We start from the raw sequence: 57,671 nt of genomic DNA on the forward strand, positions 1-57,671 counted from the left end.
CCATGCATGTGAATACCCGCTACACTAAAATTAACCCTACAGACTGAAGCGATTTAGCTGGAAAGCGGGGCATCATTTGTTAATAATATGATGCAGGTGTGAAATAATGTTTGGATACTTTTGTCAAAGTTGACAAAAGGTTATAGAAAGGAGTAAAAAACCCCATAAAATAGCTGCTTATTACGTAATAACAGCGACATTTGAAAGGTTTTTATCCTTCCCTTGAATCGATGTGGTCAGTTTGCTGCGGGAAACGCGTGCAGGATGCCAGCGCCACTTTTGATGAGTAAGCAATGAGTATGTCAACTACCACCGAAATCATCGCTCAGCACTGGGCGTTTATCGTATTTATCGTTATTGCCTTTGGCCTGTGTGCTTTCATGCTGACCGGAGGATGGCTGCTTGGCGGCAGAGCGCGCGCGCGCTACAAAGACACGCCATTCGAATCGGGCATTGAATCCGTTGGTGATACCCATATCCGCCTGTCGGCGAAATTTTATCTGGTTGCGATGTTTTTCGTCATCTTCGACGTCGAAGCCCTCTTTTTATACGCATGGGCGACTTCAATCCGTGAAAGCGGTTGGATCGGCTTTGTGGAAGCCGCAATTTTCATTTTGGTGCTCCTGGCGGGTCTGGTCTATCTGGTACGCATTGGCGCACTGGACTGGGCTCCAGCTCGCCGTCGCGTGGTGGTAAAAACCACTACGGTCAGCCACACCAATCCTCATAAGCAGTAAAAGAGAGGCAATAAGATGGACTATACGCTCACCCGCATAGACCCGAACGGTGGTGAGAACGACCGTTATCCTCTGCAAAAGCAGGAAATCGTCAGCGATCCGCTGGAGCAGCACGTTCATCGCAGCGTTTATATGGGCAAACTCGAAAATGCCCTGCATGACATGGTGAACTGGGGGCGTAAAAACTCCCTCTGGCCTTATAACTTTGGCCTGTCCTGTTGTTACGTTGAGATGACAACATCGTTCACCGCGGTCCACGACGTGGCACGTTTTGGCGCCGAAGTTATGCGCGCTTCGCCACGTCAGGCCGATTTCATGGTCATTGCCGGTACGCCGTTCACCAAAATGGCCCCGGTTATTCAGCGTTTGTACGATCAGATGCTGGAACCAAAATGGGTGATTTCCATGGGTGCCTGCGCCAACTCTGGCGGCATGTATGACATCTATTCCGTGGTGCAGGGTGTCGATAAATTCCTGCCGGTCGATGTTTATATTCCTGGCTGTCCGCCACGTCCTGAAGCGTATATGCAGGCACTGCTGCTGTTGCAGGAGTCGATCGGCAAAGAGCGCCGTCCGCTCTCGTGGGTGGTTGGCGATCAGGGCGTTTATCGCGCCAACATGCCATCTGAGCGTGAAAGAAAACGCGGCGAGCGCATTGCAGTCACAAACCTGCGCAGCCCGGACGAAGTTTAAAACCGTATGGATGGAAAACAGCGCCTGCAGCAGAACATCACAATTTAATGCATGGCCCCATCCTGACGCCTTCATTTGAGTGCCTGAGACCAGGCCGGAATGGTGAGTAACGTATGACAGATTTGACCACGCAAGATCTCGCTCAGCCTTCATGGCAAACCCGTGATCACCTTGATGACCCGGTGATCGGCGAGTTGCGTAACCGTTTTGGGCCGGATGCCTTCACTGTTCAGCCAACCCGTACCGGTATTCCGGTGGTGTGGGTGAAGCGTGAACAGATACTGGAAATTATCGAGTTCCTGCGTAAATTACCCAAGCCTTACGTCATGCTTTATGACCTGCATGGCGTGGATGAGCGTTTACGTACCCACCGTGCAGGCCTGCCTGCGGCGGATTTTTCCGTTTTCTACCACCTGCTGTCGATTGAACGCAACCGCGACATCATGCTCAAGGTGGCACTCTCTGAAAACGATATGCATCTGCCGACCATCACCCGCCTTTTCCCGAATGCCAACTGGTATGAGCGTGAAACCTGGGAGATGTTTGGTATCACCTTTGATGGTCACCCGCATCTGACGCGCATCATGATGCCGTCGACCTGGGAAGGCCATCCGCTGCGTAAAGATTACCCGGCGCGCGCCACCGAATTCGATCCGTTTACGCTGACCAAGCAGAAAGAAGATCTGGAGATGGAAGCGCTGACCTTTAAGCCTGAAGACTGGGGCATGAAGCGCAGCACCACCAACGAAGACTTCATGTTCCTGAACCTCGGGCCTAACCACCCGTCGGCGCACGGGGCATTCCGCATCATTCTGCAGCTGGATGGTGAAGAGATTGTCGACTGCGTGCCTGACATCGGCTATCACCACCGTGGTGCCGAAAAGATGGGCGAGCGTCAGTCGTGGCACAGCTACATTCCTTACACTGACCGCATCGAGTACCTCGGCGGCTGCGTAAACGAAATGCCGTACGTACTGGCGGTGGAGAAACTGGCCGGTATCGTGGTGCCCGATCGCGTTAATGTGATCCGCGTGATGCTCTCTGAGCTGTTCCGCATCAACAGCCACCTGCTTTATATCTCCACCTTTATTCAGGACGTCGGGGCCATGACGCCGGTGTTCTTTGCCTTTACCGACCGTCAGAAAATCTATGACGTGGTTGAGGCGATTACCGGTTTCCGTATGCACCCGGCGTGGTTCCGCATCGGTGGTGTCGCGCATGACCTGCCGCGAGGCTGGGAACGTCTGCTGCGTGACTTCCTCGACTGGATGCCAAAACGTCTTAAAGAGTATGACAAAGCGGCACTGCGCAACAGCGTACTGATTGGCCGTTCCAAAGGCGTTGCTGCTTACAACATGGAAGAGGCGCTGGCGTGGGGCACTACCGGTGCTGGTCTGCGTGCTACCGGTCTCGACTTTGACGTACGTAAATGGCGTCCCTACTCCGGCTACGAAAACTTCGATTTTGAAATCCCGGTCGGCGACGGCATCAGCGATGCTTACAGCCGCGTCATGCTGAAAATGGAAGAGATGTGGCAGTCGCTGCGCATTCTTGAGCAGTGTCTCAACAACATGCCAGAGGGTCCGTTTAAAGCGGATCATCCGCTGACCACGCCGCCACCGAAAGAGCGCACGCTGCAGCACATTGAAACGCTGATCACGCACTTCCTGCAGGTTTCGTGGGGGCCGGTGATGCCAGCCAATGAGTCGTTCCAGATGATTGAAGCGACGAAAGGGATCAACAGCTACTACCTGACCAGCGATGGCAGCACCATGAGCTACCGCACCCGCGTGCGTACGCCGAGCTTCCCGCATCTGCAGCAAATTCCTTCAGTAATCCGTGGCAGCCTGGTATCCGACCTGATCGTATATCTGGGTAGTATCGATTTTGTTATGTCAGACGTGGACCGCTAATTATGCACGATCAACACATTGCCATTAAAACGATCGACCCTAACGAGGTCTTCGTGCTGAGCGCGGAAGAGCATCACGCCATTGAGCACGAAAAACACCACTATGAAGATGCGCGTGCAGCCTCGATTGAAGCGCTGAAGATCGTGCAGAAACAGCGCGGATGGGTGCCGGACGGCGCCATCAATGCGATTGCCGAGGTTCTGGGTATCCCGGCAAGTGATGTTGAAGGTGTGGCGACATTTTACAGCCAGATCTTCCGTCAGCCGGTTGGCCGTCATGTGATCCGTTACTGTGACAGCGTGGTCTGTCATATCACCGGTTATCAGGGCATCCAGTCAGCACTGGAACAGCAACTGAATATCAAACCGGGTCAGACCACTGCCGATGGCCGCTTTACACTGCTGCCAACCTGCTGTCTGGGTAACTGCGATAAGGGGCCAACGATGATGGTGGATGAAGACACGCATGTGCATCTGACGCCGGAAGGCATCCCTGGTTTGCTGGAGCAGTATCAATGACAATTAAACAGATCATTCGCACTGCAGAAACGCATCCGCTGACCTGGCGGATGCGTGACGACAAGCAACCTGTCTGGCTTGACGAATATCGCAGTAAAAACGGCTATGCCGGTGCGGAAAAAGCGCTGAAAAGCATGTCGCAGGATGAAATCGTTGCGGCAGTCAAAGATTCAGGCCTGAAAGGGCGCGGCGGTGCGGGCTTCTCCACCGGGCTGAAGTGGAGCCTGATGCCGAAAGATGAGTCGATGAACATCCGTTACCTGCTGTGTAACGCCGATGAGATGGAGCCGGGCACCTATAAAGACCGCCTGCTGATGGAGCAGATGCCTCACCAGCTGGTGGAAGGCATGCTGATCAGCGCCTTTGCGCTGAAGGCTTACCGTGGCTATATCTTCTTACGTGGCGAATACATTGAAGCCGCGGTGCATCTGCGTCGTGCGATTGCTGAAGCGACGGAAGCGGGCTATATCGGTAAAAATATTCTCGGTACCGGCTTTGACTTTGAGTTGATTGTCCACACCGGCGCAGGTCGTTATATCTGCGGCGAAGAGACGGCACTGATTAACTCACTGGAAGGTCGTCGTGCTAATCCGCGTTCGAAACCGCCATTCCCGGCGAGTGCGGGCGCGTGGGGCAAACCGACCTGCGTGAACAACGTGGAAACCCTCTCCAACGTTCCGGCGATTCTGGCCAACGGCGTGGAGTGGTACAAAAACATCTCTAAAAGCGAAGATGCCGGTACCAAAATGATGGGCTTCTCCGGACGGGTTAAAAATCCCGGCGTCTGGGAGCTGCCATTTGGTATCACCGCACGTGAAATCCTTGAAGATTATGCGGGCGGTATGCGTGACGGACTGAAGTTCAAAGCCTGGCAGCCCGGCGGGGCAGGGACTGACTTCCTGACCGATCAGCACCTGGATCTGCCCATGGAATTTGCCAGCATTGGCAAAGCGGGCAGCCGTCTGGGTACGGCGCTGGCGATGGCGGTCGATCACGAGATCAACATGGTCTCGCTGGTGCGTAACCTGGAAGAGTTCTTTGCTCGTGAGTCGTGCGGCTGGTGTACACCGTGTCGCGATGGCCTGCCGTGGAGCGTCAAAATTCTGCGCGCGCTGGAGCAGAAGCAGGGTCAGCCAGGCGATATCGAAACCTTACTGCAACTCTGCCGTCAGCTTGGCCCGGGTAAAACCTTCTGCGCGCACGCGCCGGGTGCGGTTGAGCCACTGCAGAGTGCGATTAAATATTTCCGTGAAGAGTTTGAAGCCGGCATGGCACCGCAGGTGTTTGGCAATACCCGCGCCATTGGCGGGATCCAGCCAAACCTGCTGAAAGCGCGCTGGTAATTCGCCGAAGAACACGGAACAGGCCTGGTGCCGCCGCCCCGACAATGTCGTGCGTCGGGGCAAGAATATGATTAACGCTCGTCTCTGACGAGCCTTACGGAAGCATGTCACTATGGCTACAATTCATGTAGACGGTAAAGAGTATGATGTGAACGGAGCGGACAACCTGCTACAGGCATGTCTCTCTCTGGGCCTTGATATTCCTTACTTTTGCTGGCATCCGGCGCTGGGAAGCGTTGGGGCCTGCCGCCAGTGTGCGGTAAAGCAATTCCAGAATGCCGAAGATACCCGCGGCCGTCTTGTCATGTCCTGCATGACGCCGGCCTCTGACGGCACATTCATCTCCATCGATGATGGCGAAGCGAAAGAGTTCCGCGAAAGCGTGGTGGAGTGGCTGATGACCAACCACCCGCACGACTGTCCGGTGTGTGAAGAGGGCGGTAACTGTCACCTGCAGGATATGACAGTAATGACCGGCCACAGCTTCCGCCGCTATCGCTTCACCAAACGTACCCACCGTAATCAGGATCTCGGCCCGTTCATCTCCCATGAGATGAACCGCTGTATTGCCTGTTACCGCTGCGTGCGTTACTACAAAGATTATGCCGATGGCAAGGATCTGGGTGTCTACGGCGCGCACGACAACGTCTACTTCGGTCGTCCGGAAGATGGCACGCTGGAGAGCGAATTCTCCGGTAACCTGGTTGAAATCTGCCCGACCGGCGTCTTCACCGATAAAACGCACTCCGAACGCTATAACCGTAAATGGGATATGCAGTTTGCGCCGAGCATCTGCCAGCAGTGCAGTGTGGGCTGTAACACCAGCCCGGGTGAGCGTTATGGTGAGTTACGCCGTATCGAAAACCGTTATAACGGCACCGTGAACCACTATTTCCTGTGTGACCGTGGCCGCTTTGGCTATGGCTACGTGAACCGTAAAGATCGCCCACGCCAGCCGATGCTGCTGCGCGGCAACGACTGGGTGACGCTGAACGCAGAGCAGGCGGTCAATGCCGGTGCAGATTTGCTGCGTCAGGCGAAAAAAGTGATCGGTATCGGCTCGCCGCGCGCCAGCATTGAAAGTAACTTCGCGCTGCGTGAACTGGTCGGTGCAGAGAACTTCTCTACCGGCATGCCAGCGGGCGAGCAGGCCCGGCTTGAACTGATGCTGAAAGTTCTGCGTGAGGGCGGTATCTATACGCCATCGCTGCGTGAAATTGAAAGCTACGATGCGGTGCTGGTGCTGGGCGAAGATCTGACCCAGGTGGGCGCACGCGTGGCGCTGTCAGTGCGTCAGGCCGTGAAAGGCAAAGCGCGCGACATGGCTGCGGCTCAGAAAGTGGCAGACTGGCAGATCGCCGCGATCCTGAACATCGGTCAGAATGCGAAACATCCGCTGTTTATCACTAACGTCGATGAAACCCGTCTGGATGATATCGCGGCATGGAGCTATCGCGCACCGGTTGAAGATCAGGCGCGTCTCGGTTTCGCTATCGCCAGTGCGCTGGATGAAACCGCTCCGGCAGTGACCGATTTCGACAGCAAACTGAACGGCAAAATGGATGTCATCGTGCAGGCGCTGGCCGGCGCGAAAAAACCGTTAATTATTTCCGGGACCCATTCCGGCAGCAGCGCGATGATCGAAGCGGCTGCCAACGTGGCCAAAGCGCTGAAAGCGCGCGGTGCCGACGTCGGGATTACGCTGCTGGCGGGACACGCCAACAGCGTGGGTCTTGGCCTGATGGGCGGCAATCCTCTGGAAAGCGCGCTGGAGCAACTGAGCAACGGTGAAGCCGATGCGCTGGTGGTACTGGAAAATGACCTCTATCGCCATGCACCGAAAGCGCTGGTTGATGCGGCGCTGGCCCAGACCACTAACGTGATTGTGGTTGATCATCAGCGCACCGCGACGCTGGAGAAAGCGGGTCTGGTGTTATCAACCGCCAGCTTCGCCGAAAGTGATGGCACCTCGATCAACCATGAAGGCCGCGCACAGCGTTTCTTCCAGGTTTACGATCCTTCCTACTATGACAACAACGTTGTGATGCTGGAGAGCTGGCGCTGGCTGCATTCGCTGCACAGCACGCTGGAAAGCCGTCACGTTGACTGGACGCAGCTGGACCACGTGATCGATGCGGTGGTGAGTCATCTGCCACAGCTGGCCGGAATCAAGGATGCGGCACCGGATGCCAGCTTCCGTATTCGTGGACAGAAACTGTCGCGTTCACCGCACCGTGCCAGTGGCCGTACCGCGGCGCGCGCCAATATCAGCGTGCACGAACCGCGTCAGCCGCAGGATCAGGACACGATGTTCGCCTTCTCAATGGAAGGGAACAACCAGCCAGGCGCACCGCGTTCGCAGATTCCGTTTGCCTGGGCACCGGGCTGGAACTCACCGCAGGCGTGGAACAAGTTCCAGGTTGAAGTGGGCGGCAAACTGCGTAATGGCGATCCGGGTGTACGGCTGTTTGAAGCCAGCGCAGCCAGTCTGCCCTGGTTCAGCAACGTTCCGGCGGCATTCGTCAGTGAAGCGCAGTGGCGCGTGGCCCCTCTCTACCAGCTGTTTGGTAGCGAAGAGATGTCACAGCGTTCACCGGTCTTCCAGCAGCGTATGGCACCGCCTGCACTGGTGATTAACCCGGAAGATGCAGCGAAGCTGGGCGTCAACAATGGCGCGGCGGTTGAGTTCATCTGTGCCGGTGAGACAGTGCGTCTGCCGGTCCGTTTCTCGGCGTCACTGCAGGCGGGACAGATTGGTCTGCCGCTGGGCATGCCGGGCGTTCCGCCATTCCTGGCGAACGGTAAAATCGACACTCTGCAGGAGGCGGCGCAATGAGCTGGTTAACACCGGACGTTATCGACATTCTGCTGGCCATTGTTAAAGCCATCGTGATTCTGCTGGTGGTTGTGGCCTGCGGCGCGTTCATGAGCTTCGCCGAGCGTCGTCTGCTCGGCCTGTTCCAGAACCGTTACGGACCAAACCGCGTAGGCTGGGGCGGCTCGCTCCAGCTGGTAGCGGACATGATCAAAATGTTCTTTAAAGAGGACTGGGTTCCGCCGTTTACCGACCGCTTTATCTTTACCCTTGCGCCGGTTATCGCCTTTGTTTCACTGCTGCTGGCCTTTGCTATCGTGCCGGTTTCGCCAACCTGGATGGTGACAGACCTGAATATCGGTCTGCTGTTCTTCCTGATGATGGCGGGCCTTGCGGTCTACGCGGTGCTGTTTGCCGGCTGGTCGAGTAATAACAAATACTCGCTGCTGGGTGCGATGCGCGCCTCGGCGCAGACCCTGAGCTACGAAGTGTTCCTGGGTCTGTCGCTGATGGGTGTGGTGGCGCAGGCGGGCTCGTTCAACATGAACGATATCGTCAACAGCCAGACGCACCTGTGGAACATCATTCCGCAGTTCTTCGGTTTCGTGACCTTCTGTATTGCTGGCGTGGCGGTGTGTCACCGTCATCCGTTTGACCAGCCAGAAGCGGAGCAGGAACTGGCGGACGGTTATCACATCGAATATGCCGGTATGAAGTTCGGCCTGTTCTTTGTCGGCGAATATGTGGCGATCACCACCGTTTCAGCGCTGATTGTGACGCTGTTCTTTGGTGGCTGGCACGGCCCATTCCTGCCGCCGTTCATCTGGTTCGCCCTGAAAACGGCGTTCTTTATGATGATGTTCATCCTGATTCGTGCTGCGCTTCCGCGCCCACGCTACGACCAGGTGCTGTCATTCGGCTGGAAAGTGTGTCTGCCGTTGACGCTGTTGAACCTGCTGGCGACTGCCGCAGTGATTCTCTACACAGCGCCGTAAGGGGTTAACAAATGACTTTGAAAGATATTGTCGTAGGCTTTGGCACGACAGTTCGCAGTATCTGGCTGATCGGGCTGCACGCCTTCGCCAAACGTGAAACTCAGATGTATCCGGAAGAGCCGGTTTATCTGCCACCACGCTATCGTGGCCGTATCGTGTTAACCCGCGATCCGGATGGTCAGGAGCGTTGCGTCGCCTGTAACCTGTGTGCGGTTGCCTGCCCGGTTGGCTGTATCTCGCTGCAGAAAGCCGAAACCAAAGATGGCCGCTGGTACCCGGAGTTCTTCCGTATCAACTTCTCACGCTGCATCTTCTGCGGCATGTGTGAGGAAGCCTGTCCAACCACGGCGATTCAGCTGACCCCCGATTTCGAACTGGGTGAGTTTAAGCGTCAGGATCTGGTGTATGAGAAGGGCGATCTGCTGATTTCGGGGCCGGGTAAATATCCGGAGTACAACTTCTACCGCATGGCAGGTATGGCGATTGACGGTAAAGATAAGGGCGAAGCAGAAAACGAAGCGAAGCCTATCGACGTCAAAGGCTTATTACCTTAAGGAGCAAGGCATGGAATTTGCGTTTTATCTTTGCGGGCTGGTGGCGGTGCTGACGACGTTGCGCGTCATTACCCACACTAATCCGGTACATGCGTTGCTGTACCTGATCGTTTCGCTGTTATCGATCGCGGGCGTCTTCTTCTCTATGGGAGCCTATTTTGCCGGTGCGCTGGAGATCATCGTCTACGCCGGTGCCATTATGGTGCTGTTCGTCTTCGTGGTCATGATGCTGAACTTAGGCAAGCAGACCGAGAAGCAGGAGCGTGAGTGGCTCAGCCCGTCACTGTGGATTGGTCCGGGTATCGTCTCGTTGCTGCTGCTGGTCGTAATGGTCTACGCCATTCTGACTGCCAACGATCAGGGCATCGATGGCACCATCATCGACGCCAAAGCGGTCGGCATCAGCCTGTTTGGTCCTTACGTACTGGCGGTTGAACTGGCCTCAATGCTGCTGCTGGCGGGTCTGGTCGTGGCGTTCCATATCGGTCGCGAAGAGCGTCAGGGCGAAGTCCTGAGTAACCGTAATGCTGACGCCGCTCAGGTGAAAAAGGAGAACGCATGATCCCGTTACAACATGGATTGATTCTTGCTGCCGTGCTGTTTGTCCTTGGACTGACGTCGCTGGTAATACGCCGCAATCTGCTGTTTATGCTGATCGGCCTTGAAATCATGATCAACGCCGCCGCCTTAGCCCTGGTGGTTGCCGGGAGCTATTGGGGTCAGGCCGATGGACAGGTGATGTATATCCTGGCGATCAGCCTGGCGGCAGCGGAAGCCAGTATTGGTCTGGCACTGCTGCTTCAGCTCTATCGTCGTCGTCAGACGCTGAACATTGATACTGTGAGCGAGATGCGCGGATGAATCTTCTCTATTTAACTGTCTTGTTTCCGCTGATCGGCTTTCTGCTGTTAGCGTTTTCGCGCGGTCGCTGGTCAGAGAACCTGTCGGCCACGATTGGTATGGGATCGGTGGGTCTGGCGGCCCTGACTACAGCGATGGTCGGTTTTGACTTCTTCGCCAACGGCCAGCAAGCCTACACGCAGGCGCTCTGGACCTGGATGCATGTCGGCAACTTCGACATGAAGGTGAACCTGACGCTGGATGGCCTGTCGCTGACCATGCTGTCTGTCGTGACCGGTGTCGGTTTCTTCATTCACATGTTCGCCTCCTGGTACATGCGTGGAGAAGAGGGCTACTCCCGCTTCTTCGCCTATACCAACCTGTTTATCGCCAGCATGGTTGTTCTGGTGCTGGCCGATAACCTGATGCTGATGTATCTGGGCTGGGAAGGGGTAGGGCTCTGCTCTTATCTGCTGATCGGTTTCTACTACAGCAATCCGGAAAACGGCAAAGCGGCGATGAAAGCGTTCATCATTACCCGCGTGGGCGACGTCTTCCTGGCATTTGGTCTGTTCATCCTCTACAACGAGCTGGGCACGCTGAACTTCCGCGAGATGATGGAGCTGGCTCCTGCGCACTTTGCCGCAGATAACCATATGCTGCAGTGGGCAACGCTGATGCTGCTGGGTGGCGCGGTCGGTAAATCGGCACAGCTGCCGTTACAGACCTGGCTGGCAGATGCGATGGCCGGTCCGACACCGGTTTCGGCACTGATCCACGCCGCGACCATGGTGACAGCAGGTGTCTACCTTATTGCCCGTAGCCACGGTCTCTTCCTGCTGACGCCGGAAGTGCTGCATCTGGTCGGGATTATCGGGGCGATTACCCTGGTGCTGGCAGGCTTTGCCGCGCTGGTACAGACCGACATTAAACGTGTTCTCGCTTACTCCACCATGAGCCAGATTGGCTACATGTTCCTGGCGCTGGGTGTTCAGGCGTGGGATGCGGCGATTTTCCATCTGATGACGCACGCCTTCTTTAAAGCGTTGCTGTTCCTCTCTTCGGGTTCAGTGATTCTGGCCTGCCATCACGAGCAGAACATTTTCAAAATGGGCGGCCTGCGTAAGAGCATTCCGCTGGTCTACACCTGCTTCCTGGTGGGCGGCGCGGCGCTGGCGGCACTGCCGCTGATTACGGCGGGCTTCTACAGTAAAGATGAGATCCTGTTTGGCGCACTGGCTAACGGTCACATCAACCTGATGGTTGCGGGTCTGGTGGGGGCGTTCCTGACCTCTATCTATACCTTCCGTATGATCTTCATCGTGTTCCACGGCGAAGAGAAAATTCATGCGCACGCCGGTAAGGGTATTACCCATCATCTGCCGCTGATTGTGCTGCTGCTGCTCTCCACCTTTATTGGTGCGCTGATCACGCCGCCGCTGGCAGGTGTACTGCCAGCCAATGAGTTCGGTGAAGCGGGCAAAGTGGGACTTGAAATCACCTCGGGCGTCGTAGCGATTGTCGGCATTCTGATCGCTGCCGCGCTGTGGCTGGGCAAACGTGAGCTGGTTACCCGTATCGCAAACAGTGCACCAGGCCGTTTCTTCGGCACATGGTGGTTTGCGGCCTGGGGCTTCGACTGGCTCTACGATAAAGTGTTCGTCAAACCTTATCTGGGTATTGCGTGGCTGCTGAAGCGCGACCCACTGAATGGCCTGATGAACCTGCCTGCGCTGCTGTCACGTATTGCCAACAAAGGCCTGGTAGTCAGTGAGAATGGCTACCTGCGCTGGTACGTTGCGTCAATGAGCGTGGGCGCCGTGCTGGTGCTGGCTCTGCTGCTGGTGATTTAAAGATTGATGAGCGGGGCAGGTTAGCTAATCTGCCCATTGAGAATGTCAAAAATTGTCCTGAGCAAGGGCGTTATCGTCGCGGCCAGTTTGGTTACCGCCAGCGCACAGCAACCGGAGCATACCGAGGTATGTGAGGATTGCGAGCACTGTCGGGAGCCAAAATGGCAAGTAAGATAGCCCGAACTAAGACAAAGAAAAGGGAAGTGTGCCGTGTTATTACCTTGGCTAATTATCATACCCTTCGTCGGTGGTCTGATCTGCTGGCTCACTGAGCGCCTCGGCGCGAAGGTGCCACGCTGGATCGCACTGATCACTATGGGGCTGACGTTGGCGCTTTCACTGCAACTCTGGTTGCAGGGAGGCTATTCACTGACGCAGGCAGCGGGCATTCCGCAGTGGCAGTCAAGTTTCTCCGTTCCGTGGATCCCACGCTTCGGCATCAGCTTCCATTTAGCCATTGATGGCCTGTCGCTGCTGATGGTGGTGCTGACCGGCTTGCTCGGTCTGATGGCGGTGCTCTGTTCATGGAATGAGATTTCAAAGTATCAGGGCTTCTTCCACCTGAACCTGATGTGGATCCTGGGCGGCGTAATCGGTGTGTTCCTCTCCATCGACCTGTTCCTGTTCTTCTTCTTCTGGGAAATGATGCTGGTGCCGATGTACTTCCTCATCGCGCTCTGGGGTCATAAAGCATCGGACGGCAAAACCCGTATTTCCGCCGCGACAAAATTCTTCATCTACACCCAGGCTTCAGGTCTGGTGATGCTGATTGCGATTCTGGGCCTGGTGTTTGTCCACTACAACGCGACTGGCGTCTGGACATTCAACTACGAACAGCTGCTGCAGACGCCAATGTCGAGCGGTGTTGAATATCTGCTGATGCTGGGCTTCTTTATCGCCTTTGCGGTGAAGATGCCGGTGGTACCGTTGCACGGCTGGCTGCCGGATGCGCACAGTCAGGCGCCAACGGCCGGTTCTGTTGATCTGGCGGGTATCCTGCTGAAAACCGCAGCTTACGGTTTACTGCGTTTCAGTCTGCCGCTGTTCCCGAATGCGTCAGCCGAGTTTGCGCCAATCGCCATGTGGTTAGGCATCATCGGTATCTTCTACGGTGCCTGGATGGCCTTCTCGCAGACTGATATCAAACGTCTGATTGCTTACACCTCGATTTCGCACATGGGCTTTGTGCTGATTGCCATCTACACCGGCAGCCAGCTGGCGCTGCAGGGCGCGGTGATTCAGATGATTGCGCACGGTCTCTCCGCTGCAGCACTCTTCATTCTGTGTGGTCAGCTGTATGAGCGTCTGCATACTCGTGATATGCGTCAGATGGGTGGCCTGTGGTCGCGCATCAAATGGATTCCGGGTCTGTCGCTGTTCTTTGCTGTTGCCAACCTCGGTATGCCAGGCACCGGTAACTTCGTCGGCGAATTTATGATTCTGACCGGCAGCTTCCAGGTGGTGCCGATGATTATCATCATCGCGACCTTTGGTCTGGTGTTTGCCTCGATTTACTCGCTGGTGATGATGCAGCGCGCTTATTACGGCGAAGCGAAATCGAAAGATCCGCTGCCAGGCATGTCACCGCGTGAGTTTATGACCATCGGTGTTCTGGTGGTGCTGCTGGTGCTGCTGGGCGTCTATCCACAGCCGATTCTGGATACTTCGCACGCTGCCATGAGCAATATTCAGCAGTGGTTTACCGCTTCAATTTCAACTACAAGGCCGTAATTCGCCATGACAATAACTCCTCACCAATTGATTGCGTTGCTACCGCTGTTAATCGTCGGATTGACGGTGGTGGTTGTGATGCTGTCCATTGCCTGGCGACGCAACCACTTCGTTAACGCCACGCTAACGGTAGTTGGCCTGAACCTGGCGCTGCTCTCGCTCTATTTTGTCGGTCAGGTCGGGGCGATGGATGTCACGCCGCTGCTGCGCGTCGATGGCTATTCGATGTTCTATACCGCGCTGGTTATGCTGGCGAGTCTGGCGACCTGTACCTTTGCCTATCCATGGCTGGCAGGCTTCCCGGACAACAAAGATGAGTTCTACCTGCTGGTGCTGATTGCGGCACTCGGTGGCATCGTGCTGGCCAGTGCTAACCATCTGGCCTCGCTGTTCATCGGTATTGAACTGCTGTCACTGCCGCTGTTTGGTCTGATTGGCTACGCCTTCCGCCAGAAACGTTCGCTTGAAGCCGCGCTGAAGTACACCATTCTTTCGGCGGCGGCCTCGTCGTTCCTGCTGTTTGGTATTGCGCTGATCTACGCTGACTCCGGTAACCTGAGCTTTGTGGCGCTGGGCCAGAGCCTGACTGACAGCATGATCCACGAGCCACTGCTGCTGGTGGGTCTGGGCATGATGATCATCGGTCTGGGCTTTAAACTCTCACTGGTTCCGTTCCACCTATGGACCCCCGATGTTTATCAGGGTGCGCCTGCGCCGGTTTCAACCTTCCTGGCCACCGCCAGCAAGATTGCAATCTTCGGTGTCATCATGCGTCTGTTTATGTATGCGCCGGTGACCGACAGCGAAGCGGTGCGCACAGTGCTGGCCATGATCGCCTTTGTGTCGATTCTGTTCGGTAACCTGATGGCGATTTCGCAGAGCAACATCAAGCGTCTGCTGGGTTACTCCTCTATCGCCCACCTCGGTTATCTGCTGGTGGCGCTGATTGCGGTTAAAGATCATCAGCTGTCGCTGGAAACATCTGGCGTATACCTGGCCGGTTATCTGTTCAGCAGCCTGGGTGCCTTTGGTGTGGTGAGTCTGATGTCCAGCCCGTATCGTGGCCCGGATGCTGACTCGCTCTACTCCTATCGCGGCCTGTTCTGGCATCGTCCTATCCTGTCAGCGGTGATGACGGTGATGATGCTGTCACTGGCGGGTATCCCGATGACGCTGGGCTTTATCGGTAAATTTTACGTTATCGCTTCAGGCGTCAGTGCGCACCTGTGGTGGCTGACCGGTGCTGTAGTCGCGGGTAGTGCGATTGGCCTCTACTACTATCTGCGCGTGACGGTGAGTCTCTACCTCAGCCCGCCGGAACTGCATACCCGTGATACCCCGGCTAACTGGGCATTTACGGCCGGTGGTGTGGTGGTACTGATCTCTGCCATTCTGGTGCTGCTGTTAGGTGTTTACCCGCAGCCGCTGATCAGACTGGTGCAGATGGCTCAGCCGCTGATGTAAGCGCGTTGATGCGACTGACGAATCAGGCCTCCGGGCCTGATTTTTTTTGCCTGTAAGAGAGTGTCACCAGCAGGTGCTGGCGACACCGCGCTGATGTAGAGTGTGTGGTTTAAAGGAGAGACCATGGACATTAACTGGCAGGATAAACACCATAGCGAACTGACCCCCTCACAGCTCTATGCACTGCTGGCGTTGCGCAGTGCCGTGTTTGTGGTGGAACAGCAGTGCGCTTACCTTGATGTGGATGGCAAAGATTTGCACGCGGAAAACCGGCATCTGCTGGGAATGGCGGATGATCAGCTGGTGGCCTATGCGCGACTGCTCTCCCCGGAGGATGAGACCAGCCCGGTGAAAATCGGACGGGTGATTGTTTCAGATCGGGTTCGTGGTGCGCGGCTGGGGAATCGTCTGATGGAGCAGGCAATCAACAGTTGTCAGCAGCACTGGCCGGACCGCGATCTGTTTCTCTCCGCGCAGGCGCATCTGGAAAGTTTCTATGGGCAGCATGGCTTTGTCGCGGTGGGGGAGAACTACCTGGAAGATGGGATCCCTCACGTCGATATGCTGAAGAACGCGCCATAAAAAAGGCGAGGCCTGAGCCTCGCCTTTTTTACATCAACCCACCGTCATCTGGCGGTCATCGACATATTTACGCTGATCCGGCGCAGGCGGGAAATATTGATAGAGCCAGGTTTCACTCAGCGTCTCATCTTTGCTGCGCAGGAACAGACGCATCTCTACCGGCTCGGTGGAATCGCTGTTCGGATACCAGTCAAACAGAATACGATAGCCCTTAAGCGGATCGACATACAGAATCTCAACCTGCTTCACGCTACCGGATGAAACGGTAATCACCGGCTCAATCCCTTTCGGCGCAGCCGCCTGCAGATCGCCACCAATAAAATCAATGGCGAAGCGGCGGCACCAGGTTTCCGGGAAGTGTTCGCCAGGCGCCCAGCCTTCCGGGAAACCACCGATACCGGTACGGGTTGCATCCACGCGCGCCAGACCGCTACGCACCGGCGGCAGACCACTCCAGTAAAGCTTGTAGGAGAAGTTCAGCTCGCTGCCCGCTTTGACCGGCTCAGCCGGTTGCCAGAAGCAGACCACGTTATCCAGCGTTTCACCCGTGGTCGGGATCTCCATCAGGTTGATCGCGCCTTTGCCCCACTTACCGACCGGCTCAACCCACAGGCTGGGACGTTTGTCATACCAGCCAATCACATCCTGATAATCTTTGAAGTCGTGATTAAGCTGCAACAGGCCAAACCCACGCGGATTCTCATCTTCATAGGCGTTGAACTGCAGACGCTGAGGATTATTCAGTGGGCGGGCAATCCATTCGCCTTTACCGGTCCACATCGCCAGGCGATCGGAGTCATGGATCTGCGGATGGTAAGTGTTGCACATACGGCGTTCGTTGGTGCCGCAGCTGAACATGCTGGTCATTGGCGAGATGCCAATCTGACGGATCTCTTTACGGGCAAACAGGTGGTTTTCCACCTCCATCACCACGCGTTTCTCTTCGCAGTGGATGATGAATTTATAAGCACCGGTGACGCTGGCACCATCCAGCAGGGCGTAGCAGGTAAAGGTGGTATCTTCCGCTTTTGGCGTTTCAAACCAGAAGGCGGTGAAATCGGGAAACTCCTCCTGACCATTGCTGAAGGTGTTGATCGCTACGCCACGCGCCGAGAGGCCGTACTGGAAAGTATCGTCAACGGCACGGAAGTAGCTTGCGCCAAGGAAGGAGACGATGTCGCGACGGGCCAGTTCCGGTTTTTTAAAGGCGCGGAACCCGGCGAAGCCGAGGTCAGTTTTGCCCTCCAGCTGCTTCGTATCGACCCTGGCGTCGTTGTAGTTGAACAATTCGGGACGGAAGTGAATTTCGCGTGCTTCGCGACTCTCCCCGTCAACAGAGAACATGCGGATGCGCCGCTTGAAGCCCATACCGACATGGAAGAACTGAACGTCCAGTTGACGATCGGGCAGGTTGTTCCAGAGTGAGTGGTTGGCGTCATACTGAATTTCGTTGTACGCCTGCGGGGTCAATGTGGCCAGCGTCTCCGGCAGCGCGCCCGGTGCTCCGCCCCAGGGTTTTTTCGCCAGTGCAGCCGCGTTTTTCTTCAATACGTCGAAATCGAAGCGTACGGCGGTTCCGTCAGCAATGCCATCTTCTGCCCATGCGGATTGCGCAAACAGCGTTGACAGGCCGGTCATGCCGCTGACGGCGGAGAAGGCCATTGACGCTTTCATAAACATTCTTCGATTCATGCCAGAGATTATTCCTTAGCTGTTCGAGGGTGTCGTGACTGTCGTGCAAAATGCACTTTCATGGCCCGATAATCACAGGCAACAGAGGGGTACGACAGTAGGGTTACTGGAAAATTCAGTCACGACAAAATTTATCAGATTAATCAAAGAAGCGAAGCGAAATTCCGCGGTTGCCGCTGCGTCTTACACTTCTTTGCGTAGCGAAACGGCGCACAGCCTGCACTGAGCAAGATTAACAGATGAAAAATCAGGTGATTCCTGGAGCAGGAAATCAGCAGAGCGCCAGATTATGACTATAGTTAATGAACTGCTTTGCAATTCACACGGAGGAAACGATGGTAAATCAGACAAATCAATTCGAAACGGGCCTCGATGACGATATTGCGTTACTGACTGAAACGCTGGAAGAAGTTCTTAAGGCATCAGGTGATCCGGCCGATCAGAAGTACATTGAGCTTAAGAGCAAAGCCGAACAGGCGCTGAACGATGTGAAATCCCGTGTCAGCCAGGCGTCCGATAGCTACTACTATCGCGCTAAACAAGCGGCTTACCGTGCAGACGACTACGTGCACGAAAAACCGTGGCAGGGTGTCGGTATCGGTGCAACAGCCGGTCTGGTACTTGGTCTGCTGCTGGCGCGTCGTTAATCGCGATTCGCTGACCCAGTTGTAGCAGACAACTGTAGTAAAAAAGCGGCGGGGCAATCCCGCCGTTTTTATTGGTTTTTAACTCCCTGAACACCTTCACCTCCCTTGTTCCTGCTTCACCCTCGCTATCTTTATGCGCAACGTACCTGAGACGCAGTGGTCACAATCCCTGGTGACGCCGATTGTGTCTGGCGGGAGGAGTTCGTACAGTAAAGCAAACGTGAAAAGGAGAACTCAACGTGATTAGAGTAGAGATGCTGTCGACCGGGGATGAGGTGCTGCATGGCCAAATCGTCGATACCAACGCAGCCTGGCTGGCGGATATGTTGTTCCAGCAAGGGTTGCCTATGACCAGCCGTACCACGGTAGGAGATTCACTCGAATCGCTAATCGCCACGCTACAGGCGCGCAGCCATGAGGCAGATGTGCTGATTGTGAATGGCGGTCTGGGGCCGACCAGTGACGATCTCAGTGCGCTGGCAGCAGCCAGAGCCTGTGGCGTTGAGCTTGAGGTGCAGCAGGAGTGGCTGGAACAGATGGAAGCCTGGTTCGCCAGCCGGGGACGCGTGATGGCGGCCAGCAATCGCAAGCAGGCGGAAATCCCGGCCAATGCGGAGCTGATTGATAATCCGGTTGGTACCGCCTGTGGCTTTGCGCTGCAACTCAATCGCTGCTGGATGTTCTTCACGCCTGGTGTGCCGTCTGAATTTAAAGTGATGGTGGAGCAGCAGATCATCCCCCGTCTGAAAGCGAAATTTTCGCCGCCCGAGCCACCGATTTGTCTGCGGCTGACCACCTTTGGTCGCGGTGAAAGCGATATTGCCGCCGAACTGGAGCCGCTGGCGCTGCCGGAAGGCGTGGTCATGGGATATCGCTCGTCCATGCCGATCATTGAGATCAAGCTCACCGGCCCGGCCAGTCAGCGGGTGGCGATGGAGCAGGTGTGGCAGCAGGTGCGTCTGCAACTGGCGGAGTGCACCATTTTCGAAGGTACCGAAGGCTTACCGGCGCTGCTGGCACGTGAGCTGGAGCAGCGCGGTGAGCAGCTGGCAATCAGTGAGCAATACACCGCCGGATTGCTCTACTGGCAGTTGGCTGGCGCCAGCGTGCCGCTGCGTGGCGCTGACATCTTTCCACCCCGGCAGGAGACGCTTGAGCAGCAGGTGATCCGCACCCGCGAACTTGCTGCACAGCAGCAGGCCGCGCTGGCGCTCTCTGTTGGCAGCCTGGAGCAGGAAGAGATTTCGGTGGCGCTGCATACGCCGGATGGCAGCTTTGGTCAGCGAGTGAAGTTCAGTACCGGTCGCCATAATCTGGAGACGCGGCAGAAGGTGGTGGCAATGATGGCGATGAACATGCTGCGCCGCTGGTTACACGGCAGCGAAGTGAGCACCGGTCACGGCTGGATTGATGTGGTTGAAACTGTCAGACAGTAATATCAGTGAAAATAAAACGGGCGCCTGAGGCGCCCGTTTCGTTTCAGAATGCTGACCAACTTAGCCTTGGTGGCTTTTAGATCGAGCCTGCGAAGGGAACACGGTCAGATCGGAAAGACGCAAAAGCGTCATCCCTGACTGCTCGGCCCGCGCGATTACGCACCTCATCCCTGAGGTGCGCCCGTAGCCGGGCCAACGCTTTTCGTTGTTCAAAAACGCTCCCGGCGTTTTTATCCGGGCGGCGGGACGCTTTCCTATTCTGACCGTGTTCCCTGCGCTTCTGGCTGATCAATTGCTGTCAGGTTCACCCGCATTTGACTTGGGCAGCAATCTGACAAACGCCACCTCAGTTATAACTCCAGCTCAATCTCGCCTTTGGCTTTGCAGCAGCAGGGCAGGATCTCATCCTGCTGCACAAAGGCCAGCGGCCGCTGTGGGTAATGCACTTCGCCTTTCAGCAGCCGCATCCGGCAAGAGCCGCAATAACCTTCGCGGCACTGAAACTCCACGCAGAGATTGTTGGCTTCCAGCAGCGTCAGCAGATTGGTATGCTCGTCTGTGCATTCCAGCCGGGTGCCGGAACTGCGCAGAATAACAACGTCGCGGCTCATAATTAAAGCTGGAAGTCGTCGAAGTCGTTAGCGCCTACTTCAGAATCGATCTGACCCACCAGATAGGAGCTCACTTCCACTTCCTGCGGCGCAACCTGAACGTTGTCAGAGACCAGCCAGGAGTTAATCCATGGGATTGGGTTTGAGCGCGTCTGGAACGGCAAATCAAGGCCAACAGCCTGCATACGGATATTGGTGATGTACTCAATGTACTGGCAGAGAATATCTTTGTTCAGGCCGATCATTGAGCCGCCGCTGAACAGATATTCTGCCCACTCTTTCTCCTGCAGCGCTGCTTTCTTAAACAGCTCGAAGCACTCTTCACGGCACTCTGCCGCAATCTCTTTCATCTCCGGATCGTCTTCACCGCTGCGCAGCAGGTTCAGCATGTGCTGAGTGCCGGTCAGGTGCAGCGCTTCATCGCGGGCAATCAGCTTGATGATTTTGGCATTGCCTTCCATCAGCTCACGCTCAGCGAACGCGAAGGAACAGGCGAAGCTGACATAGAAACGGATCGCTTCCAGCGCATTGACGCTCATCAGGCAGATATAGAGCTGCTTCTTCAGGGCGCGCAGGCTGACGACAACCGGTTTGCCGTTGACCTGATGCGTGCCTTCACCCAGCTGATGCCAGTAGTTGGTCATCTCAATCAGATCGTCGTAATAGCGTGAGATATCCTGAGCACGCGCCAGAATCTGCTCATTGGTGACGATATCGTCAAACACCACTGCCGGATCGTTAACGATATTACGGATGATGTGGGTGTAAGAACGGGAGTGAATCGTCTCTGAGAACGCCCAGGTTTCAATCCAGGTTTCCAGTTCAGGAATCGAGATCAGCGGCAGCAGCGCGACGTTCGGGCTGCGGCCCTGAATCGAATCCAGCAGTGTCTGATACTTCAGGTTGCTGATAAAGATATGTTTTTCATGGTCCGGCAGCGCCTGGTAATCGATGCGATCGCGTGAAACGTCGACCTCTTCCGGACGCCAGAAGAAGGAGAGCTGCTTTTCGATCAGCTTTTCAAAGATGTCATATTTTTGCTGGTCGAAGCGCGCCACGTTTACGGACTGACCGAAAAACATCGGCTCTTTCAGCTGATCATTTTTGTTCTGTGAGAAAGTGGAGTAAGCCATAAAAGTTGTCCAAAAGTAGACGAAGCCAGGCCTCGTGAAATGAATGAGGCGGGAGATTCTCCCGCCTGACCATTAGATCTTACAGGCGCCGCTCTCGCAGCCATCATCCTGGATAGAAGGTGCCAGGTCATCCTGCGCATCTTCAGCACCGTCACGGGTGTTTTGATAGTAGAGCGTTTTCACGCCGAACTTATACGCCGTCAGCAGATCTTTCAGCAGCTGTTTCATCGGCACTTTACCGTTGGTGAAGCGCGACGGATCGTAGTTGGTGTTGGACGAAATCGCCTGGTCGATGAATTTCTGCATCAGACCCACCAGTTGCAGGTAGCCATCGTTGTTCGGCATTTCCCACAGCAGTTCGTACTGATCTTTCAGACGCTCATACTCCGGCACCACCTGACGCAGGATGCCATCTTTCGACGCTTTGATGCTGATATGACCGCGCGGAGGCTCAATACCGTTGGTGGCATTGGAGATCTGCGACGAGGTTTCAGACGGCATCAGCGCAGACAGGGTCGAGTTGCGCAGGCCGTGCGTTTTAATCTCTTCACGCAGGCTTTCCCAGTCGAGATGCAGCGGTTCGTTGCTGATCGCATCCAGATCTTTCTTGTAGGTGTCGATAGGCAGAATGCCCTGCGCATAGGTGGTTTCATTGAACCACGGGCAGGCACCTTGCTCTTTCGCCAGCTCGTTTGAGGCTTTCAGCAGGTAATACTGAATTGCTTCAAAGGTTTTGTGCGTCAGGCCATTGGCGCTGCCATCGGAGTAGCGCACACCATGCTTCGCCAGATAGTAGGCGTAGTTGATGACGCCGATACCCAGAGTACGACGACCCATCGCGCCACGCTGGGCAGCAGGGATTGGGTAATCCTGATAGTCGAGCAGCGCATCAAGCGCACGTACGGCCAGGGTAGCCAGCTCTTCCAGATCGTCGAGGCTTTCGATGGCGCCGAGGTTGAACGCAGAGAGCGTACACAGGGCAATCTCACCGTTTTCGTCGTTAACATCTTCCAGCGGTTTGGTCGGCAGGGCGATTTCCAGGCAGAGGTTAGACTGGCGAACCGGCGCGATGCTCGGGTCAAACGGGCTGTGGGTGTTGCAGTGATCGACGTTCTGAATGTAGATACGGCCGGTAGAGGCGCGTTCCTGCATCATCAGTGAGAAGAGATCGACCGCTTTAACACGCTGCTTGCGGATGCTCTGATCCTGCTCATATTTGGTATAGAGGCGCTCAAACTCATCCTGATTGGCGAAGAATGCGTCATACAGGCCAGGCACGTCAGACGGGCTGAACAGGGTGATATCTTCGCCTTTCAGCAGGCGCTGATACATCAGCTTATTGAGCTGTACACCATAGTCCATGTGACGCACGCGGTTGCCTTCAACACCACGGTTGTTCTTCAGCACCAGCAGGCTTTCGATTTCCAGATGCCACATCGGGTAGAACAGCGTGGCTGCGCCGCCACGAACGCCGCCCTGAGAACAGGACTTCACCGCGGTCTGGAAATGTTTGTAGAACGGGATACAGCCGGTATGGAACGCTTCACCGCCGCGAATCGGGCTGCCCAGCGCACGGATACGACCGGCGTTGATACCGATGCCGGCACGCTGAGAGACATATTTCACAATTGCGCTGGAGGTGGCGTTGATGGAGTCCAGGCTGTCGCCGCACTCGATCAGCACACAGGAGCTGAACTGACGTGTTGGGGTGCGTACGCCAGACATGATTGGCGTCGGCAGGGAGATTTTAAACGTCGAGATCGCATCATAGAAACGCTTGATGTAATCCATACGCGTGTCGCGCGGGTAGCCGGAGAAGAGGCAGGCGGCGACCAGAATGTAGAGGAACTGCGCGCTTTCGTAGATTTCACCCGAAACGCGGTTCTGCACCAGATATTTGCCTTCCAGCTGCTTCACAGCGGCATAGGAGAAGTTCATGTCACGCCAGTGGTCGAGGAACTCGTCCATCTGCGCAAACTCTTCCTGGCTGTAATCTTCCAGCAGGTGACGATCATATTTGCCCATGTCGACCATCTTAACGACCTGGTCATAGAGCTTTGGCGGCTCAAACTGACCATACGCTTTTTTGCGCAGGTGGAAGATCGCCAGGCGGGCAGCCAGGTACTGATAGTCAGGGGCATCGCGGGAGATGAGGTCTGCTGCGGCCTTGATGATGGTCTCATGAATGTCAGAGGTTCTGATGCCATCATAGAACTGAATGTGAGAGCGCAGCTCAACCTGTGAAACTGAGACGTTGTTCAGCCCTTCAGCTGCCCAGTCCAGCACACGGTGAATTTTGTCGAGATCAATGCGCTCCTGGCGGCCATCGCGTTTAGTAACGAGCAGACTCTGGTTCATGTCGCGTTTTTACCTTTGCGTGAGTATCCAAAAATTAAAAGAAATCCCGGTTTATACACAGCCTATTCATTGTGAATAATGTGTGGATAAACACTACATCTAGGGGGTGATGGGAAAAGCCATAACTACATGGGGGCATATTTTAGTATTTTACGGCCGCTTAACAAGAGCAAAAAATGATGGCTGGAGGGGTTGTAATTCTTGCGAAATTTCTTAGCCCACGCCTTGTAAGGCCTGGCATCATGTCAACCAGATCACACTTTTTTTTCTTATTATGATCGGGCGCGTGTTTCTTATTCAATCCTCAGGATTCAGCAGGAAAAGGGATGAAAAATGGCTAAAAGCCGCTAGCGGGTTGCTGGTCAGCAGAGAATCGGACGCGGTAACGCTGAAGAGGATGGAACCGGGCTGATGTAACCTATTGGCAGACATCAGAATGCCTCTGGCGCGGTGAGTGCTGTGACCGGCACAGGGAGAACGGGCGCAGAAGAGGAGATGCCCGCCCTGATTCAGGCGGGCGGGTCACTCAGACGGCGCGGTGGGTGTGCACCATATAATTCACGTCAGTGCCGGGAGCCAGTTTGAATCGGTTAGTCACCGGGTTGTAATGCAGGCCAATGATGTGGCGTTCACGCAGGGCCGTTTCATCGACCCAGCCCAGCAGTTCGGAAGGACGGATAAATTTCTTCACGTCGTGAGTGCCGCGCGGCAGCATGCGCAACACATATTCCGCACCAAATATCGCCAGCAGCCAGGCTTTTGGATTGCGGTTCAGCGTAGAGAAGAAGACTTCGCCGCCGGGTTTGACCAGCTTCGCACAGGCGTGAACGACTGAGCGCGGATCCGGCACGTGCTCCAGCATCTCCATGCAGGTCACCACATCATATTTTCCGGCGTGCTGCTCCGCATGCTCTTCGACGGTCTGCTGCACGTAGTCCAGCGTCACTCCGCTCTCCAGAGCATGCAGGCGCGCCACGGCCAGCGGTTCCGCGCCCATGTCCAGACCCGTGACCACGGCGCCTTCGCGCGCCATACTTTCGGCTAAGATGCCGCCGCCGCATCCGACGTCGAGCACGGTTTTACCGAATAAGCCGTTGCTGTGCTGCGCGATATAGCCCAGGCGCAGCGGGTTAATGCGGTGCAACGGTTTAAATTCACCCTCCAGATCCCACCAGCGCGAGGCAACGGCCTCAAACTTGGCAATTTCCTGCGCATCGACGTTCTGCTGATGATTCTGCGGTTGTGCATTCATTGAATCGTAACTCCTGACAAAATGTGCCCACAGTATAAACGCTTAACCGCAGATGGCACACCTTTCAGGCGCAAGGAAAAGCGGGTGAAATCGGTGGTTAGCGTTCACCAGAGCATTGCAGTGTGATATACTTTCGCACCTTTAAAATCCGGGATTAAGTAGAGGGATAGCGGCTCCATGAGCGACCTTGCGAGAGAAATTACACCGGTCAATATCGAAGAAGAATTAAAAAATTCTTACCTCGGTTACGCCATGTCGGTCATCGTTGGCCGAGCTTTACCCGATGTGCGTGATGGCCTGAAGCCGGTTCATCGTCGCGTACTTTTTGCGATGAGCGTACTGGGTAACGACTGGAACAAACCCTATAAAAAATCTGCCCGCGTCGTCGGTGACGTTATCGGTAAATATCACCCGCATGGTGATTCCGCCGTATACGACACCATTGTACGTATGGCCCAGCCTTTCTCCCTGCGTTACATGCTGGTGGACGGACAAGGCAACTTCGGTTCCATCGACGGCGACTCCGCCGCGGCGATGCGTTATACCGAAATTCGCATGTCGAAAATCGCCCACGACCTGTTAGCTGACCTGGAAAAAGAGACCGTCGATTTCGTACCGAACTACGACGGCACTGAGCAGATCCCTGAAGTTCTGCCGACCAAAATTCCTAACCTGCTGGTGAACGGCTCTTCCGGTATCGCCGTGGGTATGGCAACCAACATTCCGCCGCATAACCTGCGTGAAGTGATTAACGGCTGCCTGGCTTACATTGAAAATGAAGACATCAGCATTGAAGAGCTGATGGAGCACATTCCGGGGCCTGATTTCCCGACCGCCGCTATTATCAATGGTCGCCGTGGCATCGAAGAAGCGTACCGCACCGGACGCGGTAAAATTTATATTCGTGCGCGTGGCGAAGTGGAAGCTGATGCTAAAACGGGCCGCGAGACCATCATCATTCATGAGCTGCCGTATCAGGTTAACAAGGCACGCCTGATTGAGAAGATTGCGGAGCTGGTGAAAGAGAAGCGTGTCGAAGGCATCAGCGCACTGCGCGATGAGTCTGATAAAGACGGCATGCGTATCGTGATTGAGATCAAGCGCGATGCGGTCGGCGAAGTCGTGCTGAATAATCTCTATTCACTGACCCAGCTGCAGACCTCGTTTGGTATCAACATGGTTGCCCTGCATCAGGGTCAGCCGAAGATCATGGCGCTGAAGGAGATTCTGGACGCCTTTGTTCGCCATCGTCGTGAAGTTGTGACGCGTCGTACTATCTTTGAACTGCGTAAAGCACGCGATCGTGCGCATATCCTGGAAGGTCTGGCGATTGCGCTGGCGAATATCGATCCTATCATCGAGCTGATTCGTCGTGCACCAAACCCGGCAGAAGCAAAAGCGGGTCTGATTGCGCAGTCGTGGGATCTCGGTAACGTGTCAGCGATGCTGGAACGTGCTGGTGATGACGCCGCGCGTCCGGAGTGGCTGGATCCACAATATGGCATCCGTGATGGTCAATACTATCTGACCGAGCAGCAGGCTCAGGCGATTCTGGATCTGCGTCTGCAGAAACTGACCGGTCTTGAGCACGAGAAGCTGCTGGATGAGTATAAAGCGCTGCTGGAGCAGATCGCTGAGTTGCTGCGCATTCTGTCGAACGCGGACCGTCTGATGGAAGTGATCCGCGAAGAGCTGGAGCTGATGCGTGATCAGTTCGGTGATGAGCGTCGCACAGAGATTACTGCCAACACGGCTGACATTAATATCGAAGACCTGATCAATCAGGAAGATGTTGTGGTGACATTGTCGCATCAGGGCTATGTGAAGTATCAGCCGCTGACCGACTATGAAGCGCAGCGTCGTGGTGGTAAGGGCAAGTCAGCCGCACGTATCAAAGAAGAGGATTTCATTGATCGTCTGCTGGTCGCCAATACGCATGACACGATTCTTTGCTTCTCCAGCCGTGGCCGTCTCTACTGGATGAAGGTTTACCAGTTGCCGGAAGCAAGCCGTGGCGCACGTGGACGTCCAATCGTCAACCTGCTGCCGCTGGAAGCCAACGAGCGTATTACGGCGATTCTGCCGGTACGTGAGTATACCGAAGGCTTTAATATCTTTATGGCGACCGCGCTCGGTACCGTGAAGAAGACCGCACTGAAAGAGTTCAGCCGTCCACGCAGCGCGGGCATTATTGCCGTGAATCTGCGTGACGACGATGAGCTGATCGGTGTGGCGCTGACCAACGGTAACGATGAAGCGATGCTGTTCTCAGCGGCCGGTAAAGTGGTGCGCTTTGCAGAAACCGCAGTCCGTGCGATGGGCCGTACCGCCTCTGGCGTACGCGGCATCAGGCTGGCTGAAGGCGATCGCGTTGTGTCATTGATTGTGCCGCGTGAAGAGGGTGCAATTATGACCGTGACGCAGAATGGTTACGGCAAGCGTACGGCCAACAGCGAATACCCGACCAAGTCGCGTGCGACTCAGGGTGTTATTTCAATCAAAGTGACCGAACGTAATGGTCCGGTGATTGGCGCCGTTCAGGTCGTTGATGGCGATCAGATTATGATGATCACCGATGCCGGTACGCTGGTGCGTACCCGCGTTTCAGAAGTCAGCGTCGTGGGTCGTAATACCCAGGGTGTGATTCTGATTCGTACCGCAGAGGATGAGAACGTCGTGGGTCTGCAGCGTGTTGCCGAGCCGGTTGAAGAAGAAGAGCTGGATTCAATCGACGGTAGCGTGGCGGAAGGCGAGGAAGATATCGCGCCGGAAGCAGAGAACGACGATGAAGAGATTGCGCCGGAAGCGGATGCAGAAGACGAAGACGACGCGGCTGAAGACGAAGAGTAATTTGTCTGGCGTGAGCTGAGGTTCGTTGCAGAAACGGCAGGTCAGGGGAAACCCGGCCTGCCGTTTTTTTTGTGTGATGGGGAAGGAGCAGGGAGCTTAGGGCTGGTGGCTGGGAGCTGGGAGCTGGGAGCTGGGAGCTGGTGGCTGTGAGTCGGGAGCTGCCGAAAGGCCTGCTATGCCCGATCGCAAAGGATTCCCGCATCCATGCGGATCGGCCACGCCATCGCGGGCCAGACGCTTTGCTCTTCGGGCACAGCAGGCCTTTCTTGTTGGGGTTGTGATGTCGCTTTGATGGGATGGGCGTGTTGTTTGAGGTCTTAGAGGCGGGTCGGGAAAATGGCTGATGGCTGTGAGTCGGGAGCTGCCGAAAGGCCTGCTATGCCCGATCGCAAAGGATTCCCGCATCCATGCGGATCGGCCACGCCATCCCTGGCGTGGACGCTTTGCTCTTCGGGCATAGCAGGCCTTTCTTGGTGGGATTTGGGTGTCGCTTTGAGGGGATGGGCGTGTTGTTTGAGGTCTTAGAGGCGGGGCGGGAAAATGGCTGGCTGATGGCAGTCAGATGGGAGCCGTCGAAAGGACTGCTGTGCCCGATCGCAAAGGATTCCCGCATCCATGCGGATCGGCCACGCCATCGCGGGCCAGACGCTTTGCTCTTCGGGCACAGCAGGCCTTTCTTGTTGGGGTTGTGGTGTCGCTTTAAGGAGATGTGTGCGTGCATTTGTTTGAGGGGGAGAGGCGGCGACTTCTTCCTAAGATAAAGATGTTGCTTTGGCTGTCTTAAAAGATTCCCAAACCGCCCGCTAAGCCTGCGGCTGGCTGGCTTTTTACGCCCGATAAAGCTAGTGTATGGGCATTAAAAATCGATGATGCGACTAACCTTGCCAACTGCGAGTTACCTTTGAAATATCCTGTCTCTTTCCGCACTACGCTTCGCATCTCGCGCTATCTTTTTCGCGCGCTGGCGCTGCTAATCTGGACGCTGGGCGCCGTTCTTACTGCGTTTTACATTATCAGCGTGCTGCACAATAAAGAGACGCAGGTTCGGCAGGAGTTTGCCAGCAACTACGGCACGATAGAGTGGTATGTGCGCCATTCGGCGGACATGATGCGTGAGCTGAAATATATCACCGAGAATCGCTTAACCAACGCCAGCAGCGGTCTGGATGTGCTGACCGGTATGATGCCAGGCAAAACATCTCAGCCGCAGTTTACGCCCCTGTTTTCGGATGGCGACTGTACCTCGATGAGCAATACCTGGCGCAACTCGCTCGACTCACTCAGTTACTACATCAATTACTGGAAAAGTAACTTCGCCTCATCGTATGAGCTGAATCGGGTGTTCTTTATCGGTGGCGAGAGCCAGTGTCTGGCCGACTTTACGATTGGCAGCAGCAATGCTGACCGGGAACGCAGCCTGAAATCGCTGCGTGAGAATGTGCTGCGCTATCGCAATAGCAGCGAAGAAGATCGCCGCAATCCGATGTACTGGATTAACAGCAGTGCTCAGCCAGGCGTTGGAACCTTCTTTATGGTGGTGCCCGTCTACGTTGCTAATAAGTTACAGGCGCTACTGGGCGTCGAACAGAATATCCGGCTGGATGAGTTTATTCAGCCGGGCAGCCTGCCGATTATCGCGTCCATTACCGATGAAAATTATCGTCCACTGCTAAATTCGCGGCGCGGCGGGCTGGGCTTCTCGCTCGATAGTCTTCCTGATGATAAAACCTGGTTCGGATACCTGAATGGTTATCGTCAGCTGGTTCTGAAAAAGCCGCTGCCGCCTTCCGATCTTAACGTGGTGTGGTCGATATCTACCGACGTGATGGTGGATCAGCTCAAGCTGATGATCATTAATGCGCTACTGCTCAATATTTTCAGCGCCGTTATTCTGTTTACCCTCGCCTGGCTGTTTGAGCGCCGGATGTTCCTGCCAGCGGAGGAGAATGCGCACCGGCTGGAAGAGCATGAGCAGTTTAACCGTAAGATTGTCGCCTCTGCGCCGGTCGGGATCTGTATTTTACGCACCAGCGACGGCACCAATATTCTGAGTAACGAGCTGGCGCACAATTATCTGACGTTGCTGACGCAGGAAGATCGCCTGCGGCTGAATGAGATTATTGGCGGGCAGCAGGTCAACTTTGTCGATGTGCTCACCGGCAGTAATACCAACCTGCAAATCAGCTTTGTGCATTCGCGCTATCGTAATGAGAACGTGGCGATTTGCGTGCTGGTCGATGTCTCGGCGCGCGTGCGGATGGAGCAGTCGCTGCAGGAGATGGCCCACGCGGCAGAGCAGGCGAGCCAGTCAAAATCGATGTTCCTTGCCACGGTCAGTCACGAACTGCGCACACCGCTTTATGGCATTATCGGTAATCTCGATCTGCTGCAGACCAAAGAGCTGCCCAGCGGTATCGACTCGCTGGTGACGGCGATGAACAACTCCTCCAGCCTGCTGCTGAAAATCATCAGCGATATTCTCGACTTCTCAAAAATCGAGTCAGAGCAGCTGAAAATTGAGCCGCGTCCGTTTGCACCTCGTGAAATCGTGACCCACATCGTCGGCAACTATCTGTCGCTGGTGGTGAAGAAGCGGCTTACGCTCTACTGCTTTATTGAACATGACGTTCCGCAGGTGCTGGACGGCGATCCGCTGCGTCTGCAGCAGGTGATCTCTAACCTGCTGAATAACGCGATTAAGTTCACGCATACGGGCTGTATTATCCTCCACGCTTACGTTGCGCAGGGCTATCTGGCATTCCGCGTCCGTGATACTGGCGTCGGCATTCCGGCAAAAGAGCTGCCACGCCTGTTTGATCCCTTCTTCCAGGTGGGAAATGGCGTGCAGCGTAATTTCCAGGGCACCGGGCTGGGACTGGCGATCTGTGAAAAGCTGATCAATATGATGGACGGCGACATTGAGGTCGACTCAGAGCCAGGTATGGGCAGCCAGTTTATTGTGCGTATTCCAATCTACAAAGGGCAGAAGCCGTCACTGATGCTGCTGGAGGATTTACAGGATAAGAAAATCTGGCTGGCGATGCGTAACGAGTACCTCGCGGAATTTATTACGCGTCAGATTCAGCAGCAGGGCATTCAGGTCGGGGAGTATAACGGTAAGCCTGGCCATGACGATGTGGTGATGACCGATTACGAACTGGATATTGATGTTCCGCTGCGGGCGCTGGTCACTTTCGATGGATCGCATGTGGATATGCCGCGTGAACGTCAGCCTGGCCGCTGGATCCACTCTACCGCCACGCTGCATGAGGTTCCGGCGCTGCTGGCGCGCATCTATCGGATCGCACTGGGCAACGACGCCGCAGATGCGCTGTTGCTGGCCGCACCGGTAGAAGAGAAAGTGCATAACGATGACATCATGGTGCTGATTGTCGATGACCATCCGATTAACCGCATGCTGCTGTCGGAACAGCTCGGCACGCTGGGCTATCAGGTGAAGACTGCGCAGGATGGCGTTGATGCACTTAATGTACTGAGTCGTAATGAGATTGATATCGTACTGACCGACGTGAACATGCCGAATATGGATGGTTATCGCCTGACGCAGCGGTTGCGTCAGCTGGGCCATCTCTTCCCGGTGGTTGGCGTGACGGCGAATGCGCTGGCGGAAGAGAAACAGCGTTGCATGGATGCGGGCATGGATAACTGCCTGTCGAAACCGGTGACGTTAGATGTGCTGAAAGTGACGCTGGCAATCTATGCTGATCGGGTACGTAAAACGCGGATGGGGTAGGGCAGGAAAGGGCAGAGGCGAGGCGGTGCAGGCTGCACCGCCTCAGGAAGTAACTTAGTCTCTTTCGACCTGAGTCTGGCTGACAGACGACAGGTAGTTCAGCAGTGCGATATCGTTATCCACGCCCAGTTTCATCATCGCTGATTTCTTCTGGCTACTGATGGTTTTGATACTGCGGTTCAGCTTCTTGGCAATCTCGGTCACCAGGAAACCTTCTGCAAACAGACGCAGCACTTCGCTCTCTTTCGGTGACAGGCGTTTGTCGCCATAACCACCCGCGCTGATTTTCTCCAGCAGTTTCGCAACGCTTTCCGGCGTATATTTCTTGCCTTTCTGCAGTGCAGCCAGTGCCTTTGGCAAATCGGTTGGCGCGCCCTGTTTCAGTACAATCCCTTCGATATCGAGATCAAGCACTGAACTCAGAATCGCCGGGTTATTGTTCATGGTCAGAACAATAATCGAGAGATCCGGGTAGTGGCGTTTAATATATTTAATCAGCGTAATACCATCGCCATACTTCTCACCTGGCATAGAGAGGTCGGTGATCAGGACGTTGGCGTCAAGCTTGGACAGATTATTGATCAGTGCTGTTGAGTCTTCGAACTCACCTACAACGTTAACCCATTCAATTTGTTCCAGAGATTTTCGGATACCGAAAAGGACAATTGGATGGTCATCGGCAATAATTACGTTTAAGTTATTCATCTTATTGGTTACCTTGCTGCAGCAGTTGATTGACGTAAGCGTCAATATCACTGGTGGTATTTGTAATGTTTGAATCGTCACACGCTTTAATGTGGTGTTCTAACTCTTCACAAAGCTGTTTGCCGGGAGTCAGATTGAGCATGGCAAACACGCCCTTTAGGCGATGCGCTGTCTGAGCAAGCGAGGCGTAGTCCTTTTCCGCCGACTCAGTATACAGCCTCTTCACATCAACCGGTACTGTCTCCGTAAACAGCTGGAAATAGCCGCCGCTCATCAATGGCGTGGCCGCGTCGTCTTCCGTGTCGTTATCCATCACATCATGCGACAGTTGCTTCTCTATCAGTGCCAGCAATGCATCCAGCAGCGCATTACTGAGATTGAAATTGACCCGATACTGCTGGTCGTTCAGTGCATGGTGCCCCAGTTCATCTTCCGCCAGCAGCAGTGCCCAGCCGCTAAGCTTTGATGGATCGTCGGTCACCAGCACATCGTGATCCTGACCGGAAATGCGCTCGTCGGGTGTCAGACAACGCGCTCCCCAGTTTTCCAGATGGCGGCAGACAATTTTATGCACGTCCTCCACGGTGATCTCCACCAGCGCGGTAACGCCATCCAGAATTTTTTCCTCTTCTTCTTCGCGCTTCTGCTCCAGCACCAGCGGCAACTGCATGTTGTAGCGCGTGCCGATATCCGCTTTTGCCACGATATCCAGGCTGCCACCCATCTGCTTGCAGAGCTGCTTACAGAGGAAGAACGCCATGCCAGAAGCCTGTCCGTAGCGATCCTGACTGGTATCGCCCAGGAACGGGAAGTCGACATTGGCCAGTTCATCCACCGTCAGGCCCGCACCGGTATCCACCAGTTCGATAATCAATCTATCGGCCTGCTTGTCCGCAGCCTTAACTTCCAGGGTGATTTTCCCCCAGCGGGTGGTGGTCAGGGCGTAGTGCATCAGCGTGGTCAGCACTTTACGCAGGGCGCGACGGTCGCCAAAGCGCGTCTCATCATTAGCCAGGTGATTATTCACCACCAGCGACAGCCCTTTGCGGCGCATCAGCGGCAGGCTTTCCAGCGCGATCTCATCCAGCAGTTCCTGCAGGTTAAAGACGGTCGCATCGGGTGACCAGTCGTGCGCCTCAAGCCGGTTCAGCAGCACAATATCATCCACCAGCCGCGCCAGCCCCTGACTCTCATCGAGCAGGTCCAGCACGGTCTCATCGGCATCACGCTGGCTGAGCTGTACCAGCTGCGTCACCATCTTCTCCAGGGGCTGATTCAGCGCGTGGCCCAGATTGTGCAGCAGTTGCTGTCGCATCTGATGGTTACGATCCAGCACCTGCTGCGCTTTTTGCAGCTTCTTATTCACCAACAGCTCGCGATCCTGGTCACGCATCATAAACAGCTGGGTATGCGGCGAAAGCACGCTGCGGGCGTGGCGAATCTCATACACTTCGTTATTGATGGTGGCCTGCAGCACGCCCTGATGCTGGTCGGACATATTAATGATCTTCTGCAGATTGAGGTGAGGCAAAAGATGTTCAGCAATCTTATTGCTCAACAGGGTGCGGTTGCTGGCAAAGTCATACACCAGCAGGCCGACCGGCAGACTGGCCACAATCTCTTCATTCAATACCCGCAGCGAATCGAGTTCAGCGCTCTGGTTCTCGCTGGGACGCAGCGACTGCTGGCGCAGCAGCACGATACCCGCCAGTGAAAGCAGGAACAGTAGCAGGTTAATCAGCAGCGGCCAGAGCAGATTATGCAGGGTGTCGATAATCAGACGGCCAATCGGCACCTGATAAACCAGCTGTAGCGAGGTGCTGGGCAGGGTGGCCGTAATCTCAATATTGGGATTAACCAGTGAGATGCGGGTATTTTCCACCTCCTGCTGTTCACTGCTGCTGGCAGGCATTGAGCTGTCCTGACGCAGTTGGAAATTTTCCAGCGGCATGTTCTGCGGAACAATATCGTTAACCGGCAGATCAAAGGCGACCACCGTGGCCAGATGGCCTGGCTGATTAAAGGTGGTACGCAGCGTGAAATAGTGATCGTTCTGGAAGGCGAGGTGGCGCAGCGGTGAGAAACTCTCGCGCTCATCGAGCGCATTCGCCTGCTGCAACATCTCAGCACGACGGCCATCAACCATTGAACTGATGGCACTCTCTTTATAGCGCGTCGCCATATCTTTCAGCGGCAGGGTCGAGATCATAATCAGGCTATTGTCCTGACCATTTAAAAAGTACATCGACCAGGTGGGATTTTCTGCGCCCCACAGCGTGTCGAGATAGTTCGACATCCGCATGGTCATGTCCAGCGTGCTGCTGTCATGTGAGCCGAAAATCAGCGCTTCCGTTTTACGCCGGGTTTTTTCCAGGTAGTAGACGTCAGGACGCAGTCGCGTCTCCTGCAGGTTACTGCCGGGTGTTGCACCTGCCGCACTGGTAGAAAGGTTTTCATAGATCTGCCAGGTGGCAAAGCGATAGGCATCAATGCGCTTCTGAACGTCACGTGCCAGATCGTCCATGGCATAGCGCTTCCCGGTCAGCCAGGCATTCACCGAGTTATGCACCATAAAGCCCAGCGCCAGCAGGAGCACCAGATTGAAAACCACAAAAAAGCGGGTGACGTTGCCGGAGGTCAGTGGAAACTTATACAACATAGCGTGTCAGGTACCTGAATTATTGCGCAACTTTTCGCGCACTGGCGGCTACCGCTAACAGCAACAGGGCGATCGCTAAAAATGCGCCGCTGAGGCTGATCCATTGCGAAATGAATCCGATTAAAGCCGGACCTGAGAGAATACCCGCATATCCCAGCGTTGTCATGGCAGAAATCGCCAGGTTCGCAGGCATATCCTGTTGATTCCCGGCAGCATTGAACAACATCGGCACCGTGTTTGATAAACCAAAGCCGACCAGCAGGAAAGCCAGCAGGGCGATCTCCGGCCACGGCAGCCAGACGGCCAGACTCATGCCCGCGGCGGCGGTCAGCGCGCCGGTCAGCATCACCGGGTAGCGACCAAAACGCTGGATGATCTTATCGCCGCTAAAACGGCCCAGCGTCATCGCCACGGAAAAGACCGCATAGCCCAGTCCGGCCCAGGCGGGTGACATCTCCGGGTTCTGCAGCAACAGCAGCGCGCCCCAGTCCAGCACGGCCCCTTCCGCCAGGAACAGGATAAAGCAGAGCAGGCCAAGAAACGCGACCCAGCCACGTGGGATCACCAGCCAGGGTTGATCGGGCTGATGCAGGCGTTCATTCATTAAGACCGGCAGTCGCCACAGCAACAGCAATAACATCACTGCCATCACCACCAGCGTGGCGGCCAGGGGTGTAAAAGACTGGCTCAGCAACAGGCTGACCGTGCCCGCACCCAGAATCCCGCCAAGACTGAAGAAGCCATGGAAGCCGGACATCATCGGTTTATCCGCCGCCTGCTCAACCTGAACCGCCTGATAATTCATCGCCACATCCAGCATGCCCAGCCCGGCGCCAAACAGCATCAGCGCAGCCGCCATAACCAGATGAGAATCAGCCGTGGCCAGTAGCGGCATCATCATCAGCACTAACAGGGTAGAGAAGCACATCACCCGACGGCAGCCAAACCGCGCCACCAGTGTGCCGGTCACCGGCATCGCGGTCAGCGAACCAATACCCAGACAGAGCAGTAACGCGCCCAGTGATGCGCCGCTGAGCTGCAGACGATCGCGGGCAAACGGCACCAGCGGAGCCCAGGCTGACATTCCTAAGCCATTGATCAAAAAGATGGTGCGTGTGCCCCAGTTCAGGCGGCTCTGATGTTTGTTTTGTTGTGCAGCGTCCAGTGCGGTCATAGGTCAGATTCATCAATGGTAAAGCGGAAAAGTGTAGCACTGGCCGTGAGTCAGTGGTCGTTGCGCCTCTTATCAGGAAGGGGGCAGCAACATGGCATAAATGACAAAACCGGGAGTTTACCGACTTTTGTCGCGCTGCGAATTTTTTCCAGAACTTTCCTGGCATGACCACCGCCCCGCAGAATGACTTAACTCAAATTTCACTGTCGTTTTTCAACGACTTGCTGCTGAAAAACCGGATCAGGACCACGCATAAATGATGGCTGAATCGCTTAATGAACAAATTTTTTTTACAGCCTGATGTTTCGGTAGTGGTGTTTTTTTAACCTTTTCGCATCATTTTTGGAAACAGTCAGCAACAAATTGACATGTAAAAACAAAGGCAAAGCGGATTTTATGAAAGCCTTATTTCAAGTGAGGCTTATGTAATGAAGATTAAACCATAATGAAATCTGTACATTGAAATTGTTTTTTAACACGGCTACGCTAAAAGTTAATCTGTCAGAAACGTTACATTTTGCGTGAGTCTGTACAAGTAAAACTAACAATAACACCGTCACTCGCCACTCTGATTAGAGCGTGTGACCAGCTTTGGCTTTGCCGTTTCGACATACACCAGGTTAAGACATCTTCTGATTTTCAGAAGATGAAACTATGTGTGAACACTGTAAGCATAAAATAATTTTATGTTTATGGATTCAGTATATTAGCTAATCTGGTGGAGTAGAGGTTACAAATGGCAGAACTCACGCAAGGCCGTGTAGACATTATCTCGCGCGAAAACGGCACACTCATCTCGCAGTCCGTCAGCGGTTCGTCACAATCCATTAACCTCACCGAGCCCAGCGTCGTGCGCATCAGCGGCACCCGCGACATGGTGACGCAGTATGAGCGCCAGGGTAACGATCTGGTGTTGCATATGCGCGACGGCAAGACTGTCCGCTATCAGAAATTCTTCCTCGACGACGCCGATGGCCAGCACAGCGAACTGGTGTTCGATGATGGCGTCAACCCACCGGAACACGCGCTCTTTCCGCAGACCGCAGAAGGGGCTGAACTCGCTTCCACGTCGGTCACGCCAACCTATGAATCACTCGACAGCGTAGAGCCGCTGCTGCTGGCAGATAACGCCAACACCTCGATGGGTGTGATAACGGCGGGCGGTCTGGGTGTGCTCGGCTTAGCCGGTCTGGCCGTTGGCGTCGGCGGTGGTGGTGGTGGCGGCGGTGGGGGTAACGGTGGCGGCAATGACGGTGGCACCGATCCTGGAACACCGGTCACGCCGGGGACGCCTGCTATCACGCTCAATGCATTCGCTGGCGATGATGTTCTGGATAACGCGGAAAAAAGCAGCGATCAGGTACTGAGCGGCACCACCAGTAATGTCGAAGTGGGTCAGATTGTCACTGTCACGCTGGGCGGCCAGACCTACAACGCCACCGTCGGTGCTGACGGCAGCTGGAGCGTCACTATTCCTGCTGCCGCGCTGGCGGGACTCGCCGCAGGCACCACCACCATCGACGTCAGCGTCACTAACGCGGCGGGCACGACGACCACCGGCAGCCTGCCCATTACCGTCGCGGCCGCCGATCCCGGCACACCGGCTGCGCCGTCCATTAGCCTGAACCCGTTTGCGGGCGATAACCTGCTGGATAACAGCGAAAAAACCACGCCACAAACGTTGTCCGGCAGCACCAGCAATGTCGAAGCGGGCCAGCAGGTCAGTGTGACATTGGGCGGACAGAGCTATAACGCCACTGTGGGGGCGGATGGCAGCTGGAGCGTCTCAATTCCGGCTGCCGCACTCTCGGCGCTGGCTGCAGGCAGCAGCACCATTTCGGTCAGTGTGACCAGCGCCGCGGGCACGGCGGCTGCCGCCAGCCTGGGTATCCAGGTGCAGGCACCTGACACCACCCCTGGCGTGCCAGCCCTGACGATCGCCCCGTTTACCGGCGACGACGTGCTGAGCAACGCAGAAAAAACCAGCGATCAGACTCTTAGCGGCAGCACCACCAACGTCGAAGCCGGGCAGATCGTCACGGTTACCCTGGGCGGCCAGAGCTACAGCGGCAGCGTGGCAGGCGACGGTAGCTGGAGCATTACCGTGCCTGCTGATGCGCTGACCGCACTGGCAACCGGCACCACCACGGTGACTGCCACCGTTGCTAACCAGGCAGGAACCGCCGCCAGCGGTAGCCTGACCGTAAACGTAGAGCCACCACTGACTCAGCCGGGTACGCCCGTTATCACCATCGATCAGTTTGCCGGTGATGACATTCTCAGCAATGCCGAGAAAAGCAGCGATCAGGTTCTTAGCGGCACCACCACCAATGTGGAAGCGGGCCAGATTGTCACCATCACGCTGGGCGATCAGACCTATAGCGCAGTAGTGGATGCGCAGGGCAACTGGAGCGTCACGCTCTCGCCTGCGGCACTGAATGCGCTGGCAGCCGGTTCGGTGGCGATTTCCGCGGTCGTCACCAGCCAGGCTGGCATTGAAGCCAGTGAAAACCGCGCGATCAGCATCGATACGCCGGTCGTTCCGGGCCCGCCATCCGTCACGCTGGATGATTTTGCCGGGGACAACGTGCTGAGTAATGGGGAGAAAGCCACCGATCAGACACTCACCGGCAGCACCAGCAATGTTGAACCCGGTCAGCTGGTAACAGTCACCCTGGGCGGCCAGACTTACAGCGGCAGCGTTGATGCGCAGGGCAACTGGAGCGTTACTTTGCCATCGGCGGCCCTGAGCGCCCTGGCGGCAGGTGAAACGACGCTGACGGTTTCAGTCAGCAATGTGGCCGGTGATACCGTGACCGGCACGCTGCCCATCACCGTGGAAGCGCCTGTCACATTGCCGGGCGAACCCACAGTCACCATTGGTCAGTTTGCCGGGGATGACATCCTCAGCAACGATGAAAAAGGGACGGCCCAGACGCTCTCCGGCTCCACCACCAACATCGAAGCGGGCCAGACGGTGACAGTCACCTTCGGTGGCCAGACTTACCTCGGCACCGTCGATGGCAGTGGTAACTGGAGTGTAATTGTTCCGGCAGCCGCGCTGGGTAATCTGCCGGCGGGAGCTAATACCATCAGCGTTACCGTCAGCAATGCCGATGGCGTGAGCACTACCGAAATCCGCGATATCGCGGTTGAGACGCCAGTAACGGAACCGGGCGTGCCGTCTCTGACCCTGAATGATTTCGCCGGCGACAACCTTCTGAGCAACGACGAAAAAGCGGTCGATCAGCTTGTCAGCGGTAGCACCAGTAATATCGAAACCGGGCAGATCGTGACGGTCACCCTGGGTGGTCAGACCTACAGTGCCAGCGTGCAGGGTGATGGCAGCTGGAGCGTCGCCGTGCCGTCAGCCGCGCTGAACGCGCTGGCAGCAGGCACCACCACACTGACCGTCTCGGTCAGTAATGCAGCGGGCGACACAGTCACTTCAACCCAGCCAGTCACTGTCGAAGCCCCGGTAACGCAGCCGGGTGAAGCCACCATAACCATCGACGCCTTTGCCGGGGATGACATCCTCAGCAACAGCGAGAAAGCCAGCGATCAGCTGCTGAGCGGCACCACCACCAATATCGGTGAAGGCCAGCAGGTCACTGTCACCCTGAACGGAGAGACTTTTACCGCCACGGTCGGCGCGGATGGCAGCTGGAGCGTGTCGATTCCTGCCAGTTCACTGGCTGCGCTGACAGCCGGTAGCGCAGCCCTGAATGTGACGGTGACAGATCAGTCTGGTACTCAGATCACTGAAACCCGCGACTTCCTGGTGGAGTCAGCGGGCACTTCACCGAATGCCCCGACGCTAACCCTCAATGCCTTTGCTGACGACAACATCCTGAGCAACGATGAGAAGCTGGAAGCGCAGGCGGTCTCCGGCAGCACCACCAACGTCGAGGCGGGCCAGATTGTCACGGTGACGCTGGGCGGCCAGAGCTACAGCGGAACGGTTGGCGCCGACGGCAGCTGGAACATTGCCATTCCGGCCGATGCACTCGGTGCGCTGGCAGCCGGTTCTGCCTCGCTGGTGGTCACGGTCAGCAATGCGGCAGGCACCACCGTAAGTGACACGCTGCCGATCACGGTTGAGCCGCCGGTTACCGAGCCGGGCCAGCCCACTATCACGCTCGATCAGTTCGCCGTGGATGACGTGCTGAGCAACGATGAGAAAACCAGCGATCAGCTGCTGAGCGGCAGCTCAACCAATGTCGAGGCGGGTCAGGTCGTGACCGTAACGCTGGGCGACCAGACTTACAGCGCCACGGTCGGCGCGGATGGCAGCTGGAGCCTGAGCGTCCCGGCCAGCGCGCTGGCGGCACTGACGGCGGGCAACGCGACTATCGCGGCCACAGTCACCAATCAGGCGGGCGTAACAGTCAGCGAAGATCGGGTGATTGCGGTGGAAGCGCCAGCGGAACCGGGTACGCCGACGGTGACGATCGCCCTGTTTGCCGGTGACGATCTGCTGGATAACAGCGAAAAAGCGCTGGACCAGACGCTGTCCGGCAGCACCAGCAACGTGGAGGCGGGCCAGACGGTCACCATTACCCTGGGCGGCCAAAATTACACTGCGCTGGTCAACGCGGATGGCAGCTGGAGCACGCAGATCCCCTCTGCGGCGCTCAGCGCACTGGCGGCGGGCAGCAGCACCATCGCGGTCAGCGTCACAACGGCGGCAGGCGCCTCAGCTACCGACACCCGCGATATTAACGTCGCCCCGGCGGCAGGCGAACCTGGCGTGGTCTCCATTAGTGAACCGGTCAGCGTGGATGGCTTCCTTAACCAGCAGGAGCTGAGCAGCGATCTGATCATCAGCGGCTCTGCGGTAGGCGTTAACCCGGGCCAGGCGGTGCAGGTTAACTTTAATGGCAATAATTACAGCGCGGTAGTGAACAGCAATGGCTTCTGGAGCGTCACTGTTCCGGCAGGCGATCTCACCACTATCACCGACGGCGTAAAACTGATTTCGGTCACCACCACCGACGCCACCGGCGCACTGCTGACCGACTCCGCTCAACTGAATGTAGTCGCAGCCACGCTGCCGCAAATCACGCTGGAGGAGAGCGCAATCACCGATGGCCTTCTCAACCGGGTGGAAGCGGGCAGCGATCTGCTGATCGGCGGCAGCACTGGCAAAGCCGTGCCGGGCCAGCAGGTTGAACTGGAACTTAACGGTAAAACCTACAGCACCACGGTCAATGCAGACGGCAGCTGGAGCCTGGCGCTGCCGGCCGCCGATCTCGCCTTACTGCCACAGGGCGCCAACAGCCTGATCATTACCGCGATTGATGAAGCAGGCAACCGCGTGGATGAGACGCTCAACTTCAGCGTCGACACGCTGCCACCGAATCTGATTGTGGCAGAGGTCGCAGGCGGCGATGGCATTCTCAACAGCAGCGAAGTGGCTGCCGGTCTGCCGGTCAGCGGTTCAGGTGCGTTGCCGGGCGAAGTGGTTTCTGTCTCGCTGAATAACGTGAGTTACAGCGCCACCGTAGATGGGCAGGGCAACTGGACGGTGGATCTGCCGCCAGCGGCGCTGCAGGCCCTGTCAGATGGCAGCAGCTATACGCTGGTAGTTACGCTGACTGATGCCAGCGGTAACACCACCACGCAGACGCAGCCCCTGGCGGTCAGCACGCAGCCTCCGGTTGCAACCGTTACCGCTCCGGGCGGTGATGGCGTCCTGACCAACAACGAACTCACTACGCCGCTGCAAATCAGCGGAACCGGCACCCCGGGCGACAGCGTGACGGTGGAATTAAACGGTAAGTCCTACACCGCCATTGTTGACGAAAACAGTAACTGGAGTGCATCCGTCCCGGTGGCCGATCTCGGCACGCTGACCAGTCAGACCTATCCGGTGACCGTCACCGTGACCGATCCGGCCGGTAACATCAGCACTCAGAATACGGAACTGCGGGTGGCTACCGCGGTGCCCGCTCTGACGCTCAACGATCTCAGTGATGATGGCGTGATCAACGTCAGCGACGCGCAGCAGCCGCTAATCGTCAGCGGAACCGGCGACGAAGGCGACATCATCCGCGTCACGCTGAATAACGTGGCCTACAGCGCCGTGGTGGCGCAGGGTGGCAGCTGGAGTGTCACCGTTCCGGCATCCGACCTGGCAAATGTGCCCAACGGTACCCAACCGGTATCGGTAGTGGCGACAGACGCCGATGGTAATACCACACCAGCCAGCAGTTCACTGATTTTCGCCACCACACCGCCGTTGCTGGAAGTCTCCACGCCGGGCAGTGATGGTTATATCAATATCGCTGAACACACTCAGGATCTCACACTCGACGGACGCGGGGGGGCCCAGGGCGACACCGTCACGGTGAGTTTCAATGGCGAGACCTACACCGCCACCGTGGATACCGATGGCGCGTGGAGTGTTACGGTGCCCGCCGCGATTATCAGCCAGCTGGGTGACGCAACCTATCCGGTGGATGTGGTACTCAGCGATGCTTATGGCAACAGCAGCACCGTACCGACCAGCGTCACTGTGCTGGCGGCAACGTCGCCGGCGCTGACCATTAATCCCGTGACCGGCGATAATCAGGTCGACAGCGCTGAACAGCTCACCGACATTCTCGTCACCGGTAACGTCACCGGCGTACCGGCAGGTCAGCCGGTATTGCTGACCATTAATGGTCAGTCTTACGATGGCGTAGTACAGGCGAACGGTAGCTGGAGTGTGTCGCTGCCAGCCGGATCGCTGGGCGGTGCAGGCGATAAAACCTTCACCGTGGCGATTACCGATGTGGCCGGTAACCCGGCGCTGCCTGCTGAAGGGCAGTTCAGCGTGGTTACTTCACCCGTACCGTCGCTGTCGATTGCCCCAATCAGTGACGACAATGCGCTGAATGCCCTGGAGGCGCAGAGCGATCTTATCCTCAGCGGCGGTTCAGCGAACCTGCCGGCTAACAGCCCGATCAGCGTAACGCTGGTGACTGGCGGCACCGTCTACACCACCACAACCGATGAAACCGGTGCGTGGACCCTGACCGTGCCGGCTGCCGATCTGGCGACGCTGCCGCAGGGCACGACCACCGTTACCGTCTCTTCGGGTGATGTGCAGAACAGCCTGCCGCTGCTGGTGGCGACCGCGCCGCTGGCAGACCCGCAAATCAACACGCCATTCACTGACGGCATACTCAATACCGATGAAGCCAGCGCGGCGCAGACGCTGACCGGCACAGTCCTGCCAGGCCAGGCGGTCAGCGTGACCCTGGGCGGTACCAGCTATCCGGCCACTGTAGACGCGAATGGTGAATGGAGCGTGACGATACCCGCAGACAGACTGCAGGCACTTGCGCAGGGCAGCAATCCGATTACCGTGACGGTGAGTGATGAAGCGGGTAACAGCACCAGCATCAGCGAGCCGCTGATTGTTGATACCGGCGTACCGGCGCTGACCGTTAACCCGATTGCCACCGATGGCACGATTAATGAGGCTGAAACCGCCACCGATCTGACCCTCAGCGGCACCGTTACGCCAGGTAGTAGCGTCAGCCTTGCGCTGAATGGCCAGACCTATGACGCAGTGGTTGCCGCCGATGGCAGCTGGACCGCCACCGTGCCTGCTGCGAATCTGCAACAGTTGCCAGATGGCCGTTACGATCTCAACGTGACCGTCACCACCGTCAGCGGCAACGTCGCCACTACGCCAGTGTCGGTTACCGTGGATACCACGGCACCAGACTTCAGTATCGCTGCGCCCGCGGGTGATGGCGTGCTGAATATCGCTGAGCAGGCGGCAGGGTTCAGTTTCAGCGGCGCAGGCAGTGAAGGCGACCGCGTCAGTGTGACGCTGAATGGCGTGACCTACACCGGCACCGTTGATGGTGACGGAAACTGGGCGCTGGCTGTTCCGCCAGCGGCGCTTGCCGGTCTGACCAATGGCAGCAGCTATCCGGTGGTGGTCACCGTCACCGACGCAGCCGGTAACAGCAGCAGCCAGAACAGTGCCCTGACGGTTGCGACTACGCCGCCTCCGCTGGTCGTCGCGCCGGTCAGCGGTGATAACGCGCTGAACGTCGGGGAACTGGCAGAGCCGCTGGTGGTGAGTGGCAGTGGTCAGAATGGCGACGTGGTCACGGTCCAGCTCAATGACCAGCTCTACAGCACCACCGTTGGCGTTAACGGCCAGTGGACGCTGCAGATCGCCCCTGAAGCGCTGGCGGCGCTGCCTCCTGGCAGTAATCTGGTGACGGTGACGGAAACCAGTGCTAACGGGAATCAGAGCAGCCAGGTGGTTGATCTGAATGTGGCAACCGCGCCGGACGTGCAGCCTGTACTGACCATCGACAGCAGCACCTTCGCCGGTGACGGCATCGTCACGGCAGCGGAGCAGCTGCAGCCGATAACGGTGCGCGGCAGCAGCACGAATGTCGAACCGGGCCAGCAGGTGATCATCTCCCTGAATGGCATCGAATACAGCGGTGTGGTCGAGGCCAGCGGCAACTGGAGCATTATTCTGCCTGCGGGCGCCCTGGCTGAGCTGGGAGAAGGCAACCAGACGCTGAACGTCAGCGTCATCAACGCCGTGGGTAACACCGCCAGCAGCCCGCTTGACTTCAGTGTGGACAACACTCTGCCGTCGATCGCGCTGGCACCCGTCAGTGACGACAACTACCTCAATGCGCAGGAATTGGGTGGCGCCGTCGTGGTCAGCGGCAGCACCAGCGGTCTGCCTGATGGCAGCATTGTTACCGTGCTGGCCAACGGCACCACGGTCAGTACCACCGTGACGGCAGATGGAAGCTGGAGCCTGACCTTACCGGCAGGCACCTTTACCGGAACGGCAGACGGCCCGCAGACCATCACCGCCACCGCCAGCGACGCTAACGGACAGCCGCTGGCGACCAGCGACGCTACCCTGACGGTGATCGCCAGCGCATTGCCGGTGGCGACCCCGGGCGTGGCCTTTGATGATGGCATTCTGAACGGTGAGGAAGCCGCCGCCGGTGGCGCGATCACTGGTAACACGGGCGTGACCGGCGACGGCCAGACCGTCGTCGTGACGCTGGGCGGCAACAACTACAGCGGCACGGTCGATGCCGCAGGCAACTGGCAGGTCGCCGTTCCGGCCGATGTCTTGTCTGCATTGCCGCAGGGCAATAGTGGCTACACCGTGGTCGTCAGTGATGTAGCGGGCAACAGCAGCCAGGCGGATGGCAACCTGGTGGTGGATACACTGCCTCCGGTGCTGAACTTCATTACGCCATCCGATGGCATCATTAACGCCGCTGAAAGTCAGCAGCCGCTGACGCTGACCGGCAGCAGCGAAGCTAACGCCCTGATTGTGGCCAGCTTCAACGGCACCACCCTGAGCACCACCGCAGACGTCAACGGCGTCTGGTCGCTGGAGCTGCCCGCCACGGTTTACACCGGGCTGGGCAACGGCAGCTATCCGCTGACCGTGACCGCCAGCGATGCGGCAGGAAATGCCACCACCACCAGCCGCGACCTGGCGCTGAAAGTGGAGCCAGGCACACTGCCGACCCTGACGCTGGATGCCTTTGCCGGTAACAACGTGGTCGATGGCGCTGAGCGCCTCACCGATCAACGTCTCTCCGGCACCACCACTAACGTTGAAGCGGGTCAGCTGGTCACCGTCACCGTTGACGGCACAGTCTACAGCGCCGCCGTGCAGGCGAGCGGGGCATGGAGCCTGATCGTGCCAGCCGGTGCGCTGGCCGCGATTAATGATGGCAGCGCCAGTTTTACCGTGGCGGTCAGGGATGTGGCGGGCAATACCACCACCAGCAATCTCACCTTTGACGTCAACAGCAACGCCTCTGGCCTGGCGATGGATGCCATCAGCGAAGATAACTACCTGAATGCGCAGGAGCTGGGTCAGGCCCTGGTCGTCACCGGTACGTCGGTGAACGTGACAGAGGGCAGCACGGTCACGTTGCTGTTTAACAACATCAGCTACACCGCGCAGGTCTCGGCCAGCGGCCGCTGGACAGTGATCGTTCCGGCTGAGGCACTGACGGCGCTCGCCGATGGGCCTTACACTCTGACGGTCACCGCAACGGACAGCGGCGGGGCGACCCTGAGCAGCGAGGCAGCGCTCAGCGTGCTGGCGACGCTGCCAGCACCGCAGATCGTCTCGGCCTTTGGCGATGGTCTGCTCAACAGCAGCGAGATCGCCACAGCACAAACCCTGAGCGGCACCACCGGCATAACCGGTGACGGCCAGACGGTGAGCGTGCTGCTGAATGGCGCAACCTACAACGGCACCGTCGACGGCAATGGCAACTGGCAGATCAGCGTGCCGGCTTCCGCGCTGGCTGGCCTGCCGGAAGATCTCCTGAACTATACCGTCACAGTCCAGGATGCGGCGGGTAATACCGGCAGCAGCCAGGGCAGTGTGACGGTGGATCTGACGCCACCGACCCTGACACTGAATACGGTTGCGGGCGATAACAGTATCAATATTGCCGAAAGCACCGCGCCGATAGTTCTCAGCGGCAACAGTAATGCCGAAGCCGGACAGCAGATTACCATTACCCTGAACAATCAGACCTGGACTACCACGGTTGACCAGAACGGCGAGTGGAATCTGACGCTGCCTGCGGGTTCGCTGGCCGGTATTCCGGCCGGGGCGTACATTCTGACCGTGACGGTCAGCGATGCGGCGGGTAACCCGGTAACCGAAACCCGTGAAATCACCGTGGCGACGGCGTCGCTGGCCGTCAGCATAGACACCCCGTTTGGTGATGGTTATCTGAACCTGGCGGAACAGGGGGTCGGTCAGACGCTGACCGGCAGCACCGGTGTAGCGGGCAACGGCCAGACCGTCAGCGTGACGCTGGGCGGGAATGATTATTCCGCTACGGTGGATGCGCAGGGTAACTGGACGCTGACCTTAACAGCAGATCAGGTGCAGACGCTGGGCGAGGGGGTTACTACGCTGGTGGTCAATGCCAGCGATGCCGCCGGTAACAGTGGTTCGCTGACCAGCGCCGTTACGGTCGATCTCACGCCGCCAGTGCTGACCGTCAATGCCATCGGCGGCGACAACATCATCAATTCGGTAGAGGTGCTGGAAGCGGTCGCCATCAGCGGCAGTGCGTCGGTAGCGGATGCCGGACAGACGGTCACCGTCAGCTTCCAGAACGTCGATTACACCACTCAGGTGCTCTCTGACGGCACCTGGGAGGTGACACTGCCAGCCAGCGTCGTGCAGGGGCTGGCAGACGGCAGCTACACCGTTGCTGTCTCAATGACCGATGCCGCGGGGAACCCGGCCACGGCCACCCAGACCCTGACGCGTGATGCTGACACTCTGAACCTGCCAACCCTGACCATCGGGACCATCAGTGACGATAATTTCCTTAACCAGGCGGAGTCGCTACAGGATCTGAACATCGGCGGCACCAGTAACAACCTGGTGGAAGGCCAGCTGGTGACGGTGACGCTGAATAACATTCAGTACAGCGGCACGGTGGCAGCCGACGGCAGCTGGACGGTGACCGTTCCGGCCGCCGATCTGGGTAATCTGCCGGATGGCGATCAGCTGCTGGTCGTGGTCTCAGCGGATACGTCTGGCAATCCGGCCAGCGCCAGCACCAGCCTGGTCGTGCTGGCCAGCGAGCAGGTTCAGCCGACGCTGACCATGAACGTGGTAGCCGGCGATGATGTGATTAACGCCACCGAGGCCACAGCGGATGTCGCGGTCAGCGGCAGCAGCACCCTGCTGGCAGCGGGTACGCTGGTGACGGTGTCGTTTAACGGCACTGACTACAGCACCACGCTCGACGCTGACGGCAACTGGACGGTGAATGTGCCGTCTGCTGCCTTTACCAGCGTGGCTCCGGGCAGCACGCAAATCTTTACCGTGACCGCCACTGATGTCGCAGGCAATCCGGCGACCGCCACTCAGGAGGTTAGTTTCATTACCACACCGCCTGCGCTGACGAATATCACGGTCGATGCGGGAGATACCCTTAACCTGGCGGAGTCGCTGCAGGATCTCACCATCAGCGGCAGCACCACGGGCGCATTGCCGGTGACGGTGACGCTGAATAACGTCAGCTATACCACCACGGCCGATGCCGACGGTAACTGGTCACTTACTATTCCGACCGCTGACCTGCAGCAGCTGGCGGACGGCCCCAATGCGATTACCGTTTCGGTCACCGACGCGGCGGGCAATATCACCACGGATAGCACCACGACACTGGACGTAGCGTTTAATACCCTGCCAGCGCTGACGCTGAATACGCCGTTTGGCGATGCGCTGATCAGTGCGGCAGATGCGGAAGGGGCGTTAACGCTGAGTGGTGACAGTACCAATCTGCCGGAAGGCAGCGTGGTGAACATCTCTGTAGGCGGGCAGAACTTCAGCACCACCACGGATGCCAGCGGCAACTGGACGCTGAACCTGGCACCGGGTGCGCTGACGGGCCTGGCCGATGGACTGACACAGGTGGTGGTCAGCGCCGCGGATGGTGCCGGTAATCCGGCGCAGGTTACCGCAGGCGTTGAGATCCTGCAGAGTGATCCTGTTTCAGCCGCCTTCGACACGACACTGTTCGGCGATAACATCATTAATATCAGCGAAGCCGGTTCCGTTCAGCTGGTCACCGGCACCTCCACCGTCGTGCCGGGCCAGACCCTGAGCGTCACGGTAGGCGATGACAATATCCCGCTGTCGGTGACGGTCGATGCCAATGGCAACTGGACTGCCAGCCTGCCCCCAGAGTTCATTGCCAGCCTGGGAACCGGTGAACATACCCTGACCCTCACCACCACGGATCGGGCCGGTAACAGCATTGAAACGACCAAAACGTTCGTCGCTGCGATTACGCCGATTGCTAATCCAACGCTGGATACGCCATTTATTGATGGCCGTATCAATGCTGAAGAGGCCGCCTCAGGCGGATCCCTGACCGGTGCGGTGAATATTAATAACGCCGCGTCGGTCACGGTGACCGTTAATGGCACCCTCTATTCTGCGACGCTGACTGATGGTGGTTCGCGCTGGTCACTGGATCTGCCGGCTGATGTATTGCAGTCACTGCCGGATGGCAACTGGCCGGTGAGCGTGACGGTTACCGATGTGAACGGCAACATCGGCAGCACCAGCGGTACGATACTGGTCGCCGTTAACGCGCTGCCGGATGTCACCCTGAACCTGCCGTTTGGCGACGGTGCGCTGAACGCAGCAGAGGCGGCCGGTGAACAGATCCTCAGTGGCACAACCGGCATTACTGGTGCCGGACAGACGGTAACGGTGCTGATCTCCGGCTTTAACAACGGTCAGCCGCTGGCAGCCACGGTGCAGACCGATGGCAGCTGGTCTCTGGCCCTGTCGCCGGCGCAGTTAGCCACATTCACCAGCGGCACCCACACCATTACCGTGACGGCGACCGATATCGCGGGTAACAGCGACGCGACGGCGCAGAACGTGGTGACAGAGGTGGCGCTGCCTGTGCCGACCTTCAACCCAGGCGCATTTGGCGGCGACAACCTGCTGAACATCAGTGAAGCCGCGGCAGGGGTGACCCTGACCGGCACCACCGGCAGTGTCGGGGCGAACCAGGCGGTCAGCATTACCGTGGATGTCAACGGCAGCCTCTATTCTGGCACCGTGGCGAGCAACGGTAACTGGACTGTTAACATTCCTGCCAACGCCCTGAGTTCACTGGGTGACGGTGCGCAATCACTGACGGTTAACGTCGTGGATGCGGCGGGCAACAGCGCGTCGGCGCAGCTGCCGTTCACCGCGGATCTCAGCGCGCCGCAGCCTGCGGTCAATCCGGAATTCCTTGGCAGTTATGTGAATGGCGGCGATGTGGCCGCGGGAGTGACGCTGAGCGGAACCACCGGTGAAGCGGGCGCGAATCAGACTGTGCAGCTTACGCTTGGCGGCACAACCTATTCTGCGACAGTGGATGCCAATGGGAACTGGACGGTGCCACTGACAACGGCGGAGCTTTCACAGCTGCCGGATGATACCTATCCGGTTACCGTGACAGCAACCGATGCGGCGGGCAACAGCACCACCATTAACAGCTCGCTGGTGCTCGACACCACACCACCGGTGCTTAATGTTGCCGCCTTTACCGGTGACAATGCGCTGAACTACGCCGAGAGCATTCAGCCGCAGAGTCTCAGCGGCACCGCAGCGGGAGCCGAGCCGGGATCAGTGGTTTCGATCTCGCTGAATGACTCGCTGCTTGGCACCGCGATAGTGACAGCCAACGGCAACTGGAGTGTAACGCTGACGCCAGAACAGATGGCCACCTTTGGTCCATCGACGACCCTGGCGCTGGCAGTGACCGATCTGGCAGGCAATACCGCCAACGGCACGGTTGCGCTGACGGTTGAACTTACCCCACCGCCAGGGCCACTGGTCACGCTGGGCACGGTCTCGGGCGACAACATCATCAGCACTCAGGATGTAGCGGGCGGTGTGGTAGTGAGTGGCACCTCCGCTAACCTCGGCGCGGGTGGCGTAGTGACGGTGTCGATCGGTGGTCAGGAGTACGCGACTACGCTGGATGGGTCGGGCAACTGGTCAACGGCGGCATTGCCGGTCAGCGCCTTTGGCAATGCGGACGGCAGCGTCGCCATCACGGTGAATGCTACCGACGGCACTACCCCTGTGACCACCAGCGGTAACGTGCTGATCGACCTTACGCCACCGGCACTGACTCTCAATCCGTTTACCGGTGACAACCAGGTCAATGGCAATGAAAGTGCCACCAGCCAGGCCATCAGTGGCACCGCCGATCTCAGCGAAGTGGGTCGCACGGTGGTGGTGACCTTCAATAATCAGACCTACAACGCCGTTGTGCAGAGCAACGGCACCTGGTCCACAACGGTTCCTGCCAGCGCGATGCAGGCTCTTCCCGATGGCAGCTCGCCGGTGATCACCGCGCAGCTGGCGGATGTGGCCGGTAACGTGACGACGACCACCCAGACGGTGACGGTGGATACCGCCGCGCCGCTGGTTCAGGTCGACGCGTTCCTCGGCGACAACGTGATCAACGCCGCTGACCTGGTGCTAAGCCAGGTGCTGACCGGCAGCGCGCAGGGAGCAGAAGGCCAGACCATCGGGCTCTATCTGGGCGATGCCGCGCCGATCGCCACTGCGACGGTGGGTGCTGACGGACGCTGGAGTATCGATCTCGCGCCGGATGTCCTGTCCAGCCTAACTGAAGGCGCGCTGGTGTTTGGCGTGCGGGTCAATGATGTAGCCGGAAACCAGACCGACGCCACGCTGACGGTCAATAAAGTGGTCAACAGTGCGCTGACGCTGGTGGTCGATTCGGTGTTTGGCGACGGCACGCTCAGTGCGCTGGATACCACGGTGGCGCAGACTATCTCCGGGGTTGCGACCTCGGCGGGCGTGGGTGCCACGGTATCGGTGGTGCTGGGCGGCACAACGCTCTCTGCGTCAGTGGGCCAGGATGGTAAATGGGCCATCGTGGTGCCGCCTTCGGTGCTGGGCCTGTTAAGCGATGGCAATCTTGCGCTTGACGTCACCCTGACCGATGCCGCGGGCAACACCCGCACCGTCGGTGAAACCGTCACCGCGATTGTCGATGCGGTGCCGGTGGTTGGCGCGCTCACCGGGCTGTTTGGCGGTGATAACCTGCTCAACATTGCGGAAGCCGCTGCCGGACAACTGGTCAGTGGCGTGATAGAAAATGCGGCTGTGGGTTCCCAGGTAACGGTCACCTTTGGCAGCAAGAGTTACAGCACGACGGTGCAGGCGGGTGGAGTGTGGAGCGTTAACCTGCCGGGCAGCGATCTGACCTCTCTGCTGGATGGCAATCTGACGCTGGGCGTCAGCGTCAGAGACGTGGCGGGCAATGTCGCCTCCAGCAGCGCATCCATCGGCATCTTTACTCAGACGCCATCAATCTCGCTGACCTCACTGTTTGGTGATGGGGTGCTAAACCTGGCTGATATCGCCACCGGACAGGTGATCAGCGGGGTGGTGAACAACGTCGCGCAGGGCAGTGTGGTGACGCTCTCGGTTGGCAACAGCCAGGTGACCGCCACCGTGGGTGCGGGCGGGGCGTTCAGCGCCACGGTGACGCCAGATATTCTGGGCACGCTGGCGCAGGGCAACCTGACGGTGGGCGCATCGGTAACGGATGCGGCGGGCAATACCGCCAGCACCAGCGCCGGTATCCGGGTCGATACGCTGCTGCCGACCATCACCGTGAATCCGCTGTTTGGCGACGGTCTGCTGAACGTGGCGGATTCGCTGGTCACCCAGGTGATCGGTGGGGTGATTGGCGGCGCGGAAGCGGGATCGCGCGTGGTGGTGTCGGTAGGTTCACAGCAGTTGGTGACGGCGACCGATGCCAATGGCAACTTTAACGTCTCGCTGACGCCAGCGCTGTTGCAGGGGATTGCAGATGGCAATCTGACCGTGAGCATCAGCGTCACCGACAGCGCGGGTAACACTAACAGCACCACGGCCGGGGCACTGGTCGGTATTCACAACCTGCCGAAAGTCACCCTCAATCCGCTGTTTGGCGACGGCGTGCTGAACCTGGCGGAGTCGCTGGTGACTCAGACCATCAGCGGCACGGTCTCCGGGCTGGCTGCGGGTAGCAGCGTCAGGCTGGCAATTGGCAACACTATCGTCGACGCGCAGGTCAACGCGGATGGCAGTTTCTCAACCGCCGTCTCGCCAGCGATTCTGTCTACGCTGCTGAACGGTAACTTCACCGTCAGCGCGGCCGTCACCGATCCGGTCGGAAACGTCAGCAGCACCAGCGCGGGCGTGTCACTGGGACTGTTCCAGCCGACCCTGTCGGTGAATACGGTGTTTGGCGATGGCGTGCTGAGCGCCGCGGATCTGGCCTCTAACCAGACCCTGAGCGGGACGTCCAGCCTCTCTGCCGGTTCAACCGTCAGCGCCACGCTGAATGGCCTGACCTACACCACCAAAGTGGTCAGCGGCGGCAACTGGAGTATTACCGTCCCGAAAGCGGATCTTGTTGCTATCACTGACGGCAGTAAAACCGTCACGGTCACCGGCACCGATGCCTACGGTAACGTGGCAAACAGCAGCGGAACGCTGAGCGTCATCAGTCAGTCGACGCCGGTGGTCGCCATTACCTCGCTGTTTGGTGACAGTGCGCTGAGTGCGGCAGATGTCAAAACGGCGCAGACTATTAGCGGCACCGCCAGCAACGCCGAGGGATCGGTCGTGCGCGTCACGCTGGGCGGCCAGACTTACAGCACCACGGTGAGCAGCAACGGCAACTGGAGCCTCTCTGTTCCGGCGGCTAACCTTGCTGCCATTACTGACGGTCTGCAGACCGTCACCGCCAGCGTGACCAACGGTGCGGGCAGCATTGGCAACACCTCGGCGTCGCTGGGTGTGGTCAGTCACACCACGCCAACGGTCAGCGTCAACAGCTTCTTTGGCGGCGATGGCTACCTCAATATTGCGGAAGCCAACAGTACTGAAACCATCAGAGGAACCAGCACCAACGCGGCGGGCGGCACGGTCACGGTAAACGTGGCGGGCAATATCCTCACCACTACTATTGGTGCGAATGGCGCCTGGAGCATCAGCGTGCCGTCAGCGACGCTGAAAGGGATCGCCGATGGCAGCCATCCTCTCACCGTCACGGTGGCGGATATTGGCGGCAACACCGCAACCAGCACCAGCAGCTTTACTGCGCTGTCGCACAATCAGCCGCTGGTCGGGGTCGATCCGGTGCTGAGCATCGTCGGTTCCTTACTGGCGGGTCTGGTGGTGCAGGGGGGATCGCTGAATGCCGCGCAGGGCTCGAAAGTGAGCGTTACGCTGCTGCTCTCCAACGGCAACAACGGCCCGACGCTGAACACCACGACCGATGCGCTGGGGCGTTACGCGGTTAACTTCTCACCTTCACTGCTGTCGGTGGGTGGCCTGCTGCTGTCGCTGGGAACGCTGGCGAAAGTCACGATTACCGACGCGGCCGGTAACAGCTACTCGACCACCAATACTCTCTTGCTGGGTGCGCTGCTGCCGGTAACGCTGGCGGCAAACGAATCGGTTGCGCTGTTCTCGGTGGTGGATGACAGCGCCACTGTCGCCAGCGCGGAGACGCAGCATAACAGCAGCACCAGCAGCGATGAGAGCAGCGCCCATGTGGCGGTGGCTTCCACGCTGATCACCGAAGCGGATACCGTGACGCCAGTCAGCAGCAGTGAAAACGCGGCGGCAAATGACGCCGCGGTGGCAGCGGCACTGGCAGAGGAGGTGGGTTACACCATCGGCGGCGTCGTGATTACGCTGGCCGATGGCAGCACCATTGAGGGGGCGGCAGTGACCGGCAGCAGCGGGGCGGATATCGTAACGGTCAGTGACCTTAACTTTACCCATATTGATGGCGGCGCAGGCACCGATACCCTGGTGCTGAATGGTGAGCATCTTAGTCTGGATCTCACCGCGCTGGGCCTGAAGGTCGAACACATTGAGGTGCTCGATTTGGGTAAAACCGGAACCAACTCCGTGAAGCTCGATCTCAACGAAGCACTCAATATTACGGATAAACAGAGTGACGATTTGCTGATCAAAGGCGCAGATGGCAGCCAGGTGACACTGGCTAACAGCAACGGCGGAATCTGGGAAGTGACGGGCGAGCGTACCGTTGAGGGCAGAGTCTTTGAGATCTACCACAACTCGGCGCTGACCAGTGATAACACCCTGGGCGATGTGCTGGTGCAGCAGAACCTGCAGGTCCATGTTGTGTAGTGACTGAAAGGTCAGTTCAGATGATGAACAGAGCGGGTGCGAAAGCACCCGCTTTTTTTGTTTTAGTCACGTGATAATTGCATTTTCCAGATTATCGCCACTATTCATTAGCAGGATGAAAGATTAGGGTAGGCGCAACAAACGGCGTCACGCCGTAAAATCAGCATTCTGACTCTATTTGGCGCTTTTATTAGCGTCCTGTTTATCAATCCTTGTTACCTGCGGGTAACCGGTTCCGACCAGCGGAAACGGGCAGCTTCAGCTGTCCCACTACCATGTCGTCAGACTAAACGATCGGTTTATCCGATAGTTTTTGTCTGCGTTTCTGTTCTGAACTGAGGTTACCTATGTCATCACGCGATACGCTTCGTACCATCCGGCTTGAATCCATTTTTCAGACGGCGGTGAGCGATTTTGCCGTCGCCGATAGCGCAGTGCCCGCCATTGCGCCAGCCGCTACGCAAAGTCTGAGCCTTCCTTTCGCCACGCCGGGCCAGAGCCTGCCGATCACTACGCTCTCCACCGAGTCACTGCATAGCAGCCCGCTCAACGACAGCACACTGGCTGTCAGCGCGGTGAAAAGTTCGCCGCCAGCTATGCTGCGACCCTATGAACCGATCGCCAGTGATGGCGTGATCGCTGGCTGGGAAGCGCAAAAGCCGGTGCATCTGCGCGGTCGTGCTGAAGGTGAAGCGGGCTCCACCGTAACGCTGACCTTCAACGATCAAAGCTGGCACAGCACCGTCAATAAGTGGGGCTACTGGAACGCCTCAATGCCGGCTGATACGCTGAAAGGCGTAGCGGATGGCAATCACACGCTGACGTTGACCATTACCGATAAAGCAGGGCAAAGCACGGCAACCACCGTAGATTTTGGTCTCTATACCGACCGCACGATCAAACCTACCCTGACCGTGGACACGGTCAGTGGTGACAACGCGGTGAGTATTGCTGAGAGCATTTATGGCGTCGAGATTAGCGGCAGCGCAACGCACTTGCCGGTGGGGTCGGTGCTGAAACTGACGCTGGGTACGCAAACCACCACCGCCAGCATGGGAAATGACGGTAAGTGGTATGGCACATTTCAGGAAAGCGATATGCAGGCGCTGAAAGACGGGGTCTACAGCCTGAAAGTCACGGCGACTGATCCCAATGGAAAAACCGCCACCGAATATCACGATCTGACGCTGATCACCCATCTGAGTAGCCTGCCAAAAATTACCTTTGATAAGGTCACTGCGGACGATGTGATAAACCTGGCAGAAAGCCAGCAGGATCTGCTACTGAGCGGCACGCTCTCCACCGTCATGCCGGGCCATCGCCTGGTGATCACGGGTGCCAACCAGAAAGATTATGCCGCCACCATAGGCGATGATGGACACTGGCAGGTGGTGATCCCGGCAGCGGATGTGCACGCCTTTATCAACGTTGGGGAAATCCGCGCCTGGTCGATCGACGGGGCCAAAAACTACATTGACGTCACGCATGAGCTGAACATCCACACCGGCTTTATTCCGATCTACACCGAAATGGATATCGGCGGTGACATGACGCTCAACTATCAGGAGGCGCAGCACGATCTGAGCTTCTATGTTGAAGGCGCCAACACCCTGGAGATCAACGGTAAAACCTACCAGCCCGATGCCAAAGGTATGGTAACACTGACCTCCAGCGAGCTGCTGGCGCTGCCGGATGGCCCGGTCGCCGCCACCTTTCACCGCTGGGATGAATATGGCAACAGCGACACCCAGACCAGCGATAAACTGTTTACCGTAGCCGTGCACCAGCGGCCGACGCTGACCCTGGACACGGCTTTTGGTGATAACAAAATTGATGCTGCCGATGTCAACAGCTGGCATCTGATTCAGGGCAGCTCCAGTCATCTGCAACCGGGCAGCCTGGTGGAATTAACGCTGGGCGATCAGCACTACAGCGCCAGTGTAAAAGCCGATGGCGGCTGGGCGTTGACCATTCTGGCCGGGCAGCTGGCACCGCTGGACGATGGTGAGTACCAGATGACAGTCAGCGGTAAAGACAGCGCCGGTAATCTGGCCAGTGCCAGCCAGACGGTGCAGGTGGCATCACATACCGAAAGTGCCAACCCGCTGGAGGGTCAGACGGTGGACCAGTTGCTGGAGACGGTCAGCCCGACCCAGCAGGCGGAAACCGCACATGTGGCGCAGGCATCTTCTGCCGCCGCCGCACCGCAGGAAAGTCATCTGTTCTCTGATATTCCTTATACGCTCGCCGACCACCTGCTGCAGCATCCTGCGGCACACCCCCTGGTCTGACGCTGACACATTAGTAAACACACTGCCTTCCGGACAGGTCTGTTAAGCCTGTCTGGATTGGCGCGAGCTCGCTCAGTGGTTGCTTTTCGTTCGTTCAGCAGAAATATTAACGATTTCATCTGTTTTAAGCAGGAATAAGCGCGGGATCTGATCTAATAATGTTAAAGGTCGTTTAGCGTCTCGCTTGCGAACCATAAATAAAATAACGCAGTAAATCTGTCAGACGCTGAGTAGTACCCCTTTTTGCTCGCTTTGTTCACCAGGAAAAACACCATGATGATAAGAACCCCTGTTGGTATGGATAATGAACAAAGCGCGATTAACTTTTT

Annotated in this window: 29 protein-coding genes (1 of these 29 cut by a window edge); 21 read left to right on the forward strand and 8 right to left on the reverse strand. The window is 57.2% G+C overall.

The features are described from left to right. Positions 1-293 precede the first annotated feature (293 nt). From OK409_RS01370 to OK409_RS01435, 14 genes are all read left to right on the forward strand, one after another. Positions 294-737: an NADH-quinone oxidoreductase subunit A gene (locus OK409_RS01370; protein WP_010258058.1), complete on the forward strand. Its 444-nt coding sequence runs from the start codon at positions 294-296 to the stop codon at positions 735-737. Between the two features lie 15 nt (positions 738-752). Continuing rightward, on the forward strand, positions 753-1,430 hold the full coding sequence (locus tag OK409_RS01375; protein WP_003854245.1) for a NuoB/complex I 20 kDa subunit family protein: 678 nt from the start codon (positions 753-755) through the stop codon (positions 1,428-1,430). Between the two features lie 113 nt (positions 1,431-1,543). After that, complete coding sequence (gene nuoC / locus OK409_RS01380; RefSeq protein WP_010258063.1) at positions 1,544-3,343, forward strand: NADH-quinone oxidoreductase subunit C/D; 1,800 nt, start codon at positions 1,544-1,546, stop codon at positions 3,341-3,343. A 2-nt stretch (positions 3,344-3,345) separates the two neighbouring features. After that, complete coding sequence (gene nuoE / locus OK409_RS01385; protein ID WP_010258066.1) at positions 3,346-3,861, forward strand: NADH-quinone oxidoreductase subunit NuoE; 516 nt, start codon at positions 3,346-3,348, stop codon at positions 3,859-3,861. 2 nt (positions 3,862-3,863) lie between these two features. After that, positions 3,864-5,204, forward strand: a complete 1,341-nt coding sequence (gene nuoF, locus OK409_RS01390; protein ID WP_029519446.1) for an NADH-quinone oxidoreductase subunit NuoF — start codon at positions 3,864-3,866, stop codon at positions 5,202-5,204. A gap of 112 nt (positions 5,205-5,316) precedes the next feature. After that, positions 5,317-8,040 carry an NADH-quinone oxidoreductase subunit NuoG gene (gene nuoG / locus OK409_RS01395; RefSeq protein WP_010258072.1) on the forward strand — a complete coding sequence of 908 codons (2,724 nt, stop codon included), beginning with the start codon at positions 5,317-5,319 and terminating at the stop codon, positions 8,038-8,040. Continuing rightward, positions 8,037-9,014 carry an NADH-quinone oxidoreductase subunit NuoH gene (gene nuoH, locus OK409_RS01400; protein ID WP_003854240.1) on the forward strand — a complete coding sequence of 326 codons (978 nt, stop codon included), beginning with the start codon at positions 8,037-8,039 and terminating at the stop codon, positions 9,012-9,014. Before nuoG ends, nuoH begins: the two co-directional genes overlap by 4 nt. 11 nt (positions 9,015-9,025) lie before the next feature. After that, positions 9,026-9,568, forward strand: a complete 543-nt coding sequence (gene nuoI, locus OK409_RS01405) for an NADH-quinone oxidoreductase subunit NuoI (protein ID WP_264366663.1) — start codon at positions 9,026-9,028, stop codon at positions 9,566-9,568. 10 nt (positions 9,569-9,578) lie between these two features. Further along, positions 9,579-10,130, forward strand: a complete 552-nt coding sequence (gene nuoJ, locus OK409_RS01410) for an NADH-quinone oxidoreductase subunit J (RefSeq protein ID WP_010258075.1) — start codon at positions 9,579-9,581, stop codon at positions 10,128-10,130. Beyond that, on the forward strand, positions 10,127-10,429 hold the full coding sequence (gene nuoK, locus OK409_RS01415) for an NADH-quinone oxidoreductase subunit NuoK (protein WP_003854236.1): 303 nt from the start codon (positions 10,127-10,129) through the stop codon (positions 10,427-10,429). Before nuoJ ends, nuoK begins: the two co-directional genes overlap by 4 nt. Next, positions 10,426-12,261, forward strand: coding sequence for an NADH-quinone oxidoreductase subunit L (nuoL, locus tag OK409_RS01420; protein WP_010258078.1), 1,836 nt, complete (start codon positions 10,426-10,428; stop codon positions 12,259-12,261). Before nuoK ends, nuoL begins: the two co-directional genes overlap by 4 nt. A gap of 210 nt (positions 12,262-12,471) precedes the next feature. Then, positions 12,472-13,992, forward strand: a complete 1,521-nt coding sequence (gene nuoM, locus OK409_RS01425; protein WP_010258081.1) for an NADH-quinone oxidoreductase subunit M — start codon at positions 12,472-12,474, stop codon at positions 13,990-13,992. A 6-nt stretch (positions 13,993-13,998) separates the two neighbouring features. Next, positions 13,999-15,456: an NADH-quinone oxidoreductase subunit NuoN gene (nuoN, locus tag OK409_RS01430; RefSeq protein WP_010258083.1), complete on the forward strand. Its 1,458-nt coding sequence runs from the start codon at positions 13,999-14,001 to the stop codon at positions 15,454-15,456. Positions 15,457-15,579: 123 nt separating this feature from the next. After that, positions 15,580-16,038, forward strand: a complete 459-nt coding sequence (locus OK409_RS01435) for a GNAT family N-acetyltransferase (protein WP_264366664.1) — start codon at positions 15,580-15,582, stop codon at positions 16,036-16,038. A 33-nt stretch (positions 16,039-16,071) separates the two neighbouring features. Here OK409_RS01435 and OK409_RS01440 read toward each other — a convergent pair whose 3' ends face one another. After that, positions 16,072-17,730, reverse strand: coding sequence for a glucan biosynthesis protein D (locus OK409_RS01440; RefSeq protein ID WP_022625071.1), 1,659 nt, complete (start codon positions 17,728-17,730; stop codon positions 16,072-16,074). 335 nt (positions 17,731-18,065) lie between these two features. Here OK409_RS01440 and elaB point away from each other — a divergent pair, with 335 nt between their 5' ends. Continuing rightward, the gene (elaB, locus tag OK409_RS01445) at positions 18,066-18,377 is read left to right on the forward strand and encodes a stress response protein ElaB (protein WP_010258091.1); all 312 of its coding nucleotides are present in this window, start codon (positions 18,066-18,068) and stop codon (positions 18,375-18,377) included. A 239-nt stretch (positions 18,378-18,616) separates the two neighbouring features. Then, on the forward strand, positions 18,617-19,813 hold the full coding sequence (locus tag OK409_RS01450; RefSeq protein WP_022625069.1) for a nicotinamide mononucleotide deamidase-related protein YfaY: 1,197 nt from the start codon (positions 18,617-18,619) through the stop codon (positions 19,811-19,813). 350 nt (positions 19,814-20,163) lie between these two features. On the opposite strand, the gene yfaE is transcribed toward OK409_RS01450, so the two are convergent. The 4 genes from yfaE to ubiG form a co-directional block, all read right to left on the reverse strand. After that, positions 20,164-20,424 carry a class I ribonucleotide reductase maintenance protein YfaE gene (gene yfaE / locus OK409_RS01455; protein ID WP_010258095.1) on the reverse strand — a complete coding sequence of 87 codons (261 nt, stop codon included), beginning with the start codon at positions 20,422-20,424 and terminating at the stop codon, positions 20,164-20,166. A gap of 2 nt (positions 20,425-20,426) precedes the next feature. Further along, a complete protein-coding gene (gene nrdB, locus OK409_RS01460; RefSeq protein WP_010258096.1) occupies positions 20,427-21,557 on the reverse strand; it encodes a class Ia ribonucleoside-diphosphate reductase subunit beta in 1,131 nt (376 codons plus the stop codon). Between the two features lie 72 nt (positions 21,558-21,629). Further along, positions 21,630-23,915, reverse strand: a complete 2,286-nt coding sequence (nrdA, locus tag OK409_RS01465; RefSeq protein ID WP_010258098.1) for a class 1a ribonucleoside-diphosphate reductase subunit alpha — start codon at positions 23,913-23,915, stop codon at positions 21,630-21,632. Between the two features lie 526 nt (positions 23,916-24,441). Continuing rightward, the gene (ubiG, locus tag OK409_RS01470) at positions 24,442-25,167 is read right to left on the reverse strand and encodes a bifunctional 2-polyprenyl-6-hydroxyphenol methylase/3-demethylubiquinol 3-O-methyltransferase UbiG (RefSeq protein ID WP_010671459.1); all 726 of its coding nucleotides are present in this window, start codon (positions 25,165-25,167) and stop codon (positions 24,442-24,444) included. Between the two features lie 177 nt (positions 25,168-25,344). On the opposite strand from ubiG, the gene gyrA reads away from it, so the two are divergent. Both gyrA and rcsC read left to right on the forward strand, forming a co-directional pair. Beyond that, complete coding sequence (gene gyrA / locus OK409_RS01475; protein WP_010258103.1) at positions 25,345-28,017, forward strand: DNA topoisomerase (ATP-hydrolyzing) subunit A; 2,673 nt, start codon at positions 25,345-25,347, stop codon at positions 28,015-28,017. Between the two features lie 901 nt (positions 28,018-28,918). Beyond that, positions 28,919-31,771 (forward strand): two-component system sensor histidine kinase RcsC, encoded by a 2,853-nt coding sequence (rcsC, locus tag OK409_RS01480; protein ID WP_264366665.1) that lies wholly within the window; start codon positions 28,919-28,921, stop codon positions 31,769-31,771. A gap of 54 nt (positions 31,772-31,825) precedes the next feature. Here the strand turns inward: rcsC and rcsB are convergent, their stop codons facing one another. From rcsB to OK409_RS01495, 3 genes are read right to left on the reverse strand one after another with little or no spacing between them, the layout of a single operon-like run. Beyond that, positions 31,826-32,476, reverse strand: coding sequence for a response regulator transcription factor RcsB (gene rcsB / locus OK409_RS01485; RefSeq protein WP_009089068.1), 651 nt, complete (start codon positions 32,474-32,476; stop codon positions 31,826-31,828). 1 nt (position 32,477) lies between these two features. Further along, positions 32,478-35,135: a phosphotransferase RcsD gene (gene rcsD, locus OK409_RS01490; RefSeq protein WP_010248389.1), complete on the reverse strand. Its 2,658-nt coding sequence runs from the start codon at positions 35,133-35,135 to the stop codon at positions 32,478-32,480. A gap of 19 nt (positions 35,136-35,154) precedes the next feature. After that, positions 35,155-36,309: an MFS transporter gene (locus OK409_RS01495; RefSeq protein ID WP_050680391.1), complete on the reverse strand. Its 1,155-nt coding sequence runs from the start codon at positions 36,307-36,309 to the stop codon at positions 35,155-35,157. 736 nt (positions 36,310-37,045) lie between these two features. On the opposite strand from OK409_RS01495, the gene OK409_RS01500 reads away from it, so the two are divergent. The 3 genes from OK409_RS01500 to OK409_RS01510 form a co-directional block, all read left to right on the forward strand. Further along, positions 37,046-55,051, forward strand: a complete 18,006-nt coding sequence (locus OK409_RS01500) for an Ig-like domain-containing protein (protein ID WP_264366667.1) — start codon at positions 37,046-37,048, stop codon at positions 55,049-55,051. 347 nt (positions 55,052-55,398) lie between these two features. Then, positions 55,399-57,342 carry an Ig-like domain-containing protein gene (locus OK409_RS01505; protein ID WP_264366668.1) on the forward strand — a complete coding sequence of 648 codons (1,944 nt, stop codon included), beginning with the start codon at positions 55,399-55,401 and terminating at the stop codon, positions 57,340-57,342. A 304-nt stretch (positions 57,343-57,646) separates the two neighbouring features. Continuing rightward, positions 57,647-57,671: the beginning of a TolC family outer membrane protein gene (locus tag OK409_RS01510; protein ID WP_010248373.1), read on the forward strand. The gene runs 1,331 nt beyond the window's last position; 25 of the gene's 1,356 nt are visible here — the first part of the coding sequence; the start codon lies at positions 57,647-57,649; the stop codon falls past the right edge of the window.

It is taken from the genome of Pantoea sp. RG18, from assembly GCF_025910075.1.
GTDB classification, from domain to species: Bacteria; Pseudomonadota; Gammaproteobacteria; order Enterobacterales; family Enterobacteriaceae; genus Pantoea; species Pantoea agglomerans.

Bases quoted from the DNA above. Each gene is read 5' to 3' on its own strand.
- OK409_RS01370 (WP_010258058.1), top strand. From the start codon at position 294: ATGAGTATGTCAACTACCACCGAAATCATCGCTCAGCACTGGGCGTTT.
- elaB (WP_010258091.1), top strand. From the start codon at position 18,066: ATGGTAAATCAGACAAATCAATTCGAAACGGGCCTCGATGACGATATT.
- yfaE (WP_010258095.1), bottom strand. From the start codon at position 20,424: ATGAGCCGCGACGTTGTTATTCTGCGCAGTTCCGGCACCCGGCTGGAA.
- nuoI (WP_264366663.1), top strand. From the start codon at position 9,026: ATGACTTTGAAAGATATTGTCGTAGGCTTTGGCACGACAGTTCGCAGT.
- rcsB (WP_009089068.1), bottom strand. From the start codon at position 32,476: ATGAATAACTTAAACGTAATTATTGCCGATGACCATCCAATTGTCCTT.
- OK409_RS01495 (WP_050680391.1), bottom strand. From the start codon at position 36,309: ATGACCGCACTGGACGCTGCACAACAAAACAAACATCAGAGCCGCCTG.
- nuoC (WP_010258063.1), top strand. From the start codon at position 1,544: ATGACAGATTTGACCACGCAAGATCTCGCTCAGCCTTCATGGCAAACC.
- nrdA (WP_010258098.1), bottom strand. From the start codon at position 23,915: ATGAACCAGAGTCTGCTCGTTACTAAACGCGATGGCCGCCAGGAGCGC.
- OK409_RS01505 (WP_264366668.1), top strand. From the start codon at position 55,399: ATGTCATCACGCGATACGCTTCGTACCATCCGGCTTGAATCCATTTTT.
- nuoJ (WP_010258075.1), top strand. From the start codon at position 9,579: ATGGAATTTGCGTTTTATCTTTGCGGGCTGGTGGCGGTGCTGACGACG.
- nuoK (WP_003854236.1), top strand. From the start codon at position 10,127: ATGATCCCGTTACAACATGGATTGATTCTTGCTGCCGTGCTGTTTGTC.
- nrdB (WP_010258096.1), bottom strand. From the start codon at position 21,557: ATGGCTTACTCCACTTTCTCACAGAACAAAAATGATCAGCTGAAAGAG.
- nuoL (WP_010258078.1), top strand. From the start codon at position 10,426: ATGAATCTTCTCTATTTAACTGTCTTGTTTCCGCTGATCGGCTTTCTG.
- nuoG (WP_010258072.1), top strand. From the start codon at position 5,317: ATGGCTACAATTCATGTAGACGGTAAAGAGTATGATGTGAACGGAGCG.
- gyrA (WP_010258103.1), top strand. From the start codon at position 25,345: ATGAGCGACCTTGCGAGAGAAATTACACCGGTCAATATCGAAGAAGAA.
- rcsD (WP_010248389.1), bottom strand. From the start codon at position 35,135: ATGTTGTATAAGTTTCCACTGACCTCCGGCAACGTCACCCGCTTTTTT.
- ubiG (WP_010671459.1), bottom strand. From the start codon at position 25,167: ATGAATGCACAACCGCAGAATCATCAGCAGAACGTCGATGCGCAGGAA.
- OK409_RS01440 (WP_022625071.1), bottom strand. From the start codon at position 17,730: ATGAATCGAAGAATGTTTATGAAAGCGTCAATGGCCTTCTCCGCCGTC.
- OK409_RS01375 (WP_003854245.1), top strand. From the start codon at position 753: ATGGACTATACGCTCACCCGCATAGACCCGAACGGTGGTGAGAACGAC.
- OK409_RS01500 (WP_264366667.1), top strand. From the start codon at position 37,046: ATGGCAGAACTCACGCAAGGCCGTGTAGACATTATCTCGCGCGAAAAC.
- nuoN (WP_010258083.1), top strand. From the start codon at position 13,999: ATGACAATAACTCCTCACCAATTGATTGCGTTGCTACCGCTGTTAATC.
- nuoE (WP_010258066.1), top strand. From the start codon at position 3,346: ATGCACGATCAACACATTGCCATTAAAACGATCGACCCTAACGAGGTC.
- nuoH (WP_003854240.1), top strand. From the start codon at position 8,037: ATGAGCTGGTTAACACCGGACGTTATCGACATTCTGCTGGCCATTGTT.
- OK409_RS01435 (WP_264366664.1), top strand. From the start codon at position 15,580: ATGGACATTAACTGGCAGGATAAACACCATAGCGAACTGACCCCCTCA.